This window comes from Mesorhizobium sp. M0601 (genome assembly GCF_040320845.1).
Classification (GTDB): domain Bacteria; phylum Pseudomonadota; class Alphaproteobacteria; order Rhizobiales; family Rhizobiaceae; genus Mesorhizobium.
The window spans coordinates 55,469-111,473 of sequence record NZ_JAMYQK010000008.1 but is presented as its reverse complement, the minus strand read 5'-3'; the positions used below and the strand labels follow the sequence as shown (position 1 = coordinate 111,473).

Sequence of the window (56,005 nt, the reverse complement as noted above, 5' to 3'; positions counted from 1 at the left end):
TGCCGTCGGCCGTGTCTCGAACCCCGTGCGACAGCAGTTTTTGCGCAACAAAGCGATAAATAGACGCCATTCGCCGGTCTCATTTTCATTTGCGAGGCAGGACATAGCATGCGGACTAACCCTAGTTCTTGTGAACTGAGCGCCCTTTTTGAGGTCGTCTCCCACTATTCAGTGGGCATTGAGCATTGGATTCTCGCTAGAACGCACTGACATAGAGGCCGCCGTCGACCGGTATGTTCTGACCGGTCAGGTAACCGGCATGGACCGAGCACAGGAAGGCGCAGATCTGGCCGAATTCCTCCGGTGTACCGAGCCGTTTGGCCGGAACGTTGGCTGCTGCTTGCGCTTTGCGCGCGGCGGCCGCTGCCGGATCTTCGGGCGTGCCGGCCTCCTTCGGATCACGCAGCCGGTCGGTGTCGAGCTTGCCTGGCAGCATGTTGTTGATCGTCACGTTGCGGTCGGCCACCGTGCGCGCGACGCCGGCGAGGAACGAGGTGAGGCCGGCGCGGGCGCCGGACGACAGGTCGAGGCCGGGGATAGGCACATAGACCGACAGCGAGGTGATGTTGACGATGCGGCCGAAGCCGCGCGCCGCCATGCCGTCGATCACGGCCTGAACCAGCTCGACAGGGGTCACCATGTTCTGGGTGACGCCCTCGAGGATCTTTTCGCGGTCGAGCGCGCGGAAATCGCGAAACGGCGGACCGCCATTGTTGTTGACGAGGATGTCGGGATCGGGGCAGGCGGCAAGCAGCGCCTTCTGGACATCGGGCTTGGATACGTCGCCGACGATTTCGGTCACCTTGACGCCGAATTTCTCGCGCAGTTCAGCGGCGGTTTTGGCCAGCACGTCGGCGTTGCGGCCATTGATCACCAGATCGCAACCTGCCTCTGCCAGTGCCATGGCGCAGCCGCGTCCCAAGCCTTTGCTCGAAGCGCAGACGATGGCCTTCTTGCCGCGAATGCCGAGATCCATGGTGATTTTCTCCTCTGATTGCCGCGGCAACCTATCCGGATGGCTGGACCAATCGCAACCGTCATACGGTTGTTGCATGAATCGGGGCATAGGCTCAGGCGAAAGCAACGGTGACAAATGATGTCCGGCGCAGAGCCTCGCACTTTCCGCAGCATGTTCATCTCCGACGTCCATCTCGGATCGAAGGCGGCGAAGGCCGAATTCCTGATCGATTTCCTGCGCCATCACGATGCCGATATCATCTATCTCGTCGGCGACATCGTCGACGGCTGGCGCCTGAGACGAAGCTGGCATTGGCCGCAAAGCCATAACGACGTGATCCAGAAATTGCTGCGCAAGGCGCGCAAGGGCGCCAGCATCACCTACATCGCCGGCAACCATGACGAGTTCGCGCGACAGTTCCAGGGCGTTCATTTCGGCGGCATTGTCGTCGCCGACCGCGCCATCCACGAGACCGCCGACGGCAAACGCCTTCTTGTCATCCATGGCGACCAGTTCGACACCGTCGTCCATAATGCGCGCTGGCTGGCCTATCTCGGCGACTATGCCTACGACGCGGCGATGCTGCTCAACCGCGTCATCACACGTCTGCGCCAGGTGCTCGGCCTACCTTACTGGTCGTTCTCGTCCTGGGCCAAGGTCAAGGTCAAGAAGGCGGTGAATTTCATCGGCTCGTTCCAGACCGTGCTGACCGAGGAGGCGCGCCGCTCGCATGTCGACGGCGTGATCTGCGGGCACATCCACCATGCCGCGATCGAAAGCTATGAGGACGTGCAATACATCAACACGGGCGACTGGGTGGAGAGCTGCACGGCGGTGGTCGAGCATTTTGACGGCAGGATGGAGATCCTGCACTGGGCGCATGTCCTGCCGGAGACTCCGGTCGGCAGCGAGGTGCTCGTGCCGATCGACATCAAGGGCAGGGCAGTCCAGGCGGCTTGACCAAATCCGGCCGCATCTCGCTTCAATCGGTTAGTCCAGCGGTTTCATCGACTTTTTCGCCGTGTTAAGCAGCGGCAGGTGTGGCGGGCCGACCCGGCTGAATGCCGTGCCGACGGATCGCCTGTCAATGTCCTCGCTGCCGCCGCTTTCGCCCGAACAGCTCGTCAAGCCACGCCATTTCGAACTGCGCATGAGCTTGATCTTCTTTACGCTCTTCGTTCCGCTCGGGACGCATGTGCCGTATTTCCCGCTGTGGCTGCAGGCGAAGGGGTTCCATGCCGAACAGATAGCCGTGATCCTCGCCGCGCCGATGTTCCTGCGCGTGGCGACGACGCCTTTTCTTACTGCGCTGGCAGACAAAGCGAGCGACCGCGTCAATGTCTATGTTGCGCTGGTCGCCGCATCGCTGATCCTGTCCGCCGGCTACCTCCTGCCGCCGACCTACGCAACGGTACTTGCCGTGTCGCTGGCCCTGACGGTCGTCTGGACGCCGCATTCGCCGATTGCCGATTCGCTCGCCCTTTCAGGTGTTCGCCGCTTCGGCTCGAATTACGCAAGCATGCGCAAATGGGGCTCGATCTCCTATCTCTGTGCCAATCTCGCCGGCGGTTTCATCCTGTCGGCGAGCGGTGCCCAGGCTGTCCCGGTGATCATCTTCGCGGCGCTGTGTGCCGCGCTAGCCGCCGGACTGATTGCGCCGCGCCTTGGCCGTCCACGCCGCGCCTCGCCGCTTTCGGCCGCCGATATCCAGCAATCGGCACCGAAACTCCTCAACCGGTACTTCCTCTATTTTTCGACAGGCGTCGGCGTCATCACCGCCAGCCACGCATTTCTCTACGGTTTCGTGTCGATCTACTGGAAGTCGATCGGCATCAGCGATTCGGTTGTCGGGCTTCTGTGGGGGTGGGGCGTCGTCGCCGAGATATGCATGTTCGTCGTTTTCACCCGCGCTTTCGCCTCCTTCTCGGTCGTCTCGATCATGCTGATTGCCGGGATCGGCGCGATCGTGCGCTGGTTCGCCTTTCCGCTGATCTGGCCGCTTGGGCTTGGCGTTGGCGGGTTTTTCGCGATCCAGACGCTGCACGCGGTTTCGGTGGCGCTGGTGCTGATCGGCCTGCAAAAGATGATCGGTGAGACGGTCGCGGAAGAACGCACCGGGGCGGCGCAAGGCATCGCCTACTTCTCCAATGGCTTCTTCATGGCGGCGGCGACGCTGATTTCCGGTCCTCTTTACGACCGCTTCGGCGCGAATGGCTTCTTTGCGATGATCCCGATCGCCCTGACGGGCCTGGCTCTGATCGGGCTTGCCGCGCGTTCAGCCCCACAGCGCCCGCTCGGGCGGTGACACCAGCGAACCTTGGTAGACGAGACCGGGAACGCGGTCGCGGGCCAGCAGCAGCGGACCGTCGAGATCGACGAAATCGGCATCCTGCGCCAACAGCACAGCCGGCGCCATCGCAAGCGATGTGCCGACCATACAGCCGACCATGACACCAAGAGCCAGTTCGCGGGCGCGGTCGCGAAGCACGAGTGCAGCGGTCAGGCCACCCGATTTGTCGAGCTTGATGTTGACGGCGTCGTAAAGGCCGACAAGTGCTTCAAGGTCCTTCGCCTCGTGCACGCTTTCGTCGGCACAGATCGGTACCGGATGCGCGATGTGGCGAAGAATACTGTCATGTCCCGCCGGCAGCGGCTGTTCGATCAAGGCGATACCGTGCTCGGCGGCAAAGGCAAGGTTTGCGACGATGTTGTCGTTATTCCAGCCCTCGTTGGCGTCGAGAATGATTCGGCTGTCGGGTGCTGCCGCCGTCACTGCACGGATGCGCGCGATGTCGTTGTCGCCGCCGATCTTGACCTTGAGTAGCGGGCGCTGGGCGTTGGCGCGGGCCTGCGCCGCCATCGCCTCCGGCTCGGCGAGCGACAATGTATACGCAGTCTCGAGCGGTCGTAACGGAACGGTTCGTATCGTATGCGCCACCGGTGTTCCGCTGATCTTCGCTTCCAGGTCCCAGAGCGCGCAGTCGATGGCACTGCGTGCCGCGCCGGCAGGCATGGCATCGAGCAGGGCGATGCGGCTGATGCCGCGCGCGATCTCGCTGCGCATCGCCTCGATCGCGTCGCGCACACCCTCCATGGTCTCGCCATAGCGCTTGTAAGGGACGCATTCGCCGCGTCCTGTACGGCCGTTTTCGGTGATGGCGCAGGAAATCACCTCCGCTTCGGTCTTCGAGCCGCGCGAAATGGTAAAGGTCCCGGCTATCGGAAAGCGCTCGGCCTCGACCGAAATGACACGCGCCATATTTTTCTGCTCCGGCTGTGCAACAAGGGGGATATCGGCAAATCGACAGGTCGGCCCCGTCAGGCTAAACAGGACGCCATGTTGACCATCCGCAAACGCGACGCAAGCGGCCCTGCCAAGGAGCCCGACCACCAGCCGCGCATCGCGATCGGCGAGGAGGGCGACGTTCTCGGCTGCGCTTTCTCGGGAACCTGGACGACACGTACCGTGGCGCTGGTCGATGCCGAGATGCGCAAGATCGAGAAGCGCGGCGGCTTCAAGACGCTGGCGCTCGACCTTTCACAAATCGAGAAGATGGACACTGCCGGGGCGTGGCTGATCGACCGCCTGGTCAGCAGCTTCGAAAAAAAGGGCGTCGAGATCACGATGCAGGGGCAGAGCGAGATCGCCTCGATCCTGCTTGGCGCCGTCGGGGACGCCGTTCGTCGCGAGCCCGAATCAGGTCCGGCAAAGCCGCCCAACTTCATCATTCGCGGGCTCGAGGCGGTAGGTCGGCGCGTTTATGAGATGCGCGACGATTTCCTGGCCGCAATGAATATCCTCGGCGCCACGATACGCGGCTCTCAGATGAAGCTTGGCCGCGGCCATGCCGTCAACATGGCGGCGATCTTCAACCAGATCGATCGCATGGGTGTCGGCGCCATACCGGTAGTCGTGCTGATGTCGGCCATCGTCGGTGCGATCGTCGCCCAGCAAGGCGCCTATCAGCTCAGTTATTTCGGCGCCGACATCTTCGTCGTCGACCTGGTCGGGGTGCTGATCCTGCGCGAGCTCGGCGTGCTGATGACGGCGATCATGATCGCCGGCCGCTCCGGCAGTGCGATCACCGCCGAGATCGGCTCGATGAAGATGCGCGAGGAGGTCGATGCGCTGAAGGTGATCGGTCTCAATCCAATCGGCGTGCTGGTGTTTCCGCGGCTGGTCGCGCTGGTCGTCGCGCTGCCTTGCCTGACGATCATCGCCAACTTTGCCGCACTGGGCGGCGGCATTTTGGCTGCATGGCTCTACTCCGATATTGCACCGGCAGCGTTCATCGACCGGCTGCGTGTCGCAATCGACCTCAGCACCATCTTTGCCGGCCTGATCAAGGCGCCGTTCATGGCCATGATCATCGGCATAATTGCCTCGGTCGAGGGCATGAAGGTTGGCGGCAGCGCCGAATCGCTTGGCCAGCATGTGACCGCCTCAGTGGTGAAGTCGATCTTCGTGGTTATTATCCTCGACGGGCTTTTCGCAATGTTCTATGCAGCGATCGAGTTCTGACATGGCGCTGCCGGGCATAAACACGACCAAGGTGGCGGCGAAAGCCAAAGCAGACGAGATCGTGCTGTCGGCGCACGACATCACGGTGTCGTTCGCCGACCAGGTCGTTCTCGACAAATTGTCGCTCGATATCTGGCGCGGGGAGATTCTCGGCTTCGTCGGTGCCTCGGGTGCCGGCAAATCTGTTCTCTTGCGCACCATCCTTGGCTTGACGCGCAAGCAATCGGGAACAATCAAACTGTTCGGCGTTGACGTCGAGAAGGCAACCGAAAGGGAGCGCCTTCGCATCGACATGCGGCTTGGCGTGCTGTTCCAGCATGGCGCCCTTTTTTCGGCGCTGACGGTCCTCGAAAATGTTCAGGTACCTATGCGCGAATATCTCGATTTGCCAAAGAAGCTGATGGACGAACTTGCCATGCTCAAGGTCGAGCTGGTCGGACTGCCGCCGGAGGCGGCGCAGAAATTCCCCTCCGAGCTCTCCGGCGGCATGATCAAGCGTGCCGCCCTGGCGCGCGCCCTGGCACTCGACCCGGATATCGTTTTCCTCGACGAACCGACGTCCGGGCTCGATCCGATTAGCGCGGCTGAGTTCGACGAATTGGTCGTCAAGCTGCGCGATACGATGGATTTGACCGTGTATATGGTCACGCACGATCTCGACACGCTGTTTACGGCGTGCGACCGCGTGGCGGTGCTCGGCAACAAGAAAGTGCTGGTCGAGGGCACGATCGACGACATGCTCAGGAGCGAGGAACCCTGGGTAAAATCCTATTTCCGCGGAAAACGCGCCCGGCAACTTGATCTTGCGGCGCGCGCATAGCCATAAGTGAGCAATGGAAACCAGGGCCAACTACGTCATTGTCGGCATTTTCACGCTGGCCGCGATCCTCGCGGCTTTCGCTTTCGTCTATTGGACGGCCGCGATCGGCGACAGGGGTGAGACGGCGATGCTGCGCGTGCGCATCCCGGGCTCGGCTTCCGGCCTTGGCCGCGGCAGCTTCGTGCTGTTCAACGGCGTCAGGGTCGGTGAGGTCAAGCGTGTCTATATCGACGTCAACAATCCGACCGCCGCCATCGCCGACACCGAGATCGGCCGGAATACGCCGATCACCAAGTCGACGCAGGCCGATATCGGGATCGTCAGCCTCGCCGGCCAGGCCAGTATCGAATTGAAGGGCGCCGACCCCAAGGAAGTGAACCTTCTCGACCAGGCGGAAGCGGAGGGCAAGGTCGCCGAGATCGTCGCCAATCCGTCGGCGGTCACCAACCTTTTGCAAACGGCGCAGAACATCTTCACCCGCGCCGACAAGGTCCTTTCGGAGCTCGAAGGCTTCACCAAGGATGTTCGCGGGCCGCTGACGCAAACCGTCAACAATGTCCAGACCTTCTCCGATGCACTGGCCAGGAATGCGGACGGCGTCGACAAGTTCCTGGCGAGCGTCAGCTCGCTGGCGGACGAACTGAAGGGTGTTTCGGGCAAGCTCGACGGCACCCTGAAGGCGGCGGAAGGGCTACTCAACGCCGTCGACAAGGACCAGATCAAGAGCATCGTCGCCAATGTCGACACGGTCACTTCCAACCTCAAGGAAACCAGCAAGCAGTTCGACACGGTCATCAAGAACGTGGACACCGCGGTCGGCTCGATCAACGACTTCGCCCAGAAGACGCAAGGCACGCTGGCCAAGGTCGACGGCGTTCTCGACGGCATCGATCCGGCTGAGGTTCGCACCGCGCTGGCCAATATCCAGAAGGCCAGCGAAAACGCCAACGAGGCTGCCGCCGACATCGCCAAGGTGACCAACAAGTTCGCCAACCGAGCCGACGACATCGATGAAACCATCAAAGACGCGCACCAGCTCGCAGGACGCCTCAACGATGCCTCGGTGCGAGTCGACGGTATCCTTGCCAAGGTCGACAAACTGCTCGGCTCCGGTCAGGCCGACGGCGTCATGGCCGATGCCAGGGCGACGCTCAAATCGTTCAAGCAGGTCGCCGACACGCTGAACGCCCGCCTCGGCACCATCACCGACAATCTGGCGCGGTTCTCGGGACAGGGGCTGCAAAACGTCGAATCGCTGGTCCAGGACAGCCGTCGTTCGATCAACCGCATCGAAGAGGCGGTGACCGACCTCAGCCGCAATCCACAGCGGATCCTGTCCGGCGGCGAGGGTGAGGTCCGGCAGTTCGACGGCAGGGTGCGCCGTTGACTTCGGCCTGCGCCCACCGCAAGAACATAGCTTGCGGATGCGCGTTGTTTCCACGATCCGGGGGGGATCGCGTTTGAAGTCGATCAGTTCAGGCAGCGTCAGATCGAGTGGGTTCAAGGCCGGAGCGGCACTGCTGGCGCTTTCGCTCGCCGGCTGCGCGGCGCTGGGCGGCAAGCCGGCGCCGCTGGATACGTTCGAGCTTTCGGCGCCGTCGCTGGAAGCGCGTGCCCACAGCCGCCGCCAGATCCTCATCGCCCAGCCATCGGCGCTCAAGGCGCTGGACAGCCAGAACATCGTCATCAAGCCATCGCCGCGATCGATCCAGTATCTCAAGGGCGCGCAATGGGCCGACCGGCTGCCGATGATCGTACAGGCGCGGCTGGCAGAGACGTTCCAGCGCTCGGGCAGCTTCACCGGCGTCGGCAAGCCAGGCGAGGGGCTGGCGATCGACTATCAGGTGATCGTTGAGATCCGCTCGTTCGAGGTGCGTGTCGATGGGGGCGAACATGCCGAGGTCGAGCTGTTCGTGCGCCTATTGAATGACCGCAACGGTGAAGTGCGCGCTTCGAAGACGTTTAGCGCCATCGCGCCCGTTTCGGGCAATGGCAACCAGGCCTATGTCGGCGCGCTCGATGCCGCGTTCGGCGATGCGGCCGAGCAAATCGTCCGCTGGACGGACACCGTGATCTGAACCGGGCTAGCTGCTGTGAGGCGGCTGGTGACCGAAGCAGCTCACGGAGCGTATTCGACAAGCGTATGATCTTCGCCCGCGAGTTCATCGTTGATGATTGAGGCTATGGTTTCCCAATCACCTCCAGCCAGCCCTGCGCCAATTTTCGGGTAGCCGATTCTTTTGCCCGCGAATTTACCTTTGACGGCCTGCATGACTTTTCGAATTGCCTGGTAGTCGGCTTTCACGCCTTTGCCCTGCCAATGGAACTGAGTGTAGCCGTTGACAACATGGAAAATGCGGCTGCCTCGCTTGATTTCGGCAACGGATATGCTTCCCAGCTTGGCTGGGTCACCCTTCAATGTCGCGCAATCCGCAGCATATGCTTCGGGAAAAGGCTGCTTTATGGAAAGAGCAATTCCTTTGCCCATCTGGCACTGGCAGTTGCATCCATGCACAATGACATCGAACGTTCCGTCGAGCGCAAGCTGAAGCAGATCACCGCGAATTGTCTGCATTGCCACGAGATACCGGCCTCTGCTCTGGGCGCAAACATCCGACCAAATCAGGAGATTTGCGGACTATCTTTTTCAGTATCGGGTCTAAGCAGAAAGGGCAGAGTGCACTTTCTGTTTTCCTGTCCCGCCGCTTAGTGCAGACGGCCGCTGGCATGGGCAAGCATGGTGTAGACCTTGCCGGTGTCCGACGTCAGGTAGGTCTGCGCCATGATGTTGTCGCGGTCGTTGCGCGACACGTCCTTGAGCAGCTTTTCGAAATCGTCGCAGTAACGATCGACAGCAGCGCGGAACTCCGCCTCTGACTGATATTTGCGGCGGATCTCGTCGAACGTCTGCTGGCCCTTCAGCGTGTAAAGTCGGCGCGTGAAGACGTCGCGCTCGCCGCGCCGGTAGCGGTTCCACAACTCGATCGAGGCGTCGTGATCGATGGCGCGTGCGATATCGACCGAGAGCGAGTTCAGCGATTCCACGACATGAAGCGGCGAACGCGCCGCGGGAGCCGGGCGCGGCGCTTCGGGAGGCGCTGCCGGCTTGGCGTCGTCTTCGCGCGATGCACCGGTCAGGAGGTCGCGCACCCAACCGCCCTGCGGCGTGCGGCCGTTGGGGTCGCGCTGGCGCGGCGCTTGGTCTGCCGGACGTTCGAGGTCGAGCGTGCCGCGCAGCGCCGTCTCGCCCGAAGGCGCCTGCGGTGCACGGCGCTGTTCGGGAGCCGGAGCCGGGCGACGTGGCGGTTCGGCGGGGCGTGCGGCAGGCGCTTGCGGCGCCGGACGCAGGTTGCGCTGTTCCGAACTGTCGGCGCTGCGGCCAGATTTCGCAACGATTTCAGAAAGTTCCTTCAGCGCGTTGATCTGCTCTGAAACGGCACGGCGGATAGCCGTGGTTGATTCCTTTGCCTCTTCCGGCATCTCGATGACGCCTTTCTTAAGCTCGGCCCGGGTGAGGTCGAGCTCGCTCTTGATCGAGCCGGCGGTACGCCGCATCTCCTCGGTCGCATCGGCAAAGCGCTTGGTTGCCGAATCGACCACTTCGGAAATCGCGGTACGGATCTTGTCGGCGGATTCCAGCGTCTTGCCCTCGGCGTTCTGCAGCGTCTGGCCGACCAAATTCTCGAACGAGCGCATGACCCTTTCGAGATCTTCCGACTTCTTGACAAGGCCGACGGCGAGGTCCTCCAGCGACGATTGCCTTTCGAGCGTGTGCTCAAGATTGCTCTGGGCCGAGCTCAACAGGTCCGAGGCACTGGAAAGCAACCGGCTGTGCTCGTCGAACTTGGTGGCGATTGAAGCAACCTCGCGTAAGGTCGACGACGACAGCTCGGTGAGCCGCGTCGTGTTCGAATCGACCAGACGCGCCGAACTGGCGAAGGTCTGCGCGGTCTTTTCCGTGGTCGCCGCGAAGCTTTGCGTGCTCCCGGTCAGGCGTTCGTCGACCTGGCCGAGATTGGTCGCCGCCTGCTCGATCAATTGACCGAGCTGCGAGCTGGAGGTGGTCATGCGGCCGATGAGGTCGGCAACGCTGTCGGCAAGCGTCGAGCGCGCGCCTTCGACGGCCGACAGGGTTTCGGCCGTGCGGCTGGCGATGGCGTCGACGAGGGCGGCGTTTTGATTGCGCAGCTTCTCGGTCGCACGTTCGGTGACCTCTTCCATGCTCTTTTGCAGCTCGGAGCCGCCCTGGGCGAAGCGCTCGACCAGAGGCCGCGCCGTCTCGTCCAGGATTTTCGATATTTCTGCCGAACGGGCCGCAAGCATCGTACTGAGCTCGCGAGTATTGGCTCCGATGGTCTTTGCAGCGTCATTGGTGCTCTGACCGATATGCTGGCCGACCGCGGTGAAGGTTTCGGCGATGGTGTTGGCACGCGAGACCAGTTGCGCTTCGGCACCCGAGACTTGTTCGTTGAGCTTTTGGCCCATTGTCTCGGCGGAGTAAGCGAGGCGGTTCTCGACGCTGGCGACCTGCTCCTCGACGCGGGCCGCAGTGGCGGCAGCACTCGATGCCAGGCGTTCGTCGGCACCGGCAAGCAGTTGCTCGATTTCACGGGCATGGACTGCGAGTTCCTGGCCAGTCTGCCTGGCGCGTTCGGCAACCCGCTGCTCGGTGCTGGTGAAGGCACCGACAATGGTGTCGGCATGTTCGCCGATTGCGGTGCTGCTGTCAGCGATACGGGACACCAGGCGATGATCGGCCTCCTCGAAGATGCGGCCGATCTCGGACGCACGGGCCGAAAGTGCTTCGGAGCCCTCGGCAATGCGCGAAATAAGTTGCTGGTCGGCGGCATCGAAAATGCGGCCGAGATCCGACGCACGTGCCGCGAGCGCTTCGGCGGATTCGCCGATGCGCACGCCCAGCCGCTCGTCGGCTGTTTCGAAATTGCGCAGGATGTCGCCGGCACGTGCCGCCAGCGACTGGGCCGTTTCGATGGCGCGAGAGACCAGCCTGTGGTCCGCCGCGTCGAAGGTGCCGGCAATCTCACTTGCTCTGGCTGCCAGCTGATCGGCCGTTTCCTGGGCACGCGCGAGCAAGCTGTTCGACGTGTCGTCGACGCGGGCAATCAGTGCGCTCGACGTATCCTCGGCGCGGGCGGCGAGGCGACGATCCGCCTCTTCAAAGGTGCGGGCGATGTCCTCCGCCCTGGCGAGCAGGGCGGCCGAGGTCTGCTCGGCGCGCTCGGCGATCTTGCGGTCGGCATCGCTGAATGCCGCGCCCGCCTGCTCATGCAGCGCGCTGGTAACTTCCATGACCTTCTCGCGCAGCGCGCCGGCGACGAAGACCGCGCTTCTTTCGAGCACACTGCGCACGTTGTCGACACCCGTCGACAGCGCCCGCTCCATTGTGCTGGCGCGCTCTTCAATGATGCCTGTCTGCCGGCTGAACGCCTGCTCGATCTTTTCTACGTCCGCAGCGATCGCATCAGAGATGTCGGTGCTCCTGGCGGCGATCTGATCGATATGGCCGGACAGCGAACGGTCGACATCCTTGCGCGTTTCGGCGAGCCTGGAGAGATCGTCCTGCAATGCGCGGGTCAGCATGTCGCGGCCCTCGCTCAGCTTGCCGACATGACCGGCGACAATCTCGTCGACCTCGCTGCGGCTCATTGCAAGCCTCTCCAGGTCGGCTTCCAACGCGCGCCTGAGGATGTCGCGGCCTTCCGCCAGTTTCTCGACCTGGCCGGCGACCAGCCCATCGATGCTCGAGCGGCTTTCGGCCAGCTTGGCGAGATCGTCCTCGAGCGCCTTCGACAGGGTCGAGCGGTCCTGGACGAGCTTCTCTGCGTGGGTTGCGACAAGGCTGTTGACGTTGCCGAGATCGGCTTCCAGCGCACGCGAAAACTGCGCGCGATTATCGGTCAATAGCTGCGACTGATCGGCGATGGCGCCCCTGATCGTGTTGAGATCGGCCTCCAAGGCGCGCTTGAGGATATCGCGGCCTTCGGCCAGTTTCTCGACCTGGCCGGAAACCAGTCCGTCGATGCTCGAGCGGCTTTCGGCCAGCTTGGCAAGATCGTCTTCCAAGGCGCGCTTGAGGATGTCGCGACCCTCAGCCAGCTTCTCGACCTGGCCGGCGACCAGCCCGTCGATGCTCGAACGGCTCTCTGCCAGCCTGGCAAGATCGTCCTCGAGCGCTTTCGACAGGGCCGAACGGTCTTCGGCAAGCTTGTTCATATGTTCGGAGACGACGCCCCGCACGGTCTCGAGATCGGTCTCCAGTGCCCGCGACAGCTGACCACGGTCTTCCGCCAGCTTTTCGGACTGGCTGGCGATGACGCCCTTGACGGTGCTCAGATCGGCTTCGAGCGCACGCTTGAGGATGTCGCGGCCCTCTGCCAGCTTTTCGACCTGGCCGGCAACCATCACATCGATGCTCGAGCGGCTTTCGGCCAACTTGGCGAGATCGTCTTCGAGCGCCTTCGAAAGGGTCGAACGGTCTTCGGCGAGCTTGTTCATGTGATCGGAGACAACGCCCCGCACGGCCTGCAGGTCGCTCTCCAGTGCCCGCGACAACTGGCCACGGTCTTCCGCCAGCTTTTCGGACTGGCCGGCGATGACGCCCTTGATAGCGTTCAGGTCCGATTCCAGCGCGCGCTTGAGGATGTCGCGGCCTTCGGCCAGCTTCTCGACCTGGCCGGCAACCAGCCCGTCGATGCTCGACCGACTTTCGGCCAGCTTGGCAAGATCGTCTTCAAGCGTCTTCGAAAGCAGGCTGCGATCATCGGCGAGCCTGCCCGAATGATCGGCGATCAGGCTCCTGATGTCGGACAGGTCGTTATCGAGTGACTGGGAAAGCCCGCTGCGGTCTTGCGCCAATTTCGCCGAATGGGCCTCGATGAGGCCATTGATGCCGGCAATGTCGGCTTCCAGCGCACTGGCGAGTATGGCGCGGCCCTCGGCGATCTTTTCGACCTGACCGGCGACGAGGCCGTCGATGCTGGCGCGACTCTCTGCCAGTTTGCCGAGGTCGGCCTCGAGCGCGCGCGAAAGGATGCTGCGGCCTTCGGCGAGCTTGCCGACATGCCCGGCAACCATTTCATCAATTATCGTGCGGGCTTGCACGAGTTTTCCAGAGTCTTCGTTCAAGGCCTGGGCAAGCCTGTTGCGACCCTCTTCAAGGCTTTCGAGATGGCTGCCCAGCGAAGCGTCGATCGCTGCGCGCGATTCATTGACCTTGCGCAGATCCTCTTCAAGGGCGCGCGAGATCAGGCCGCGGCCTTCGGCTAGCTTCTGCACCTGGTTAGCCACCGCTGCGTCGATTTCGGCGCGACCTTCGGCGAACTTCGCCAGATCGGCCTGCATTGCCGCCGCCATCCGGTCGCGGCTTTCGGAAAGCTTGCGGCTGTGGTTCTCGACGGCTTCCTCGATGCCGGCGCGAGCATCGGCAAGCCGCTCGATGTCCGTATCGAACGAACGCGATACGACATGGCGCGCCGCTTCCATGCGCCCGGCGAAATCGCCGGCGCGGGCTTCAAGCATGGTCGAGGTCGATGAAATGATATCGGCCATGTCGGCGCCGATCTGGGTCTTGCCCTGATCGATCATCGCCGACAGCGTCTCCTTGCTATCCTGGAAGGTGTGGGCGATTTCGCGCGCGCGCTCGACCAGCGTCTCGTTGATCTGGCGTGCGCGAGCCTCCAGCGCGGCGTTGAGCTTCTGCGTGCCGGTGTCGAGCGCCTCGGCGCGGGTCTGGAACTCGCTGATCAGCGCCTGGCCACGTTCAGCAAGCGTCCGCTCGATGCCGTTGAGACTGGCTTCGAATTCCGAATTGAGTGTGCGAGCGGCACCGCCGAGCAGCGACACCATGCCGCTCGTGCGGTCGTCGAGCAGGTCGGTCAGTGACCGCGTCAGGCCGTCGGTGGTGTCCGTCAGCTTGGCGATCCGGGTGTCGAGCAGGCTGGCGAAGGCCTCGCCCGACGTCGACAGCCGATCGGTGATCGATTCGAGCCGGCCTTCCACCGAATCGAAGATCGACATCGAGCTTCCGTTGATCCTGTCGATCAGCGTGTCGCCGGATTCGTTGATCGTCATCGACAGCTTGGTCGAGGCGTTGAGAATGCTGTCGCGAATGATATCGCTGGCGGCGTTGATCTCGTCTTTCAGTGTCTCGTGGGCGCCGGTGATCGAGGCGCGCACGCGCTCGGCATGGGTGACGACCGCTTCGCGCTCGCTGCCCAGCCCGTCGACCAGCGAGCGGATGCGGGACTCGTTCTCTGAATAGGAGCGCTCGATCTGGTTCACCTCGCTGTGGACCAGCGTTTCGAGCTCGACGGCACGCGCAAGCGTGCGTTCGATGCCTTCGCCCATGGCTGCCACCTCGCGGCGAACCGCTTGGCCGATCATCATGACGCGATCCTGGGCAAGATTTTCCGGCTCGGCCAGACGGAAGGCCACCTCGGTCATCGACTGCGCGGCAAGGCGCATCTCCTGAGCGCGGTGAATCATCACTGCGAATGCCCAGAACAGGATGACGGGCACTATTGCCGCGACCGCCAGGCCGATCAGCTCCGGACGGGCGAAAAACTGATCGAAGGTGCGGATGTTCCAGATGCCAGGTCCGAACAACAGGTTCGCAAGGCCGCCAGCGCCGGCGATCCAGGCCAGCGAAACGAAAGCCACGACCCAGTAGATCGTGTTCGAGGCGCGGCGATTGAGGGTGTGCAGGAGCGTCTTATAGTCTTTTTGACGATCGTCGTTGGCCGGCGAGAAAGCTGCCGGCTGGGAGCCATTGCGCGTTGCGACAGGACGCAACTCAGCCGGCTTGGTCTTTGGCGCGGGATTTGCGATCTGGCCTTGATTGGCGGCAGGTGCCGCGTTCTGGGTCTGGTCCGGGGCAGGCGCTTCGTTCTGGCTGCGACCTTCGCGCGCCAGCTCGTCGGCGGCTTGCGATATTTGCGCTTCGAGATCTTCCATGGATGCAGCCATGTCGAAGTCGCCGCCGGCATCGCTGCTCAGATCGATATCAAGTGCTTTTTCAAGTTCCCTGGCTACGTCGCTGTCGAGCGTTCTTGTCGTCGTTGGTTTCTTCGCCATGCCTTCGCTACCCTGTACAAGCTGCCGCGGGACTTATGGTTCTGCTTATTGATTCTGCCTAGCGTGTCCCGCGCAGGAGGCTGAAAATGGACCTGTCGTATCGTAATGACACAGCCGGGTAAAGAAAACATGCATTCCGCCCGATACGTAAAACTTTAAATATAAGGTTAACACAGCCGTGATTCCGGCGCCGTTATCGCGACATTTTTCCGGGCCAATCATTAACCCGTTGTCCACCGGATACGCCTAGTTTTTGCGGCGGTCGAAGAACGGAGTCTCAAAGTGATACGTGGCGAAAACGGCATTGCCTTCTCGATGCCCGGCGGCGACGTGTCGGGGACAGCCGGGGCGCGGCCGATCGACCTGGCGCATCTTGCGCGCCAGACGATGGGCGATCGGAGCCTCGAGCAGGAGGTGCTGGCTCTGTTCGTGCAGCAGGCGCTGTCGGTGCGCGACAAGATCGTCGATGCGGATGTCAGGCAGCGGCTGCTATTGGCACACGGGCTCAAAGGCTCGGCGCGTGGGGTCGGCGCCTTCGCCATTGCCGATTGCGCCAGCGCGATCGAATGCCGGCCCGAAGACGCCAGCACGCTGAAGCGGCTTGGCTCGCTGATCGAAGAAGTGCGCGACTTCGTCGCCGCCATCAGCCGATAGCGCTTATTCCCAAAACGCCACACAGCGGCGCTTTGGCGCCGCAGTTGACTTGTCCGGCAGAGTGATTATGTCGGCTCAGACTCCCTTCAGGTGACAAATGACCAAGCTGACCTTCATCGCCCATGACGGCACGCATTTTGACGTGGATGCCGAAAACGGCTCGACCGTCATGGAAAATGCGATCCGCAATGCGGTGCCGGGAATAGAAGCGGAATGCGGCGGCGCCTGCGCCTGCGCGACCTGCCATGTTTATGTCGACGAAGCCTGGACGGCGGAGGTCGGCGAGCCGGAAGCCATGGAAGAGGACATGCTGGATTTCGCCTACGAGGTCCAGCCGAACTCGCGGCTGTCATGCCAGATCAAGGTGCGCGACGCTCTCGACGGGCTGGTCGTGCGCGTGCCGGCCCGCCAGGGCTGAAGCCGATTTTTGCGGCTGCCGCTTGGCAGCGGACCAATGGTCATGCAGTGTCGCGCCGTTTTCCCATAAAGGCGCATGCTTCATGACCGCTATCACCAAGACGGACGTACTCATTGTCGGGGCAGGGCCTGTCGGCCTGTTTGCCGTATTCGAGCTCGGCCTCTTCGACATGAAGTGCCATCTGATCGACATACTCGACCGGCCCGGCGGGCAATGCGCCGAACTCTACCCGGAAAAGCCGATCTACGACATTCCGGCTTGGCCCTCGATCTCGGCGCAAGGCCTGGTCGACAAGCTGCTTGAGCAGATCGCGCCGTTCAAGCCCGAATTCACCTATAGCCGCATGGTTTCGAGCCTGGAAAGGCTGGACGACGGCAGCTTCCGCGTCATTACCGACGAAAACGAGGTGTTCGAAACCAAAATTGTGGTGATTGCCGCCGGCGGCGGTTCGTTCCAGCCGAAGCGGCCGCCGATTCCAGGCATCGAACCCTATGAAGGCAAGAGCGTGTTCTACTCGGTGCGCCGGATGGAGGACTTTCGCGGCCATGACCTCGTCATCGTCGGCGGCGGCGATTCGGCGCTCGATTGGACGCTGAACCTGCAGCCGGTCGCCAAGAGCGTGACGCTGGTGCACCGGCGGCCCGAATTCCGCGCAGCGCCCGACAGCGTCAACAAGATGTATGCCATGCAGGAGATGAAGCAGCTGGAATTCCAGGTTGGACAGGTGACTGGCCTGACCGGCAGCGACGGCCAGCTAGTCTCGGCCACGATCAAGGGGCCGGAGGGCGATGTCGAAGTGCCGTGCACGCGGATGCTGCCGTTCTTCGGCCTGACGATGAAGCTCGGCCCAATCGCCGAATGGGGGCTCAACCTCCACGAGAACCTGATCCCGGTCGACACCGAAAAATTCCAGACGTCGGTTCCCGGCATCTTCGCCGTCGGCGACATCAACTGGTACCCGGGCAAGCTGAAGCTGATCCTGTCGGGCTTCCACGAGGTCGCCTTGATGGCGCAGGCAGCCAAGCGCATCATCAGCCCCGGCGAGCGCATCGTATTCCAGTATACGACCTCGTCGACCAGCCTGCACAAGAAGCTCGGCGTGGTCGACTGAAGCTCGCCGGATTTCGCCGGACAGGTCTATTCGGCCAGGGTTGGGGCCACAGCCTCGGCATGGCCGCGAAGCGTTTTCTCCGGCATCAGCCAGAGCGTGATGAGCGACAACAGCAAGATCGCGGCCGCGGCAAGAAAGATCATCACGAACGGCATGGCCGAGGCGATATGGCCGGCCGGCTGCGTGCCTTCGCTGGCCAGCGGCAGCCCGTAACCAAGGGCGACGGCACCGAGCATAGCGACGCCAAGCGCGCTGCCCAGCGAGCGCAGGAAGGTGAGAACGCCGGTCGCCACGCCAAGGTGCATACGATCGACGGCGTTCTGGACCGAGACGGTGGCAACCGGAAAGGTCGTGCCTGTGCCCAGGCCTACGCAGGTCGTCAACACCTCGACGAGCAACAGTGAGGCATGCCCGGCGACCAGGCTGAGCACGCCGAGGCACAGGATCGAGAAAACAGTTCCGATCATGGCAATGCGTTTATAGTGAAAAAAGCGCGGGATCATTCGCGCGCTGAAGGTCGCACCGGCCACCGTGCCGAGCATCAGCCCAAGCAATGCGGTGCCCGATTGACTGACCGACAGGCCGACGACCGACTGCAGGTAGACCGGCAGATAGACCGACAAGCCGACATTGGCGGCCTGCAGCAGGAACATCGACAATGTGCCGGCGAGAACGATCGGATTGCCGAGCACTTCGAGCGAGATCAGCGGTTCGGCCGCGCGCATGAGCCGCAGCGCGAACGCGCTCCAGAACACCGCCGAGCAGGCGAGCAGTCCAAGGATTTCAGGCGACAGCCACGGATACTCGCTGCCGCCCCAGTTCAAGGCAAGCAGCAGCAGCGAGGTGGCCGCGACCAGAAGCAGCGCGCCGAGGCCGTCGATGCGGTGATGTTTTGCGGCGATCGGCAGCTTCTTGAGCGGGTTGTTGATGATCGCCATGGCCAGCAGGCCCAGCGGAATGTTGATCCAGAAGATCAGCGACCAATGCAGATGTTCGGCGAAGGTGCCGCCGAGCAGCGGCCCGGCGATGCTGGCGACGGCCCATGTGCCCGAGATCCAGGCGGCGTATCGGGCCCGCTCGCGCGGCGGCACGAGGTCGCCGATCACGGTCTGCGTCAGGGCGAACAGACCGCCGCCGCCGGCGCCCTGGATCGCCCGGCCGACAACCAGGACCAGCATGTTAGGGGCCGTGGCGCTGACCAGCGAGCCGGCGAGAAAGATCAGGATTGCAGCATAGACGGTCGGCCGGCGACCATAAATATCGGAGATCTTGCCGTAGAGCGGCGCCACGGCGGTCGCGGTCAGAAGATAGCCGGTCACGATCCATGGCAGATATTCGGCATGCCCGAGCAGACGTGCCATCGTCGGCATCGCCGGCGCGACGATGGTCTGGTCGAGCGCCGCCAGCAGCATCGACAAAAGCACGCCGCCGATGATGGCGTTTTTCTCGGTTTCGTTCAGCGGCGCGTTGGTTTCCACCATCGTTTGCTTGTCGACAGCCTGGTCCATATCCGTTCATCCATTATGCCTGCGTACACGTCCGCGACGGGCTGGGAAGCATCTAGTACGCCGATTGGCGTTTGCCGGAGGCTGATCCCTGCGAACCTGGCATATGTCGTTCGCTATAGGCCGATTTCGACAGCGGCTCGAAAGTTTTCCGAAGCTGGCACTATGTTTCGGCAAAATTGGCTTTGTCCGACGACGCGGAGTTCAGCCGGGAGCGAGCCGGCCGTTCTCAATGCGCTCGATGCGATAGTGCAAAAGCCGCAGGATGCGGCTTTGGAAATTGGCGCTTTCGACGCGATCGAAGCGCATCTGGTCCTGGTCGTGTTTGGCAAGCATGGCCGCAGTGATTTTTGCGGCCTTGGCCTTTGCCAGTTCGCAGGTCTTTTCCGGGTAGCTCGCCTTCAAGGCGTCTTCTAGTTCGCGGCCGTGGTTCTTGGCAATCTCGACGTGGCGTTCCTCATGGCGCTTGATGTCGGCGGACAACGTATCCCAGAACAGCCTGACGCCGGCATCGGCTTTGCGCGGGCGGCGCCACTCAGGAAGGATGACCTTGACCTTGACGGTGACGACAGCATCGGCAATCCAGCACGAGCCCGGCTTTTGCGCATAGCTGACGCGGGTGGTGAACGCCATCTGGGTAGCTCCCGGATGCCGCGACCCGGTGCTTTTCACCTGAGGGCCGAGTTTCGACAGCTGGGTCTCGATGTCGTCGAGCGTCCTGCCGCCGATCGGGAAATAACTATATGTCTTGACGAGAGTTGCAGCGCCGGCCGGGAATGCGGTCAGAGCGAGCATCAGGGCGCAAAGGAGGGATCGTTTCATCGTGTTGCCTCTTTCCCCACCTTGCTTTACCGCCGTCCTCGGCGCAACGGAATTGATCCCCCGCCACGCCGCGGGATCGAACATGGTTGATGGGCAATGATGACAGGGCGATGGCAGTTGGCGCACGGACGCCATCTCGACCTTGGCGGCAAGGCCGTGGTCGTCGGCATCCTCAACATCACGCCGGACAGTTTTTCCGACGGCGGCCTGTTCGATGCGCCGGAAAAAGCAGTGGCCCAGGCGCGCCGCATGGTCGAGGAGGGGGCCTCCGTCATCGACATCGGCGGAGAATCGACACGTCCCGGGGCGTCTGCGGTCTCAGCAAAGGAAGAGCAGGCTCGCATATTGCCGGTCATCGAGGCGCTCGCGACGTCTGGCGGAACGCTGATCTCGGTCGATACCTATCGCGAGGATACAGCCCGGCTTGCCGTACAAGCCGGCGCGCATATCGTCAATGACGTCTGGGGCCTGCAGCGCGAACCGGGCATTGCCCGCGTCGCGGCCGAAACCGGCGCTGGCCTTGTCGTCATGCACACGGGACGGGACCGGCAGAAACTGCCCGACGTGATTGCCGATCAGCTCTTCTTCCTCAGGAAGTCGCTGGAAATCGCGCGGCGGAGCGGTATTGCCGACGATCATATCGTGCTCGATCCGGGCTTCGGCTTCGCCAAGGAGACGGCAGCGGAAAATCTTGACCTGATGGCACGGTTTTCCGAACTTCATGCGCTGGGTTTTCCACTGATGGCCGGCACATCGCGAAAGCGCTTTATCGGCACCGTCACCGGCCGCGACGCAGCCGCAAGAGGCGCCGGGACCGCGGCCACCAGCGTCATCCTGAGGCTCAAAGGCGCGCATCTCTTTCGCGTCCACGATGTCGCAATCAACGTGGATGCGCTGGCCATCGCCGATGCTATGCTGGCACGTGAGATCGGGGAAAGCTGAGCCATGTATGTCATCCGCATGAAGAACTGCGCCTTCTTTGCCCGGCACGGTGTGCTGGACGAAGAAGAGACGCTCGGCCAGCGCTTTTATGTCGATGCGGCACTCACGGTGGATCCCGGGCAGGCGCTGGTCGAGGATTCCATCGAGGACACCGTCAATTACGGCATCGCCTTTGCGGTCATCGAGAAGATCATTACCGGCGAACGGCGCTTTCTGATCGAAGCGCTGGCGCTCGAAGTGGCGAGGGCGCTGACGGCGCGGTTTCCGCAGATCAAAAAGGCCGAGATCACCGTGCGCAAGCCGAACGCCCCGGTGCCGGGTGTGCTCGATCATGTCGAGGTGACCGTTGTCTGGCCAGAATAGTAACAACAACAACACCGTCTATCTCAGCCTTGGCGGCAATCTCGGTGATCCGGCGAAGTCGATGGCTGCGGCACTGGGCATTCTGGATGCCAACGAGAGAACGCGCGTCGTTGCCGTTTCGTCGCTCTACCGCACGCCGCCCTGGGGCAAGCTCGATCAGCCGGATTTCCTCAACGCGGCGGCCGAAATCTCGACCGCGCTCGCGCCACGGGCTTTGCTCGACGTTTGCCTCGACGCCGAGCGAAAACTGAAGCGGGTGCGCGAGGAGCGCTGGGGTCCACGCCTGATCGATATCGACATTCTGGTGTTCGGCGACCGCATCATCCACGAGACCGGACTGGAGGTGCCGCATCCGCGCATGCTGAAGCGCGCCTTCGTGCTGGCGCCGCTGGCAGAAATTGCGCCGGAGCTTGTGGTCGACGGCAAGAGCGTATCGGAGCGGCTGGCCGCCGTCGACACATCGGGCATTGAACGGCTGCCGTCAGGCCGGGATTGGTGGAAAACCTGACGCTGCCGCCATCGGTGCCTGAAATCAGCCGGAGAACCCACCTCCGTCGAGGAACATTTGTTCGTCCGGTGTCGTCTCGCGGCCAAGCATCCTGTTTCGATGCGGAAAGCGGCCGAAGCGCTGGATGATGTCGCGATGCTCGATCGCATATTTCAGATAGATCGGGGCTTTGGCGGCGGTAAGCTCTACCGATTTGAGCTGATCGGCGAGGTCCTCCGAATGCTCATAGGGCAGATAGAGAAAAACGCGGAGCTCTTCGTCGAGTGCCAGGTCATGGCCGGCAGCGATCGCTTTCCCGGCGAAATGCCGCGCCAGCGGGTCCGTGGCGTACATGTGGCCGGTGGCGCGAAAGCAGTTTCGCGGAAACTGGTCGAGCAGGATCATCAGCGCCAGCGACCCTTCGGCGTGTTCGGACCAGCCGTCGCATTCGCGGCGGGCGGCGGCAAAGTGCAGATCGAGAAACCGGGTGCGGAAGTCGGCATCAAAGGCGTCGTTCTTCTCGAACCACGCGTCCTCCCCGGCGTCGCGCCAGAATCTGGTGATGGAGACAGCGCGCTCGTCCAGTTCGTTCATCATTCGCGTCTTTCCAACGTTTAATCGGCCGGTTCGGATTTCTGCAGCACGCCGGCGGTCTCCTCGTTGAGCGCCTGGCCCACGCGCCGTGGCGTGCTGAGCGGCGTCGGGATGGGGGTGCCGATATTGCCTTTGAGGAAGCGCCGCCCGGCGCGGATGCCTTCTGCCTGTTGAAGTTCGAAACGGGCAGCATCGCGGCGGCGGACGTCCTCGACTACCTCGGCGACCTCTTCCGGATCGACGCCGAGAGCTTCCAGTGTCGAGCCGCCGAAGACAAGCGCCGATTCGAACGTCTCGCGGAGCTGATAGTCGACGCCGGCACGAATGAGCTGCAACGCCGTGCCGCGGTCGAAAGCCCGCGCCAGCACCGTCAGCAACGGAAACTCCGCCTTGATGAGCTCGGCGATGCGCACGGCGGCATCGGGCTTGTCAACGCAGATCAGCACGGCGCGTGCGCGCCCGGCTCCCGCGGCACGCAGGATGTCCAGCCGCGTGCCGTCGCCGTAATAGACCTTGAAGCCGAAATCGGCCGCCGCCTGGATCATCTCGACCTCATTGTCGATGATCGACACATCAATCCCGCGCAACAAAAGCGGCTGGCTGGCGATCTGGCCGAACCGGCCAAAGCCGATGATCAGCACGCTGCCGGTCAGGCCTTCGGCGACATCGACGCCTTCAAGCGACTGCTCGTCGCGTGGCGTCAGATACCGCAATGCTATGATCGCTAAGGGCGTCAGCACCATGGAAATGATGACGATGGCGGTCAGCATCGCATTGGCCTGGCTATCGATGATACCGACAGCCGCCGCTGCGGAATAGAGGACGAAGGCGAATTCGCCGCCTTGCGCCATGAAGACCGCGCGCTCGAGCGCTTCGCGGTGGCCGGTTTTGAGAATGCGGGCGACGATATAGATGCCGATCGCCTTCATCATCATGTAGGCGACGACATAGATGGCAATGAGCTGCCAGTTGACGACGACCACATGCAGGTCGAGCGACATGCCGACGGCGAGGAAGAACAGTCCGAGCAGAATGCCACGGAACGGTTCGATGTCCGCCTCCAGCTGATGGCGGAAGGTCGATTCCGACAAAAGCACGCCGGCCAGGAAGGCGCCCATCGCCATCGACAGGCCGGAAAGCTGCATGGCGAGCGCCGACCCGAGCACGACCAGAAGGGCGGCTGCGGTCATCACCTCACGGGCGCGCGCATCCGCCAGGATACGGAAGAACGGATTGAGCAGATAGCGTCCTGCAAGCACCAGCCCGACGATCGCGGCAAGGCCGATGCCGACCTCCGTCAACCGATCCGACAGGCTCATGTCGGCGCCGCCCGGCGCGAGGAAGGCGATCAGCGCCAGCAGCGGCACGATGGCCAGGTCTTCCAAAAGCAGGACCGAGACGATGCGCTGGCCCTTGGGCGTGGCCAGGTCGCCGCGTTCTTCCAGCAATTGCATGACGATTGCCGTCGAGGTGAGTACGAAACCGGCGCCGGCGACGAAGGATTGCGCGATCGGGAAACCTCCCGCCAGGCCGACGCCGGTCAGCAGGACCGCGCAGACGCCGACCTGCAGCGCGCCAAGCCCGAAGATCTCGCGGCGCATGCCCCATAGCCGTGACGGCTGCATCTCCAGCCCGATAATGAACAGGAACATGACGACGCCGAGTTCGGCGACATGAAGAATGGCTTCCGATTCGGAAAAAATGCGCAGCCCGAACGGACCGATCACGACGCCGGCCGTCAAATAGCCGAGGATGGAGCCAAGTCCGATACGCCTGAAGATCGGCACCGCAACGACGCCGGCGGCAAGCAGCGCCACCACCTGGATCAGATCGCCGTTTGATGCCTCTGCCGCCATGCCTGCCGTTCCGCTCTCTTGCAACAAGCGGCCAAGATAGGGGCTTCGGGGCGGATCGAACAGTGCGAATCCGGCGCGTTGTGAAGGCGATATTGCAGGCGCACTGAACAGGATAATGGGCTCCCGCGCGTTGCTTGTTCCAGCAATCCGGCGCTAAGGACCCGGCTTCGGCCAGTGAAGGGCGAGCGACGATCAAGTCGCGGCCCTTTCAGGCGGTGACAACCAAGTATCAGGGCGGCACGACAGCAGCCGAGGCCTGCAAGGCCTATGACGAGGTGATTGCCGCGATCAAAGGCTGAGCACTTATTTGCAAATCAAAAGAGGGCGGCGCCGTTTGGCCGCCGCCCTTCTCACGCTGAAAGCTCAGTTCGGAGTTATGGAGCCGACCTCGACTGCATCGATCCGCTTCAGCTTCATGCCGATGACCGGGACCAGCTGCTGGTCGACGCGCACGGCAACGGTCACTGTCATCGAATTGTCGTCGGGGACAAGCGCCTGCATCACGCCGCGCAACTGATTGCGATTGATGGTGAAAACCACCTTGTGCGCATCGACGACATTGCCGCCGATAATGTCGAGGCCGGAGCCGGCGGCCCCGCCCATAAAGCTACCCTTGTAGCCCTGCCGGCCCTTGTGTTCGATCGTTGCCGACATCTGCTGGGTGAACATGCCTACCCGACAGCCGCCGTCGAGCGACATGCCGACCTTGCCGTCAGGCGTCGAGCCGATGAAGCTGCAGGTGAATTTCGTGCCCTTGTATTTGCCGGCAACGATTTCCCCGGGGCCGACCCATTTGCCTTCGACCGACCGAAAGAACTGCTTGTCCGGTTCCGCCGCCGAGGTCTTTCCGGCAATGCCGACGGTTGCGACAAGCGCGAGCGCCACGGGCAGCCCGCTGGACAGAATAACGCTTTTCATCGACGACACCCGGCAACAAAGAGACTGATTTGGACGCTTCCGACCATGGACAAGATTGGTTAATGCTTTGTCACCCCAAGGCAATAGTCACGTTCCGGAAGCGGATGTTTCTTTTTCTTTCTTTGCTGCAAAGGAGGTCAGCGCGGAGAGGAAATCGCCCAATCCGGGCCGCCTGACCGCGTAAAAGGGCAGGGGCCTTGCGGTTTCCATCGCTGCAATGCCGATGCGCGCAGTCATCATGCCGTTGACGACGCCTTCGCCGAGCTTGGCCGAGAGCCGGGCGGCAAGGCCGTGGCCGACGATCTGCTGGACGAAACTGTCGCCGACGGCGATCGACCCGGTGACCGCGAGATGGGCCAGAACGCTGCGCGCCAGGCGAAAAAAGCCAAGCGTGCCGGGGCGGCCGCCATAAAGTTCCGACAGCCGGCGAATCAACCGGCCGGCTTCGAACACGACATAAGCGACGTCGACCAGCGCGCGGGGGCTGACCGCGGTCACCAGGGAGACGCGCTTCGCCGCTTCGAGGATCATCACCCTGGCGCGGGCATCGAGCGGGCCGAGTATCTCGGTCTCGGCCAGGCGCACCAGATTGCCGCCGTCAATGATCTCGCCGCGCAATTCGGCCAGCGAGCGCCTGCCGGCCGCGGTTTCAGGCTTGGCCGAGACAAAGACCGACAACTCGTCGACCACGGCGCGGGCGGCCTTCGGATCGTCACGGGCAATTGCATCGAGCGCCCGCTTCTGCAACTTTTCGACCTCGGCAAGGCGGGCAATCGCCATGAATTCGCGCACGAGGATGATCAGAAGCGCCAGGATGGCGATCGCGGCCATAGCGGCAGCCAGCCAGCCCAGCCACTCGGCGCGCTCGAACAGGTCGCGAATCAGCTGGTCGGTCCAGAGGCCGACGGCGAGCGAAACCAGAACGCCCAGCGCGCCGAAGAACAGGCTGCCAAGCAGCGAACGTTTTCGCGGCGCAATCGCCGGCGGCGGTTCGGCGGCGACGATATCAGGCTCGTCGAAGACGTCGATCTCCGCCGGTGTGACCACGGCAAGATCCGCCGTCACGGTACGCGGCTTTCGCGCCGGCGCGGCCCCGGACGCAGTATGGTGAGCCGTCGAATCTTCCTTCTGCTGGGGCTCCGGCTCGATGCGAAAGGCCGCCGGTCTGCGGGGCGCACTCATGCGAGATGATCTCCGATCAGGAACTGCAGCGCGCGGTCGAGCCTGATATGCGGCAGCGACAGCGTGACGCCCTCGGCGGTGCGCTCGAGTTTCGGCGGGCGAAAGCGCACGAAGCGGATCGCGGGGTCGTCATCGTTCTGCCGGCGGGTCGATTCGGAAACATCGAACACCGCATCAACTTTCTCCGGCAAGTCACCGGGAAATATGGCTGTTTCTGTCTTTCCGTCAAAGGTTTCGCCATCGATTTTTTCGCCGCGCAACGGCATGCCGATAATGACCGGCAAAGTCTCGCGGCCCTGCTTGACCGTGCCTTCCCGGGTCGCGCGCATGGCAGCCATAGCGACGACGTTGACGTCGGCGCCGGTGAAATTCGCCCGCGCCACGGCTCGGTCGGCTAGCCGCCGCACGATCGCCTGCAGCCGGTCGTGGCTTTCGTGGTGCAGATGGTCGGCCTTGGTCGCGGCCACCAATATACGGTCGATACGCCTCGAAAACAGGTCGGTCAGGAAATTGCCCCGGCCGGGCCGGAAACAGGACAGGATTTCGGTGACCGCGCGCTCTAGATCGGCCATCGCACCGGGGCCGGCATTCAATGCCTGCAATGCGTCGATCAGCACGATCTGGCGGTCGAGACGCGTGATGTGTTCGCGAAAAAACGGTTTGACGACATGCGTCTTGTAAGCCTCGTAGCGCCGCTCCATCATAGCCTGCAGCGATCCCGAGCGGGCGCGCCGGCCGCCCAGATTCGGCAGCGGCGCGAAGGTGAGAGCGGGCGAGCCTTCAAGATCGCCGGGCATCAGGAAGCGGCCGGGCGGCAAGGTCGAAAGCGCCCGCTCGTCGAGTTTACAGGCCTTGAGATAGGCCGCGAAGCTCTCAGCGAGACGGCGCGCCGTCATCTCGTCGGCCTCGGCGTTGGGGTCGACCGGATCGGAGAGCGCCCGCCATTCCCGCGAAAGGTCGACACGCACCGCCAACACGGCCATCTCGAAGGCCTCACGCGAAAAATCGGCGTAGGACTTGCCGAGCAGCGGCAGGTCGAGCAGCCATTCGCCGGGATAATCGACGATGTCGACCGACAATTTGCCGGCGGAAAACATGCGGCTCCAGCCAGAGGCCGATTCGTATTCGATGGTGAGCCTCAGTTCGGAAATCGCACGCGTCGAATCCGGCCAGACGCGATCGTCGACAAGAGCTGCGATGTGATCCTCGTACTGGAAGCGTGGGACCGCGTCGTCCGGCTGCTCTTCGAGAAAAGCCCTGGCGATGCGCCCCGATTTTTGTGCCTCAAACAGCGGCAAGCGTCCGCCATGGACGAGATTGTGCACAAGGGCCGAGATGAACACCGTCTTGCCGGCGCGGGACAGCCCGGTCACGCCAAGACGCAGTGACGGAGCGAAAAGCCCGGCAGCGCGGCCTGACAACGTATCCAAGGCAATCTTCGCCTCGTCGGTAAAAGTCGTCAGCGCTGATGGCAAATCTGTTCTCGCGGGCCGGTCAGGATCCGATATAGGCTTTGATGCGCGGCTTTGAAATGGCCTCAGATATCGGCAGGCGTCAGGAAGGCTTCGAGATAGCCGGTGCCTGGCGCAGCCTCGGCAAGTCTGCCGTTGAACCGGACCACCGCAAGTGCGGAGGTCGGGAAGCCGTGGTTCAGCATGGCCCGCGCGGTGTCGTCGCCGTCGCCCGAGAGCGCCATGGCGAGATCCTCAATCATCGGATTGTGGCCGATGACGAGCAAGGCATCCAGCCCGCCATTCTGCCGGATGGCAGTGAGGTACGCGGCGGCATCGTCGCTGTAGAGGGTGTCACAGAACAGCACCCGGCCCGTGTCCGTGTGGCCAGCCAGGCTTTCCAGCGTCTGGCGGGCGCGCTTGGCGCTTGAGCAAAGGGTGAGGGCCGGTGCGTATTTGCGGGAACGCATCAGGACGCCCATCGCTTCGGCATCGGCGAAGCCGGATGGATCGAGCGGGCGGTCGAAGTCAGCCACGCCAGGCAGCGCCCAGCCGGCCTTCGCATGCCTCAGCAGGTAAAGTCTGGTCACCGGATCCCCGTTGTGCCGGGCACCGAACCCGTCAGCACGCCGCAGGATTTGCCATCAGAAGAGCTCCGTGCGCAATGGCAAGCGCCCCTCAAGCATAGCGAATCATGTACGGATTCGGTCGTATTCTTCGCAAAAAGGGCATCGCCGACGCCGTTTTGTCCGAGACTAACAATTGCGTGAAACTGTCGTCGATTGACCTTGTGCAGCTTTCGGTCCGCGAATATATAGGCGCCAAATTTGGGGTTTGTTGGGTGAGTCGAATGAACGACATCGTTACCGCCGATTACGTACCCTCCGAAGACGAGCCGTTCATGAACGAGCGGCAGAAATCCTACTTTCGCATGAAGCTCGTCACCTGGAAGAACGACATCTTGCGCGAAGCGCGCGAAACTCTTGAAATCCTGCAGCAGGAAAACGCCAACCACCCCGACCTCGCCGATCGCGCCTCCTCCGAAACCGACCGCGCCATCGAACTTCGCGCCCGCGATCGCCAGCGAAAACTCATCTCCAAGATCGATTCGGCCCTCCAGCGCCTTGACGAAGGCACTTACGGTTATTGCGAGGAGACGGGCGAGCCGATCGCGCTGAAGCGGCTCGACGCGCGCCCGATCGCCACCTTGTCGATCGAGGCACAGGAGCGCCATGAGCGGCGCGAGAAGGTCTACCGCGACGACTGAGTCGCCGGGAAAAACAGCGGCATCGGTAAAGCGTTCACAATGGCCGGTTTTCCGGCCATTTTCATTGGCCGTTCGCTATCGGCCTATCTTTTCTGATTGGACAACTCGCCGAGGAGCTTCGTCATCTCGTCGTCGAGAGAGGGTGATGCCTTCGCCACCGGCTTGCTCGGCGTTTGGCTGAAGCGTGGCTCGTCGAGGGAAACCTCCAGCTCCTTCATCAGCGCATCGTCAATCGACTCGTGCTGTGCCGGCGGCTCGTATCTTGCCGGGGAGTCCTGTCTTGCCGGCGGCTGCGCATGCCGCGAGGCACTGGCGTTGACGGATCCATAACTTGGCAACGGCGTGACGTTCGATGCCGGTTTCGGCGCCGGCGCCGGCATTGTTGCCGGCATCGTCGCCGTCTGGCGGGCTCGGACAGGGGGTCGCGGTTACGCTTGCCGGCTGCGGTGGCGCTTGCCTCACCGGCGCGGCTGTGGTCGAAGCCGACCTTGCTGCCGGCTGGTGGCCGTTATCTCCGGTCAATGCCGGGCGCCGCAACGCCGAGAGCCTGATGTCGCGCTCGACGACGACGTCGGTCGGACCACCGATCAAGAGCAGGTGCTCGATATCGTCACGGCGCACCAGCACCAGCCGCCGGTGACTGTCGACCGCTGTGGCATCCATGACAGCCAGCCGCGTCTTGCGGTTCCTGCCGCCGGCGACGAATGTCCCGAACGTCAGGCTGCGGACCAGCCTGATGATAAGAAGAATGATGAGCAGAAGGACAAGTACTGCAAACGTCCATAGGATTGCTGCGGCATAACCAGGACCCGCCACGCCATCCAGCCATTGCAGCATTGGTTCCCCCAAAATCAGCTTTCGAAGAGAAGCGACACTAGACTGTTGCGGCAGGCCACCGCAAGTTGCCTTTCACGCTTCGTGAACAGCTTGAAACGCCGGGAGCCGAACGGCGTCATTTTTAGCGGACATCTGCAGCCGGGCCTTTTCCCAACCCTGAGAATATGATTCAACCGACACCGGAATTCACGAGCAGGGGGCACATGGCCAAGGAAGCGCGCGGCGATTTCTATCCGGTACCTATCGTCGACCAGAACACGCGACCGGGAGCGGTCACCCGGCTCATCGTCTTCATCGTCGTCCTGACTGGGGCAGCGATCGTCTTCGGCCTTTTCCGGGAGCGCCTTGGCGATCCATTCCTGCTCGGCATGCTTGGCGTGCTGGCGATGATCGGCGTCGGCTTTCTATTCGCCACTGCGATCGGCTTCGTGCACATCACGCCGCGCTCGACAAGCGACGAACTGTCGAAAGCTTTCGTCGATTCGATGTCGCAAGGTCTCCTGGTCACCGACACCAAAGGCCGTATCATCTACGCCAACCGGACCTATGCCGATATGACGGGTGCCGAGTCGGCCGCCGACCTCAAGACCGTCGAAGGTTTGCTTTCAGACGTTCCCGAGGCCTCGGTGACCATATACCGGCTGGCGTCCGGCCTGCGTGACGGCCAGCCTGGCGACGGCGAGTTTCGGCTCGCGCAGTCCATTCGGCCAGGCGCCGAACCGGGCGCTCGCTGGTACCGCGTTCGGGCCCGCGCCTTCAGCGTTCCCGGCCAGCGGCTGCCCATGCTTGCCTGGCAGCTTGCCGACATCTCGCAGGAACGAGCCGAGCAGGAGCGGTTCTTTCGCGACCTGCAAAAGGCGATCGATCACCTCGACCATGCGCCGGCCGGCTTCTTTTCGGCCGACCAGGAAGGCCGCGTCACCTATATCAACGCGACCCTTGCGGAGTGGCTGGGCATCGACCTGGCCAGCTTCACTCCCGGCGCCATCACGCTGCCGGAGATCGTTGCCGGCGACGGCATGGCGCTGGTCCGTTCGGTCAAGGCCGACGCTGGTACCACGCGCAATGCCGTTATCGACCTCGATCTGACGACGATGACCGGTGAGGCGCTGCCGGTGCGCTTCATGCATCGTGTCTCGGCCAGCCGAGAGGGGCTCAACGGCCCGACTCGCACCATCGTGCTCAACCGGACGCAAGGCGAGGACGCTTCGGCCGACCTCCGCGCATCGGAAATACGCTTCACGCGGTTCTTCAACTCGACGCCGATGGCGATAGCCGGCGTCGACCATGCCGGCCGCATCCTGCGCACCAATGCGCCGTTCCTGTCGCTGTTTTCCTCGGTCGTCGACCGCGACGCGGTCGATCGCCGTGTGCGGCTGGATACGGTGATCCACGAGCGCGACCGGCCGGCTTTCGCCGCGGCCTTTGAAAAGGCACGCCAGCAACAGGCTGACATCGAGCCGATCGATACGGTGCTGCCCGGCAACGAGGAGCGCCACATACGCTTCTACGTCAACGCGGTCGCAGACGGAACCGGTGGCGAGGGCGCCGAGGAATCGGCCATCGTCTATGCCGTGGAGACCACTGAGCAAAAGGCCCTCGAGGGCCAGATGGCGCAGAGCCAGAAGATGCAGGCGGTCGGCCAACTCGCCGGCGGCATCGCGCATGATTTCAACAATGTGCTGACCGCCATCATCATGGCCTCGGACCTGCTGTTGACCAACCACCGGCCGTCCGATCCGTCATTCCCGGACATCATGAACATCAAGCAGAATGCCAACCGGGCGGCCTCGCTGGTGCGGCAGTTGCTGGCCTTTTCGCGCAAGCAGACGCTGCGGCCGGAGGTGCTCAACCTGACCGACGTGCTCGCCGATCTCAGGATGCTGCTTGCCCGGCTGGTCGGCAACGACATCAAGCTCAAGATCGACCATGGCCGCGACCTGTGGCCGGTCAGGGTCGATATCGGGCAGTTCGAGCAAGTGGTGGTCAATCTGGTGGTCAATGCGCGCGATGCGATGCCGGCCGGCGGCGACCTCACGGTGCGCACCCGCAACGTCAGCGCCGGAGAGTGCAAGACCTTTTCCTACCGCGAACTTACTCCGGCCGACTATGTGCTGGTCGAGGTCGAGGACAGCGGCAGCGGCATCGCGCCTGATGTGCTGAAAAAGATCTTCGAGCCCTTCTTCACGACAAAGGAGGTTGGCAAGGGAACCGGACTCGGCCTGTCCATGGTCTATGGCATCATCAAGCAGACAGGCGGCTTCATCTTCTGCGATTCCGAAGTCGGCAAGGGATCCGTGTTCCGCATCTTCCTGCCGCGGCACATTGCGGAGGCAAGGAAGGCGGGCGAGGCTGGAGAAGTGCCGGCCGCCCCCGCCAAGATCGCCGACTCAGCCAAGGATCTGTCGGGCTCGGCCACGGTGCTGCTGGTCGAGGACGAGGACGCCGTGCGCATGGGCGGCATGCGGGCGCTGAAATCGCGCGGCTACACCGTCCACGAGGCGTCGTCGGGCGTCGAGGCGCTTGAAGTCTACGAAGCGCTCGGCGGCAAGGTCGACGTCGTGGTGTCGGACGTGGTGATGCCGGAAATGGACGGCCCGACGCTGCTTGGCGAATTGCGCAAACGGCAGCCCGACATCAAGTTCATCTTCGTGTCCGGCTATGCCGAAGACGCGTTCGCCAAGAACTTGCCGGCCGACGCGCATTTCGGCTTCTTGCCGAAGCCGTTTTCGCTCAAGCAATTGGCCACGATCGTAAAGGACATGCTGGAATCCTGACCGCTTCCAACGCTCCGCTTGCGCAATGTCGTGAGACTGCCATGATTGCAGGCGAAACGGGCGACGGGTTTTGGAAAGCATGCCGTGACGCCACACAACGAGGCTAGCAAAGGCGACTACGCAAGCACGGTGCTGCTGCCGGGCGACCCGCAGCGCGCTGAATGGATGGCGGAGACCTTTCTGGAAGCGCCGCGCTGCGTCAACCGCCGCCGCGGCGCGCTCGGCTTTACCGGGTTGTTTCGCGGCAAGCCTGTCAGCGTCCAGTCCACCGGCATCGGCGTCCCGTCATTCCTGGTCTACGTGCACGAGCTGCTGGATTTCTACGGTGCGAAAACGTTGATCCGCACCGGCACCTGCGGTGGCCTGACCGCCGAGACGGCGCTGCGCAGCCTGGTGATCGCACAATCGGTGCGTGGCGAAAATGCGGAGAGCGGCCAGGTTTTTGGGCTCTATCGTGCCGATGCCGGCCCCGATCCGGCATTGTTGGCCCAGGCGTTGGCCCGGGCTGCGGAACTCGGCATCGACCATCGGGCCGGGCTGACGATCTGCAGCGACATTTTTTATCATCCGCTGGGGCGCGAACGCTTTGCCGAAGCACAGGCACAGGGGGCGCTCGCCGTGGATATGGAAACCAGCGCACTCTACCGCATTGCGGCCGATTTCGGCGCCCGGGCGCTGTCGATCCTGACCGTCGTCGACAATGTGGCAACCGGCGAGCAGACCGACTATTCCGAACGCCAGGGCCTTTTCACCGATATGACCCGGCTGGCGCTCGACATGGCGGCGGAGAGCTAGGCGGCTTCTACTTCGGAGTACGGAAGCTCGCCAGGTTCCGTACTTTTCAACGCTTCGTGCAGGTCGAGGCGGTAAAGGCGCCGTCTGGCTGCTTCATGATGATGTCGAAGGACGGGGTGGTTCCGCTTTCCAGCGTCGCTTGCGTAAGCGAGATCGAGTTGCCACCGCTGGTGTAGCCGCCCAGCGGACCCAGCCAGGTAATCACCCCGTCTGCATCCATCTGGTAGTTATAACTCTGCGGCGCGGTGCCGAAGCTAACCGGACCGCTATAGACGTTTCCCTTGATGGTGATGTCGCCGAGGCTGAGGAACATGCCCAGCAGATAGACTTCGCAATGATAGGAGCCGTCCGGCAGCTTGCCGTCGCTGAAGCCGGCGCGCGCTACGGTCGTCGTCGCCAGCAGAAGCATGGTGATGAAAATGCAAGACGTTCGGAAGGCCATGGCGTCGCTCGTTTAAGGGTTCGAACTTGCCCCATTTCGCTGCGGCGCTGCAATCCTCGCCAGCGCTCATATGATGCTGCTCAAAATTCGGGCATTGGCCTGTATATGAGTAAAACTTAGGCTGGTACGAGTGATCTTTTCTCATTTCAAACCTGGCAGGCGAGGTTCATCTCCTGCGGCTAATACATTAACCGACTGACAGGGCTGGGAAATCTCAAACCCTCCGATCTTTCGCCGGTGATTGGCACAGCCGTTGCATGGTCTGTTCCGATGCAGTTAACCAGCTTGGGAGTTTAAAAGTATGAGGGGCAGTTTCTCGACAATAACAAAAATGTTTTCGGCCGGCGTGGTCACCGCCGGCCTGCTGATGAGCGTTCCCGCCAAGGCGGCCGACGACACCATCAAGGTCGGCATCCTCCATTCGCTGTCGGGAACCATGGCGATCTCGGAGACGACGCTGAAGGACGCCATGCTGATGCTCATCGAAGAGCAGAATGCCAAGGGTGGCCTGCTCGGCAAGAAGCTCGAGGCGGTGGTCGTCGATCCGGCTTCCAACTGGCCGCTGTTCGCCGAAAAGGCGCGCGAGCTGATCTCCAAGGACAAGGTCGCGGCGGTGTTCGGCTGCTGGACCTCGGTGTCGCGCAAATCGGTGCTGCCGGTGTTCAGCGAACTCGACAACATCCTTTTCTATCCCGTCCAGTATGAGGGCGAGGAGAGCGAACGCAACGTGTTCTACACCGGTGCGGCGCCGAACCAGCAAGCCATTCCCGCGGTCGACTATCTGATGAGCGAGGACGGCGGTTCGGTGAAGCGCTGGGTTCTCGAAGGCACCGACTACGTCTACCCGCGCACCACCAACAAAATCCTCGAGGCCTATCTGAAGGCCAAGGGCGTCGCTGCGGAAGACATCATGGTCAACTACACGCCGTTCGGCTTCTCCGACTGGCAGACCGAAGTTTCGGCGATCAAGAAGTTCGGCTCGGCCGGCAAGAAGACCGCCGTGGTCTCGACCGTCAATGGCGACGCCAACGTGCCGTTCTACAAGGAGCTCGGCAACCAGGGCATCAAGGCCGAGGACATCCCGGTCATGGCCTTCTCGGTCGGCGAGGAAGAGCTTGCCGGTCTGGACACTGCGCCGCTGGTCGGCCATCTCGCCGCCTGGAACTATTTCGAGAGCGTCGACACGCCCGAGAACGCGAAGTTCATCGCCGACTGGCACAAATTCATCAAGAACGACAAGCGCACCACCAACGACCCGATGGAAGCCCATTATATCGGCTTCAACATGTGGGTGAAGGCGGTCGAGAAGGCCGGCACCACCGATCCGGACAAGGTCATCGACGCCATGGTCGGCGTCTCGGTGCCGAACCTGACCGGCGGTTATTCGACGATGATGCCGAACCATCACATCACCAAGCCGGTGCTGATCGGCGAAATCCAGGCCGACGGCCAGTTCGAAACCGTCTCGCAGACGCCAGGCCTGGTGATGGGCGACGAGTGGTCCGACTACCTGCCTGACTCCAAGGACCTGATCTCCGATTGGCGCGCGCCTCTGTCCTGCGGCAACTTCAACGTTGCCACCGGCAAATGCGGCGGCAAGGGAACCAACTGATCCTCCCGGTCTGTCCTCCCAGACCCGCAAGCCTCCGGGCAGGCTCCTCCTCCAGCCTGCCCGGAGGCGACATTCAATCTTCAAGAGCCACCAGAAACCAATGATCCTGATCCGCGCGATTGGCCTGATGCTGCTCCTTCTCCTGGGGACGCTGCTGCCGTCGAACGCCAGCGAAGCAGATCTGCGCGTGGTCATCGCCAAATTCGCCACCGCCGCCAATTTTCCGGCGATAGAAGCCGTGGTGCGCGAGCTTGCGGCTTCCGGCGATCCGGCCGTAGAACGGCCGCTTGCCGCGCTTGCGGAGGGCAGCCTTTACGTCCGCAAGGCCGATTCACTGGTCTTTGTCGGCAAGGAGAGCGGCGACGGTATCGAGCTGCTCGATGCGCTCACCGGCGAAAGGTCGGGCGAAGCTGCCAAGGCCGAAATCACCAAGATCAAGGTCAACAACACGCTGCGCCGCGTCATTCGCGATGCGTTGGGCACGCTGACGCTCGGCTCCAAGGACCCGGCCGTGCGGATTGCCGCCGCCGACACAATGTTCAAGACGCCGGACGCGGCAAACATCGAGTCGCTCGACACCGCGATCGCCAATGAGAGCGTGGCAAACGTCAAGGCGCTGCTCGAACAGGCCCGCGCCGCGTCGGTTCTCGTTTCAGACAGGCCGGAGGCCGACAAGCTGGCGGCTATCGCGCTCATCGGTGCGCGCGGCGACCGCGATGCGGTGTCGCTGCTCACGTCGGTAGAGGCCAGTTCCGAAGGTGCGGTGAAGGACGCGGCGACCGCGGCGATCGCCGACATCAATTCGACGCTGGCGCTGTGGGATGCCGGCCAGAACATCTGGTACGGCATATCGCTCGGATCGGTGCTGCTGCTGGCGGCGATTGGCCTTGCCATCACCTTCGGCGTCATGGGCGTCATCAACATGGCGCATGGCGAGATGGTCATGCTCGGCGCCTACACGACCTTCGTCGTGCAGGAGGTTATTCGCAATTCCTTTCCCGGCCTGTTCGACTGGTCGCTGGTCATCGCCCTGCCGCTGGCCTTCCTGGTGGCGGCGCTCGTCGGCCTTGTCATCGAGCGCGGGCTGATCCGCTATCTCTACGGTCGGCCGCTGGAAACCCTGCTGGCGACATGGGGTGTGTCGCTGATCCTGCAGCAGGCCGTACGCACCATCTTCGGGCCGACCAACCAGGAGGTAGGCAACCCGTCATGGATGTCCGGCTCGTTCAATATCGGCCAGCTTGCCGTGACCTGGAACCGGCTCTGGATCCTGGTATTCGCGCTCGGCGTGTTCGCGGTGCTGCTCTACGTGATGAAACGCACGCCCTGGGGGCTGCAGATGCGTGCCGTCACCGCCAATCGCCGCATGGCTGCCTCGATGGGCATCAGGACGCCTTGGGTCGATGCGCTAACGTTTGCACTCGGCTCCGGCATTGCCGGCATCGCCGGTGTCGCGCTCAGCCAGATCGACAACGTCTCGCCCAATCTCGGCCGCGGCTACATCATCGACAGCTTCATGGTCGTCGTTTTCGGCGGTGTCGGCAATCTTTGGGGCACGCTGGTCGGCGCTTTCTCGCTCGGCATCGTCAACAAGTTCCTCGAACCTTATGCCGGAGCAGTGCTCGGCAAGATCGTCGTCCTGGTGCTGATCATCCTGTTCATCCAGAAACGCCCGCGCGGTCTGTTCGCGCTAAAGGGCAGGTCGGTGGAAGCATGATCACGGGACGCTTCTTTGCCGCCGGCGCCGACCGCCGCGTCGCCATCACCATCTTCATCCTGCTGGCGGTTGCAATCGTCGTGCCGCTGCTCAATCTTGCGGTCTCGCCGACAAGTGCGTTTTACGTGCCGTCCTATATAGTCGCGCTCACCGGCAAATACCTCTGCTATGCACTGCTCGCCTTGGCGCTCGATCTCGTCTGGGGCTATTGCGGCATCCTCTCGCTCGGCCACGGCGCCTTCTTCGCACTCGGCGGCTATGCGATGGGCATGTATCTGATGCGCCAGATCGGCTCGCGCGGCGTCTACGGCAATCCGCTGCTGCCGGATTTCATGGTGTTCCTTAACTACAAGGAATTGCCATGGTTCTGGTATGGCTTCGACCACTTCTGGTTTGCCGCGGTCATGGTGCTTGCGGTGCCCGGCCTGCTCGCCTTCGTCTTCGGCTGGTTTGCCTTCCGCAGCCGCGTCACCGGCGTCTATCTGTCGATCATCACCCAGGCGATGACCTATGCGCTGCTGCTTGCCTTTTTCCGCAACGACATGGGTTTCGGCGGCAATAACGGCCTGACCGATTTCAAGGACATTCTACGGTTCAACGTGCAGGCCGACATGACGCGGTCGGCGCTGTTCGCGGCCAGCGCCGTCATGCTGGCGTTTGCCGTCTTCGTCACCTGGGCAATCGTCGGTTCCAAGTACGGCAAGCTTTTGATGGCGGTGCGCGACGCCGAAAGCCGCACACGCTTTCTCGGCTGGCGGGCGGAGAACGTCAAATTGTTCGCCTTCACCGTGTCGGCGGTGATGGCCGGCATCGCCGGTGCGCTTTACGTGCCGCAGGTCGGCATCATCAACCCTGGCGAATTCGAGCCGTCCAATTCGATCGAGGTGGTGGTGTGGGCGGCCGTCGGCGGGCGCGGCACCATCGTCGGGCCGATCATCGGCGCGCTTCTTGTCAATGCCGGTAAATCCTGGTTCACCGGCGTGCTGCCTGAATTCTGGCTGTTTGCGCTGGGCGGACTGTTTGTCGCCGTCACGCTGTTCCTGCCCAAGGGCATCATCGGCATGTGGGATTCCTGGCGCGGCAACGCCAAGGCGCTGCGGGCGGCCTCGGTTGCCGAAGAAGCCGGCATCGATCCCGATGCGCCGGTGCCGCCGAAAACCGACCGCTCGGCGGCGAGAAGGCCGGGCGACTGGTCGGCCTCCGGCGCCGAACCGCAGCCGGCGGAGTGATGGCCTGATGTCGAAGAGCAACACCATCCTCTATCTCGACGGCGTGTCAGTTTCCTTCGACGGGTTTCGCGCCATCAACAACCTTTCGCTGGTGCTCGACAAGGGCGAGATGCGGGCGATCATCGGCCCCAACGGCGCCGGAAAGACGACGATGATGGACATCGTCACCGGCAAGACGCGGCCCGACGCGGGTGAAGTTTTCTTCAACGGTGAGGTCGACCTAACCAAACACGACGAGGCCGAAATCGCCATGATGGGCATCGGCCGTAAATTCCAGAAGCCGACCGTCTTCGAAAGCCACACGATCGAGGACAATCTGATGCTGGCGCTGAAAGGCCCGCGCTCGATCTTCCCGGCACTGTTCCATCGTCGCTCGGCCGCGGACGTGCGGCAGATCGACGACATCCTCGGCATCATCCGGCTTGGCGACAAGCGTGACGAACTCGCCGCCAATCTGAGCCACGGCCAAAAGCAATGGCTCGAGATCGGCATGCTTCTGGCGCAGGATCCGAAGCTGCTGCTGGTCGACGAACCGGTTGCCGGCATGACCGACGCCGAGACCGAGGAAACCGCGCGGCTGCTCAGGGACATCGCGCGAGACCATTCTGTCATTGTCGTCGAGCACGACATGCATTTCGTGCGCGAGCTCGGCGTCAAGGTCACCTGCCTGCACGAAGGCTCGGTGCTTTCCGAGGGCAGTCTCGACTTCGTTTCGGCCGACGAGCGCGTCGTCGAAGTCTATCTGGGGAGATGAACATGGTCTGGCGCGTTCCGTTCCATCATTTCGACCTTTCGTTCTTCACGCGTTGGAGAAAGCGCTGACCATGCTCGAAGTCTCCAATGCCACGCTGCATTACGGCGCTGCCCAGGCGCTGCGCGGCGTCTCGCTGAAGGCCGGCGCCGGCAAGATCACCTGCGTGCTCGGCCGCAACGGCGTCGGCAAGACCAGTTTGATGAGATCGATCGTCGGCCATCACCGGCTGACGAGCGGAAGCGTTGCCTTCGAGGGGAAGGCGCTCGACCGGAGCGCGGCGTATGATCGCGCCCGGTCGGGCATCGCATTCGTGCCGCAGGGCAGGGAGATATTTCCGCTGCTTACGGTGCGGGAAAACCTCGAATCGGGTTTTGCGCCGTTGAAGCGCGCCGATCGCAACATTCCCGGTCACGTCTTCGAATTGTTTCCGGTGCTGAAGCAGATGCTCGCGCGCCGCGGCGGCGATCTTTCCGGCGGCCAGCAGCAGCAGCTTGCCATCGGCAGGGCGCTGGTGATGCGGCCGAAGCTGCTGGTGCTCGACGAGCCGACCGAAGGCATCCAGCCGTCGATCATCAAGGACATCGGCCGCGCCATCCGCTATCTGCGCGACCAGGCCGGCATCGCCGTGCTTCTGGTCGAACAATATCTCGACTTCTGCCGGGAATTGGCCGACGAGGTCAACATCATGGACCGCGGTCAGATCGTCCATACCGGCCCCGCCGAGGATCTCGACCGGGCGGACGTCCGCAAATTCCTGACTGTCTGAATTCTTATTGATTCCATTACTTTGCAACTCTGGCGCGCCGAAGATTGCGTGCTAGATTTTGCTTGGCCTTGGTGAGTCGGCCGCTTTCCGTACCAGTTCCAATTTGGCAGATCAGGGGAAGGCGCGGGCCGCGCCGGCACGCTTGCGCGCAAGCCGTTCCCTTCCAGCGATCTGTTGTCGTCCAACATTTCGGGTGCTTGGGAGCCAGGGCCAGACGATGGAGCGCTATGTCGAGGACTACCAGAAACGACGGCTCACGGAGCGCGTCGATATCCTGACAGCCATCAACATTCTGAAATCGCAGGGGTATGACCACGACGAACTCATCGCGGAGATCACCAAGGTCTTCTATGTCGATCTCGATGCCTTTAACGAGATCGTCAGGGTTGATCGGCGTCCGGACGAACGCGCCGCATAGCCGGTAGTTTAGGACCAAGCCAGGCGGACCACCGACAGCGGGGCGTCAGCCTGCGACCCGCTTCATCAGCGCGATGGCGCCGAATGGAGCGCGGACCTTGCCCTCTGTGATGAAGTAGACGAACACGTCGCGTGGCTTGACCGGCGCGTCGGTTGAAGGATCGGCGCGCGACAGGTCGGCCGGCACCTTGCCTTCCGCCCAGGTTTTTGCGCGCGCCGCCCATTCGTCGAGCGCCTTTGGCGTGTAGCAATCGGGATTGTCGTCGCTGCCGGTCTGCAGCCGCGCATAGATGAAATCGCCGGTAACGTCGGCAATCCCCGGATATTTGGCGTGGTCGGCATAGACGATGGCGGCCTTGTGCTTTCGCGCCAAGGCGGCGAACTCCGGCACGATGAAGCTGTCGTTGCGCACCTCGACCGCGTGGCGAAGCGCAACGCCGTCCTGCTTTTCCGGCAACAGCTTGAGGAAGGCCTCGAAATCGTCCGGGTCGAATTTCTTGGTCGGCGCGAACTGCCACAGGATCGGCCCGAGCTTGTCGCCAAGTGCCGCGACGCCCGACCCGAGGAAACGCATGATCGATTCCCCGGCCTCGCCGAGCACGCGGCGGTTGGTGACGAAGCGGTTGCCCTTCAGCGAATAGACGAAACCATCCGGCGCCTCGTTGGCCCATTTGACGAAGGTCGGCTCCTTGAAGCTCGAATAATAGGTGCCGTTGACCTCGATAGTGAGCACCTGCCGGCTGGCATAATGCAGTTGCTTGGCCTTCGACAATTTGTCCGGGTAGAAGGACGTGTCCCACGGCTCGAAGGTCCAGCCGCCCATGCCGGCGCGGATTGTTCCTGATTGAGTCATGGTCGTCCTCCCGGTTTGCAGAAAAGGATCACGCGATGGCGGTCGTCTCGACGGCTTTCGCCATGTCGACGATCGTCCATCCTGGCCGATATGGATTGGGCCGGCGACCCGTTTCGCGAAAGCCGTAGGCCTTATACAACGAAACGTTCCGTTCCATTCTGGCATTGGTGTAGAGTCGGATTTCCGGCAAGCTCCACAAGCGCGTCTGTTGCTCGGCCCAGTCGAGCAGCCCGATGCCGAAACCCTTGCCCTGAAAGGCGGGCGCAACGGCGAGGCTGAAGATCATTGTATGGTCCGCATGTCGTTCGAGAACGATCAACCCGGCCGGCTGTCCGTCCTGCTCCGAAAGCCAGACCTCGCCGCGTTCTATGCGCGGCGCATAGTCCTCGGTGACGGGGATCGGCGGCGCTCCGAACAGGGCAGTGTAGGGCGCGTAGGCGTCGGTGGTGAGCGAGATCACCATGGGGAGATCATCGGCCCGAGCGGCTCTCATGATCAAAACTGGCCCGCGCCGGCAGCGGCCGCAATCACCTTGTCCATACCGGCCGCTATCGCGGCGACGGCATTGCGACTGGCGTCGCCCAAGCCGTGGCGCTCAGCGAGCCAGTGCGCGTCATTGTAGGAGAGCCAGACCTTGCCTTGCTCGTCCTCCCAAGCTAGTGCCTTGACCGGCAGATCGATGCCGGCAAGCTGCCGGTCCTGCATCAGCGGCGTGCCGCCTTTCGGGTTGCCAAAAATCAGAAGCTGGGTCGGACGCAGGGAAGCTTCGACAATGCGCGCACCGGCGGCGTGGTCAATGCGGGCGAAGACCAGCAATCCTGCACGTTCCACAGTCCCGACCAGGCGATCGATCGTTTCGGCCACGCCGAAGCGGCTTTGGACCGTGATGAGACCGTTCTTTGCCATCACTCCGCCGCTTCGCGCTTGCCTCCGGGGCGCCGCTCCAGCAAGTCCCTCAGGAACTGCCCGGTATAGCTGCGTTTTTCGCGGACGATGTCCTCCGGCGTGCCGGACGCCACCAGCTCACCGCCGCCGTCACCACCTTCGGGGCCAAGATCGAGTACCCAGTCAGCCGTCTTGATCACCTCGAGATTGTGCTCGATGACGACGACCGTGTTGCCCTGGTCGACCAGCTCGTGCAGCACTTCGAGCAGCTTGGCTACGTCGTGGAAATGCAGGCCGGTGGTTGGCTCGTCGAGGATGTAGAGCGTCTTGCCGGTCGCCTTGCGTGATAGTTCCTTGGCGAGCTTGATGCGCTGCGCCTCGCCGCCCGACAAAGTCGTTGCCTGCTGGCCAACATGGATGTAGCCGAGGCCGACCCGTTTCAGCGTCTCCAGCTTGTCGCGCACGCCGGGCACGGCGGCGAAGAAATCGACGCCTTCTTCGACCGTCATGTCGAGAACGTCGGCGATCGATTTGCCCTTGAACAGGACGTCGAGCGTCTCGCGATTGTAACGCTTGCCGTGGCAAACGTCGCAGGTGACGTAGACATCGGGCAGGAAGTGCATCTCGATCTTGATGACGCCATCGCCCTGGCAGGCTTCGCAGCGGCCGCCCTTGACGTTGAACGAGAAGCGGCCCGGCTGGTAGCCGCGCGCCTTGGCCTCCGGCAGGCCGGCGAACCAGTCGCGGATCGGCGTGAAGGCGCCGGTATAGGTGGCGGGGTTGGAGCGCGGGGTGCGCCCGATCGGCGACTGGTCGATGTCGATGACCTTGTCGAGGAATTCCAACCCCTCGATGCGGTCGTGCTCGGCCGGATGCTCGCGCGAGCCCATGATGCGGCGCGACGCCGCCTTGAACAGGGTCTCGATCAGGAAGGTCGACTTGCCGCCGCCGGATACGCCGGTGACGGCGGTAAACGTGCCGAGCGGGATTTCGGCGGTGACGTTCTTCAGGTTGTTGCCGCGCGCGCCGACGACCTTCAGCCGGCGGTTCTTCTTGGCCTCGCGGCGCCGTGCCGGCGTCGCCACTTCGAGCTCGCCCGACAGGTATTTGCCGGTGATCGAAGCGGGCGTCGCCATGATCTGCTGCGGCGTGCCCTGGGCGATGATGTGGCCGCCATGGATGCCGGCCGCCGGGCCGATATCGACGACGTAGTCGGCATGCAGGATGGCGTCCTCGTCATGCTCGACGACGATGACCGTGTTGCCGATGTCGCGCAGATGCTTCAGCGTGTCGAGCAGGCGGGCGTTGTCGCGCTGGTGCAGACCGATCGACGGCTCGTCCAGCACGTAAAGTACGCCGGTCAGGCCGGAGCCGATCTGCGACGCCAGACGGATGCGCTGGCTCTCACCGCCCGACAACGTGCCGGAGTTGCGCGACAGCGTCAAATAGTCGAGACCGACATCGTTGAGGAAGCGCAGCCGCTCCCGGATTTCCTTGAGCACGCGCACCGCAATCTCGTTCTGCTTGTCGTTGAGCGAAGCGGGCAGATCGGTGAACCACTGGTCGGCCTTGCGGATGGACAGCTCGGTGACCTCGCCAATGTGCTTGCCGGCGATCTTGACCGCGAGCGCCTCGGGCTTCAGCCGATAGCCGCGGCAGGCCGGGCAGGGCGTGGCCGACATGAAGCGCTCGATCTCCTCGCGCATCCAGGCGGATTCCGTTTCCTTCCAGCGGCGCTCAAGGTTGGGGATGACGCCCTCGAAGGTTTTCGTCGTCTTGTAGGAGCGCAGGCCGTCATCGTAATGGAAGGTGATTTCGCGCTCGCCGGTGCCGTGCAGGACGGCTTGCTTTGCCTCCTCGCTCAAATCCTTGAACTTGTCGCCGAGCTTGAAGCCATAGGCGACGCCCAGCGCTTCCAGCGTCTGCGCATAGTAGGGCGAGCTCGACTTCGCCCAAGGGCTGACGGCGCCAGCGCGCAGCGAGACATTCTCGTCGGGCACGACCAGGCTGGCATCAATGGCGCGTTGGCTGCCGAGCCCGTCGCAGGTCGGGCAGGCGCCGAACGGATTGTTGAAGGAGAACAGCCTGGGCTCGATCTCGGGAATGGTGAAGCCGGACACCGGGCAGGCGAACTTTTCCGAGAACAGCATGCGTTCATGCGTCTCGTTCTTCGATTTGTTGACCGAATCCTCGCCGGTCTGGCTGGCGTCGAGCGGCTTGTCGGCAAATTCCGCCACCGCCAGCCCGTCGGCCAGCTTCAGCGCGGTCTCGATGGAATCGGCGAGCCGCGTCGCCAGATCGCCGCGCACGACGATGCGGTCGACGACGACGTCGATGTCGTGCTTGTACTTCTTGTCCAGCGCCGGCACGTCGGCGATCTCATAGAAGACGCCATCGACCTTGACGCGCTGAAAACCCTTCTTCTGCAGCTCCAGCAGTTCCTTGCGGTACTCGCCTTTGCGGCCGCGCACCATCGGCGCCAGAATGAACAGCCGGGTGCCTTCCTCGACAGCAAGCACCCGGTCGACCATCTGCGAAACCGTCTGGCTCTCGATCGGCAGGCCGGTGGCCGGTGAATAGGGTACACCGACGCGGGCGAACAAAAGCCGCATATAATCGTAGATCTCGGTGACGGTGCCGACCGTCGAACGTGGGTTCTTCGAGGTGGTCTTCTGCTCGATGGAAATGGCCGGCGACAGGCCGTCGATCTGGTCGACGTCCGGCTTCTGCATCATTTCGAGGAATTGCCGTGCATAGGCCGAAAGGCTCTCGACATAGCGGCGCTGGCCCTCGGCGTAGATGGTGTCGAAGGCAAGCGACGACTTGCCCGACCCCGACAGGCCGGTCATGACGATCAGGCTGTCACGCGGCAGGTCGAGATCGACATTCTTCAGATTGTGTTCGCGTGCCCCGCGAATGGAGAGATATTTATGGTCGGCCATCGCCGGTCGCCGCCTCAGAATCTGGAATTCGTGGGATGGGCGGGTTTTCCCGACCACCCCCTATGTAGGTAATTTCGCCGCCTTTTCGAGAGACGCCACAACTCTCGACCAAAGCGTTTAACCGCCTTTCGCGCGAACGGGCAAGCGGAAAGAACAAAGGCCGAACACGCTCCTGACAAAAGCTGCCCGTGAGGCCGGCTTCACAAAGCGTCTCGCGATCACATTTTTCGGCAACCCGGCTATTCAAGGTTGACGTCCCCGCGTCATGGGGGCAGAATCCAATTGTCAACGAAGCCGGCCGTCTTTCGATGGCCTCGCGGCCTGGGGCTAGCCTGCGAGACGCCGCGGGTTATGCGATGAGCGCTTCGACGACAGTCGCAACGAACAGAAGGAGAGCAGAGGCATGACTCCACCGGATTGTTCCTTGAGGCTCCACGTGTCGCTGGAGCCGCGGCAGGTATAAGTAGCCAGGTCAGGCGTTTAGCGCTACCTGCCCACGTTGACCTGCCGATCCCCACAACAATCAGAGACTGCTAGTCGGATCGTCGGCTGAACGCCGCGAAGCATCCGAAATAAAAAGCCGGCAGTACACTCCCGGCAATTTGGATTTCAGATCCAAGAAAGCCCCGTCAGTTGCAAAGCAGTGGCGGGGCTGTTCGTTTGAAGCGCAATATTTGTGGTTCACACCAGGCGAACTTAGCGGCTGGAGGGCCTGATCCCGCCGGTAGCGACATCAATGGTGATGCTACCGGAAATCCGAACGTCGGTATCGCCAATCTTGAAGGTGCCGTTGCCGCTGCCTAGAGCCATATCGTCAGGCTCAGGCCGCGGCGCTGGCTCGGCGATGCGATAATCGCTGGTCACACCGGGCAGAGCGCGCTTTTGCGAAGACGTCGAATTATCTTGGGCAAGTGCCATACCCACCAGCATGTTCGTGCCGGCAACGGTAGCGATGGCAAGGCATAACAGGCTGGATGAGCGGCTGGCGGTCATCGCCGGACTATAGTGCCGCGATAGCGGCAAGACCAGACCGATGGCGCTGAAATTGCGGGCGCTCAATCGCCTCAGTTCCGTCCGCCGGCCCGGCTCGTTCATGCGGCCTGCTTGCGAGTGTCGAAAACATGGTCGACGAGGCCCCAATCCTTGGCCTCCTGCGCGGTCATGAAAAAGTCGCGGTCGAGCGTGCGTTCCACTTCTTCGTAGGTGCGGCCGCAATGGCGGGCGTAAAGATCGGTCATGCGCCGCTTGGTGCGAAGGATGCCCTCGGCATGGCGCTGGATATCGGAGGCCTGGCCCTGGAAACCGCCGAGAGGCTGATGCAGCACGATGCTGGTGTTGGGTAGCGCGATGCGCCGCCCCGGTGTGCCGGCCATCAAAAGGAACGAGGCCATCGAGGCGGCGAAGCCCATACAAACCGTGGAGACCGGGCAACTGATATACTGCATCGTATCGTAGATCGCGAAACCGCTGGTCACCACGCCGCCCGGCGAGTTGATGTAGAGCGAGACCTCCTTGTCGGGATTGTCGGATTCCAACGACAGAAGCTGGGCGCAGACCAGCGCTGAGGTGCCGTCATCGATCGGGCCGTTGATGAAGACGATGCGCTCGCGCAGCAGCCGCGAAAATATGTCGAAGGCACGTTCGCCGCGGCTCGACTGCTCGATCACCATCGGCACCAGATTGGCAAGGCCGCTCATCGGTTGTCTCCGTTGACTGTTGTCGTTCAGGCCGCGCGCAGGAAGAGGCGCGGGGTGTTTGCGGCGATCTGCTTGTGCCTGGGAGTGTGCGCGTCAAAGGAAAGCCGGCAACCGGCGCCTGCCATCGCGATCTCCGGCACTGCTGCCCGAGCAAAACCATCATGGACGATGCGCAGATGCGTGCCGCCGGAAACGGTGCGGTCGAGCGTAAAGGTGACGATGCTGTCCACTGGGCTGTCGTTCATTGCGCTGTCCAGGGGATTGCCGGGCGGCACCTGCGTATCGCCGGGCGCCGGCCGCTCCCGCCAGGAATAGCGCAGCAGCCGTCCGGGATCCGCGTCGAGGATTTCGCACTCGATCGGCGCATTCGGCGCTTTAAAGGCAAAGCGGTTGCCGATTTCGGGCTTGATGTCGTTCGGCATCATCCAGGCCGCGAGCAGGTCCGGCACCGTCAGCGCCCGCCACACCTGTTCCGGCGGTTCGGGCAGCTCGCACTCGAACTCGATCTTGTCTGCGGCCATTTCGGCGCGTTCTTTGCCTCGGTTGGTCATTGGTCCATGTCCTTCAAAACCGTCTTGAGCCTTTCGATGCGCTCTGGCCAGAACGCACGGTAGCGTTCGATCCAGCCGAGCAGTGGCGCAAGCCCCTTCGGATCGACGCGGTAATAGGCGTTGCGACCGGCCCGGCGCTCGACCACGAGGCCGGCGCCGCGCAGCACTGCGAGATGTTGCGATACCGCCGGCTGCGATACCGGTATGCCAGTGCGCAGTTCCGACACCGTCATCTCGCCGTCGGCGAGCCGCTCATAGACGGCGCGACGCGTTGGATCCGCTAGTGCCCGAAAAATGTCTGCTTCGATCATGCCGAAAGCATAAGTAAATACTTATCGGTTTGGCAAGCCGTGTTTTTTAAGACAGGCGGTATTTTTTAAGACAGGCGAGGTTTTACAAACTCGCTGGAAGCCAGCGTCTCACCATGTCGGGGGATCCGTTGAACGTCGCCTCGAAAACTGGTGACGCGAGCACAGCATGAATATGAAGCAATTCGGAGCCGACGTTTCGGAAGCCATGTTGCCTGTACGCGGCGACAACAAGCGACTGTCCGGCAGTCAAGACGAGATGCTCTTCGTCGATCCACATCTCGGCCCTGCCAGCGATGACGGTAAGTACGTCCTCGACCGGGTGCCAATGTGTCGGGGCGCCAACGGTGGGTTCGACCCATTGTTCAAACATGCAAAGTTGAGTTGCGCCGTTGCGGGCAGAGACATGCATGCGGGTCTTTACTCCCGTCCGCCACTCTTCTTGCGGCTGATCGTTATGCGCAACCATCTTCATGCGTTCGCCTCGATCCCATGGTCTGTGGAAATTCGACGCCAAGACACTACTTCTTACTGACAACTATTGACAGTGCAGGGCCTGTCCTATAGAACGAAAAGAGAACAAAAACCTTGTGGGAAAAGGCAGCGACGGCAGGCAGGGATTGTCCATAGCCTGTAAGGTGCGGCGACAAAAATTCGGTTTCGGATGAGCGCGGAGAAGTATCATGGCGGGTAGCGTCAACAAGGTCATTCTGGTGGGCAACCTCGGGGCGGACCCTGAAATCCGCCGCCTGAATTCGGGTGACCCGGTCGTCAACATCCGCATCGCGACGTCGGAAAGCTGGCGCGACAAGACGTCCGGAGAGCGCAAGGAAAAGACCGAGTGGCACAATGTCGTGATCTTCAACGACCAGATCGCCAAGGTGGCCGAGCAGTATCTGAAGAAGGGCATGAAGGTCTATGTCGAGGGCCAGCTGCAGACGCGCAAATGGCAGGACCAGACCGGCAATGACCGCTATACGACCGAAATCGTGTTGCAGAAATTCCGCGGCGAGCTGCAGATGCTCGATGCGCGGGGCGAGGGCGGCGGCCAGGTCGGCAACTATGCCGGTGGTGGTGCGAGCCGCGGTTCCGATTTCGGCCAATCCGGCCCGGGCGAAAGTTTCAATCGCGGTGGCGCCAACAAGGGCGGCGGCGGTGGTTCGTCGCGCGAGCTGGACGACGAAATCCCGTTCTGATTTCTCGGGCGGACTGCCCTTGCGGCGAAAAGCGCCGGCACCTTGGCCACGAAATGGCGTCCCGAAAATCTGTCTTGGATTTTCGGGACGTTGTGCGTTTGAGCGGTGAAAGGACGTATCAGGTGAAGGCAAGGGTCAAATGGGTCGAGGAGCGCACTTTCGTTGGCGAGTCCGCCAATGGGCACAAGCTGGTGCTAGGCACTGCGTTCGGGCCGGAGGGCAAGACGCCGGGGCCGAGCCCAATGGAACTGGTGCTGATCGGCACTGGCGGCTGCTCGGCCTATGACGTGGTCCATATCCTCGAAAAGGGGCGCGAGGCGGTCGAAGATTGCGTGGTCGAACTCGATGCCGACCGAGCAGAAGCCGATCCCAGGGTGTTCACCCGCATTCACATGCATTTTGTCGTCAAGGGCCGGTCGCTATCACACGACAAGGTGAAGCGGGCGATCGGGCTTTCGATCGAGAAATACTGCTCGGCCTCGGCAATGATGGCCAAGACTGCCGAGATTACCCACGACTTCGAAGTCATTGAAACGACAGCGAAGTAGGGCTGTTCCTACGTCGCCATCAGCGCCTTGATGCCGTCGGCGACGAACTGTACGGCGAGCGCCGCCAGGATGACGCCGAGCAGCCTTGTCAGGATCGAACGGCCGGTTTGGCCGAGGATACGGTCGATGCGCTCTGACAGCACGAACACCAGGTAGGTGATGACGAGGCAGATGGCGATGATGCCGACAAGGGCTGTCTGCGCGCCCAAACCCTGAAACGAGCTTGAGAGCAGGACGGTCGCCGAAATCGCGCCGGGACCGGCAATGAGCGGGATCGCCAGCGGAAAGGCGGCGATGTTGTGGATCATGTCCCTGGTGATGGCGACGTCGCCGATCTTCTCCTTGCGGTCCTGCCGGCGCTCGAACACCATTTCGAAGGCGATGAAGAACAGCAGAAAGCCGCCGGCGACGCGGAAGGCCGGCAGAGTGATGCCGAAGACTGACAGGATCGACGCGCCGGCGATTGCGAACAACGCCATTACCAGGAAGGCGATGACCGAGGCGCGCACGGAGACCTGGTTGCGCTCCTCGCGGTTCATGCCGCGGGTCACGGCGAGGAAGAGCGGCGCCAGGCCGGGCGGATCGATCGTCACCAGTATGGTGACGAAGGCGTTGAACAGGCTGTCGAAGCTCGGCATGCTGACCCTCCCCGCCGGCAAAGCCGGATAACGGGATTGGTAGAGCAAAGCGGAGCCAGTGGAAACCGTGCGGATCAGGGGCTGACGGCCCGGCGCGCCAGAAACTCGACTTCAAGACGCCAGGTAGCGCCGTCGTCCTGTGAGCGTTCGCCCAGCCAGCGGAACGAATTTTCGGTGATGCGCGAAAAGCTCCAGCGCACAGCAGATCCGGTGCCGTCTGCGCCTTGCTGGATGATGGTGTCGCCCTCGGCACGGCCGAGCTGGCGGCTGTAGTACTGATTGCGCGGATCGCTCCAGAAGATGTGCCAGGCGTCAACGCCGGGATCGTAGACGCGCAACGTCGTGCCATAGAAGGTCCATTTGCCGAGCGAGGGCGAGGGGCCGGCGTCACGGGCAGGCAGGATCCATACGTCCTGGATCGCGCGGCCTTCGAGCACCCAGCCGAAATGCACTTCGCCGCGCCCGGTCAGCACCTGACCGTCCTCGAGATGGCGCGTGGCGTCGAACGTCCAGGCGCCGACGAAGCGGCCATAAAGATTCAGTTTCTCGGCAAGGGCCGGTACGGGCCCATCGCTGTGCAGGACCTTGGCAAAGGAATTGGACATGGCTTCGCTCTCATCTTGTCAGGAGACCGGCAAGCATAGACGCCGACAGGGGTTCTGCGCTTGGGAAAAGTTGCTATGTTTCGGCGATGACGACGAGCGCGCACAGGCTGGCGTCGGGCCGAGGCTGGCAGGTGTCGGATGTCATCTGCACCGCCAGCGCCGCCGACAGGCCATTCGAGGAGGAGCATCGGGATTTCTGCGTTGCCGCCGTAACCAACGGCACCTTCCGCTATCGTGCGCGCGAGGGCACGGCGATGCTGGCGCCGGGCGCGCTCCTGCTCGGCAATCCCGGCACATGCTACGAATGCGGGCACGAGCATGGCGCCGGCGACCGTTGCCTCTCCTTCCATTTCGGACCGGCCTATATGGAGCGGATCGTCGCCGACGTGCCGGGCGCCAAGACGCTCGATTTCGGAACGCCGCGCCTGCCGCCCTTGCCGGCGCTGGTGCCGCTGCTTGCCGAAGCGGAGGCGGCGCGCGAGATGGCCGACACCGGCGTGTTCGAGGAACTCGCCCTGCGCATTGCCGGTGCCGCGGTAACTGCGGCTTGCAGCGCTACGGATCGGGGACGGACGCCGAGCCGCCGTGACCAGAAGCGTGTCGCCGAAGCGGTGCGGCGCATCGAAGTCGATGCCGACCGGCCGATCTCGCTTGCCGAACTCGCCGACGAGACCGCCACCAGCCCTTACCATTTCCTGCGCACCTTCCGGCACGTTGCCGGTATGACGCCCTACCAATTCCTGCTGAGAGCGCGGCTGCACAGGGCAGCCGTGCGGCTGCGGACGTCGGATCAGACGATTTCGGCGATTGCCTTTTCGGCGGGATTCAACGATCTATCAACCTTCAATCGCCGTTTCCGGCGGCTGATGGGCGAGGCGCCGGGTACTTATCGCGCCCGCCGGCGACGCCCGTGAAAGGGTACACGGCCATATCGTCGCAATTGGTTTATCCTTTTGAATTTGCCGCTAAAAACCACACTGGAAAACTGCCGCGATTGTTGGAGTTTCAGGCTGGCTTCCTATATAAGCACCAAGTGATTCCTGATTAGATTGTGATCCGATTTGACCGACCAAAAGACACCGCGCGGCGCCGACGGCGGCCCCACCGGCATCGAGCCGATATCCATCATCGAGGAGATGCAGCGCTCCTATCTCGATTACGCCATGAGCGTGATCGTCAGCCGCGCGCTGCCGGACGTGCGCGATGGCCTCAAGCCGGTGCATCGCCGCATCCTCTACGCCGCCTATGAGAGCGGCTATCACTGGAACCGCAAATATGTGAAATCGGCACGCCCGGTCGCCGACGTGATGGGTAAATATCATCCGCATGGCGACGCCTCGATCTACGACGCTTTGGTGCGCATGGCGCAGGATTGGTCGCTGCGCGTGCCGCTGATCGACGGGCAGGGCAATTTCGGCTCGATCGACGGCGATCCGCCGGCGGCGATGCGCTACACGGAATCGCGGCTGACCAAGGTCGCGCATGAGTTGCTGGAAGACATCGACAAGGACACCGTCGATTTCCAGGACACTTACGATGCGTCGGGCAGCGAACCGAAAGTCCTGCCGGCGCGCTTCCCGAACCTGTTGGTCAACGGCTCCGGCGGTATCGCCGTCGGCATGGCCACCAACATCCCGCCGCACAATCTGGGCGAGGTCTGCAACGGCGCCATTGCCCTCATCGATAATCCGGCGATCGACCTTCCGGCGCTGATGGAGATCATTCCGGGACCGGATTTCCCGACCGGCGGCATCGTGCTTGGCCGTTCCGGCATCTACAGCGCCTATTCGACCGGCCGCGGCTCCATCGTCATGCGCGGCCGCGTCAACGTCGAGGCGCGCGGCAACGATCGTGAATCGATAGTCATCACCGAGGTTCCCTATCAGGTGAACAAGGCGTCGATGATCGAGAAGATGGCCGAGCTGGTGCGCGACAAGCGCATCGAAGGCATTTCCGACATTCGCGACGAGAGCGACCGCCAGGGCTACCGCGTCGTCATCGAACTGAAGCGCGACGCCGTCGCCGATGTCATCCTCAACCAGCTTTACCGCTTCACCCCGCTGCAGACGTCCTTCGGCGCCAACATGGTGGCACTGAACGGCGGCAAGCCGGAATTGCTGACGCTGACCGACATGCTGAAGGCGTTCGTCGCCTTCCGTGAGGAGGTGATCAGCCGGCGCACGAAATTCCTGCTGCGCAAGGCGCGCGACCGCGCCCATGTGCTGGTCGGCCTTGCCATCGCTGTTGCCAACATCGATGAAGTCATCAAGCTGATCCGCAGCGCTCCGGATCCGCAGACGGCGCGCGAGCAGTTGATGGAGCGGCGCTGGCCTTCGGGCGACGTGGAATCGCTGATTCTTCTGATCGACGATCCGCGCCATCGCATCAACGAGGATGGTACCTACAATCTCTCCGAGGAGCAGGCGCGCGCCATCCTCGAACTGCGCCTGCAGCGCCTGACCGCGCTCGGCCGCGACGAGATCGCCGACGAGCTGAACACGATCGGCGACGAGATCAAGGACTACCTGGACATCCTCTCGTCCCGCGCCCGCGTCCAGCAGATCGTCAAGGACGAGCTCATCGCCGTGCGCGACGAGTTCGGCACGCCGCGCCGCACCGAGCTCGCCGAGGGCGGGGCGGACATGGAAGACGAGGACCTGATCCAGCGCGAGGACATGGTCGTCACGGTCAGCCATTCCGGCTACATCAAGCGCGTGCCGCTGTCGCTCTACCGGGCGCAGCGCCGCGGCGGCAAGGGCCGCTCCGGCATGTCGACCAAGGAAGAGGATTTTGTCACCCGGCTGTTCGTCGCCAACACGCACACGCCGGTGCTGTTCTTCTCCTCGCGCGGTATCGTCTACAAGGAAAAGGTCTGGCGCCTGCCGATCGGCAACCCACAATCGCGCGGCAAGGCGCTGATCAATATGCTGCCGCTCGAACAGGGCGAGCGCATCACCACGATCATGCCGCTGCCGGAGGATGAGACGAGTTGGGGCGAGCTCGACGTCATGTTTGCCACCACGCGCGGTACCGTGCGTCGCAACAAGCTGTCGGACTTCGTCCAGGTCAACCGCAACGGCAAGATCGCCATGAAGCTGGACGAGGAAGGCGACGAGATCCTCGGCGTCGAGACCTGCACCGACAATGACGACGTGCTTTTGACGGCAAGTTCCGGCCAGTGCATCCGCTTTCCGGTCAGCGACGTACGCGTCTTCCAGAGCCGCAATTCGGTCGGCGTGCGCGGCATTGCGATGGCCGATGGCGACCGGGTGATCTCGATGGCGGTGATCGAGCATGTCGATGCGCCGCCGGCGGAACGTGCCGCCTACCTCAAGCGGGTGGTGGCCGAACGCCGGCTCGCTGCTGACATCGCGGCCGGCGAGGAGGAAGAAATCCAGCTCACCAATGAAGAGGTCGGCGAAGAGGCGGAGCTTTCCGACGACCGCTATGAGTTCCTCAAGGCGCACGAGCAGTTCGTGTTGACGGTGACGGAATATGGCTACGGCAAGCGTTCATCGTCCTACGATTTCCGCCTGACTGGCCGTGGCGGCAAGGGTATTCGCGCCACCGACGTCTCGAAAACAGCCGAAATCGGCCGCCTGGTGGCGACCTTCCCGGTCGGCAATGACGATCAGATCATGCTGGTTTCGGATGGCGGCACCGTTATCCGTGTTCCTGTGAACGGCATTCGTTTCGCCAGCCGCGCCACCAAGGGCGTTACCATCTTCAATACCGCAGAGGGCGAGAAGGTCGTTTCGGTGGAGCGAATTTCAGAACCGCAAGCGGATGAAGAGATCGAAGAGAGTGTCGATGCTGAAAGCGGCGCTGTTGCCGATGCCGATGGTAGGGAGCCCGATACTTCCGTCGAGTGAGTTTGGCACGACGACGCCAGCCCTGTGGGCCGGCGTGTGAAGACACCCGCAATCTAGAAGCGGCGATAAGGCCTGCGGTTGCCGAAGCCTTCGAACCGCTTGGTATTGGCCTTGGCGCGGACGCGCTGTGCTTCCTGATGCAACCCGAATACGGTGGCGATCAGCATGGCGACGGTCATTGCGGTGGCGAGCATGTAGATCAGCATGTGCGTGTTCTCCTGCGCCTAACAACGATTAGATGGGTGTTTGGTTTCATCTCCTGCAGCTGCAACTTAGTGAACACTGCGTGAAGCTGTTGTCAGCGGCACATTCATCTGTCGTTCACGTCGGCCAAAAGGTTCACGGCGCGGGCTGGCGATCGGATTTGCCTTTAGGAGAGAGGCTCGCTAGAAGCACCTGCCATGACCGAACGCATCGCCCTTTATGCCGGCTCTTTCGACCCGCTGACCAACGGCCATCTCGACGTGCTGAAGGCGTCGCTGGCCGTGGCGGATACAATCTATGCGGCGATCGGCATCCATCCCGGCAAGAAGCCGTTATTTTCCTTCGAGGAACGGGTTGGCCTGATCGAAACGGCCGCGAAGGCGGAATTCGGCAGCGACGGTGCGCGTATCAAAGTAGTCGCCTTCGACGGGTTGGTAATCGACGCGGCCAGGAAGCATGGCGCCTCGATCATGATCCGCGGCCTGCGCGACGGCACCGACCTTGACTATGAGATGCAGATGGCCGGCATGAACGAGACCATGGCGCCGGAGCTGCAGACGGTGTTCCTGCCCGCCAGCCCTTCAGTGCGCACCATTACCGCCACACTTGTGCGCCAGATAGCTTCGATGGGAGGCGACATCCGCCCCTTCGTGCCGGCGGCCGTGGCCGGCGCGCTCACCGCCAAATTCGCGAAATAAAATGCATGTCACCCAAAAGTGGAACCCGGCTTTGGGTAACGACATGCATGAACGAAGATATTCGGAGAAAGATCCCATGCAGCTGAAAAAGCTTGCCTTCTTGCTTGCCGTGCTTGCCGGTCTTGTGACCGCATCCGTGTCGGCCTTTGCCGCCGATCCGGAAAACACCATGATCGTAACGCTGAAGGACGGCGACGTGACCATCGCGCTGAGGCCCGACCTTGCGCCGAAGCACGTCGCGCAGATCAAAAAGCTGGTGCGCCAGGGCGCCTACGACAACGTCGCCTTTCACCGCGTCATTGACGGCTTCATGGCGCAGACCGGCGACGTCAAGTTCGGCAACATGAAGAGCGGCTTCAATGCCGACGCTGTCGGCACCGGCGGCTCCGATCTTCCTGACCTGCCGGCCGAATTCTCCAGCACGGAGCACTACCAGCGCGGCGTGGTCGGCATGGCCCGCTCCGACGATCCGAATTCCGCCAATTCGCAATTCTTCATCATGATCGCGCCGGCACCGCCGCTCGATGGCCAGTACACCATCGTTGGCAATGTCGTCAGCGGCATGGAGTTGGTGGACCACATCAAGAAAGGCGACGAGGCGCAGAACGGGACGGTGACCGACCCCGATCGCATGATCAAGGTGCGCATCGCCGCGGACGGCAAGTAACCCCAATTGTTCAAAAGGATATTTCTGACATG

Annotated in this window: 55 protein-coding genes and 1 pseudogene (2 of these 56 cut by a window edge); 29 read left to right on the top strand and 27 right to left on the bottom strand. The window is 62.6% G+C overall.

Features of this window, described 5'->3' with window-relative positions; translation table 11 throughout:
* A protein-coding gene (locus NKI41_RS10890; protein WP_352471736.1) for a hypothetical protein crosses the window boundary here: on the bottom strand, nt 1-70 show its 5' portion. The gene continues 368 nt to the left of window position 1, outside the view; the window shows 70 of its 438 coding nt (coding positions 1-70); it begins with the start codon at nt 68-70; the stop codon falls past the left edge of the window.
* Nucleotides 71-196: 126 nt separating this feature from the next.
* Nucleotides 197-976 carry an SDR family oxidoreductase gene (locus tag NKI41_RS10885; protein WP_352682914.1) on the bottom strand — a complete coding sequence of 260 codons (780 nt, stop codon included), beginning with the start codon at nt 974-976 and terminating at the stop codon, nt 197-199.
* Nucleotides 977-1,096: 120 nt separating this feature from the next.
* On the opposite strand from NKI41_RS10885, the gene NKI41_RS10880 reads away from it, so the two are divergent.
* Together NKI41_RS10880 and NKI41_RS10875 are read left to right on the top strand one after the other, a co-directional pair.
* Entirely contained in the window at nt 1,097-1,918 is an 822-nt protein-coding gene (locus NKI41_RS10880) for a UDP-2,3-diacylglucosamine diphosphatase (RefSeq protein ID WP_352502515.1), read from the top strand.
* A 127-nt stretch (nt 1,919-2,045) separates the two neighbouring features.
* Nucleotides 2,046-3,263 (top strand): MFS transporter, encoded by a 1,218-nt coding sequence (locus NKI41_RS10875; RefSeq protein WP_352682912.1) that lies wholly within the window; start codon nt 2,046-2,048, stop codon nt 3,261-3,263.
* Here the strand turns inward: NKI41_RS10875 and dgcA are convergent.
* Entirely contained in the window at nt 3,234-4,217 is a 984-nt protein-coding gene (gene dgcA / locus NKI41_RS10870) for an N-acetyl-D-Glu racemase DgcA (protein ID WP_352682910.1), read from the bottom strand. The genes NKI41_RS10875 and dgcA overlap by 30 nt on opposite strands.
* A gap of 78 nt (nt 4,218-4,295) precedes the next feature.
* Between dgcA and NKI41_RS10865 the strand changes: the two genes are divergently transcribed.
* From NKI41_RS10865 to NKI41_RS10850, 4 genes are read left to right on the top strand one after another with little or no spacing between them, the layout of a single operon-like run.
* A complete protein-coding gene (locus NKI41_RS10865; protein ID WP_352540617.1) occupies nt 4,296-5,480 on the top strand; it encodes an ABC transporter permease in 1,185 nt (394 codons plus the stop codon).
* A 1-nt stretch (nt 5,481) separates the two neighbouring features.
* Nucleotides 5,482-6,300, top strand: coding sequence for an ABC transporter ATP-binding protein (locus tag NKI41_RS10860; protein WP_352682908.1), 819 nt, complete (start codon nt 5,482-5,484; stop codon nt 6,298-6,300).
* Between the two features lie 13 nt (nt 6,301-6,313).
* Nucleotides 6,314-7,687: an MlaD family protein gene (locus tag NKI41_RS10855; protein WP_352448731.1), complete on the top strand. Its 1,374-nt coding sequence runs from the start codon at nt 6,314-6,316 to the stop codon at nt 7,685-7,687.
* 37 nt (nt 7,688-7,724) lie between these two features.
* Entirely contained in the window at nt 7,725-8,378 is a 654-nt protein-coding gene (locus tag NKI41_RS10850) for an ABC-type transport auxiliary lipoprotein family protein (protein ID WP_352682906.1), read from the top strand.
* A gap of 41 nt (nt 8,379-8,419) precedes the next feature.
* On the opposite strand, the gene NKI41_RS10845 is transcribed toward NKI41_RS10850, so the two are convergent.
* On the bottom strand, nt 8,420-8,875 hold the full coding sequence (locus NKI41_RS10845) for a macro domain-containing protein (protein WP_352471799.1): 456 nt from the start codon (nt 8,873-8,875) through the stop codon (nt 8,420-8,422).
* A gap of 131 nt (nt 8,876-9,006) precedes the next feature.
* Nucleotides 9,007-15,393, bottom strand: a complete 6,387-nt coding sequence (locus tag NKI41_RS10840; RefSeq protein WP_352682904.1) for an apolipoprotein A-IV repeat region-like domain-containing protein — start codon at nt 15,391-15,393, stop codon at nt 9,007-9,009.
* 285 nt (nt 15,394-15,678) lie between these two features.
* Here NKI41_RS10840 and NKI41_RS10835 point away from each other — a divergent pair, with 285 nt between their 5' ends.
* The 3 genes from NKI41_RS10835 to NKI41_RS10825 all read left to right on the top strand — a co-directional run bounded on the left by NKI41_RS10835 (nt 15,679) and on the right by NKI41_RS10825 (nt 17,576).
* Nucleotides 15,679-16,047: an Hpt domain-containing protein gene (locus NKI41_RS10835; protein WP_292660938.1), complete on the top strand. Its 369-nt coding sequence runs from the start codon at nt 15,679-15,681 to the stop codon at nt 16,045-16,047.
* Between the two features lie 97 nt (nt 16,048-16,144).
* Nucleotides 16,145-16,465 (top strand): 2Fe-2S iron-sulfur cluster-binding protein, encoded by a 321-nt coding sequence (locus tag NKI41_RS10830; RefSeq protein WP_023674833.1) that lies wholly within the window; start codon nt 16,145-16,147, stop codon nt 16,463-16,465.
* Between the two features lie 82 nt (nt 16,466-16,547).
* On the top strand, nt 16,548-17,576 hold the full coding sequence (locus NKI41_RS10825) for an NAD(P)/FAD-dependent oxidoreductase (RefSeq protein ID WP_352540614.1): 1,029 nt from the start codon (nt 16,548-16,550) through the stop codon (nt 17,574-17,576).
* Between the two features lie 26 nt (nt 17,577-17,602).
* Here the strand turns inward: NKI41_RS10825 and NKI41_RS10820 are convergent, their stop codons facing one another.
* Both NKI41_RS10820 and NKI41_RS10815 read right to left on the bottom strand, forming a co-directional pair.
* Nucleotides 17,603-19,084, bottom strand: coding sequence for an MDR family MFS transporter (locus NKI41_RS10820; RefSeq protein WP_352540613.1), 1,482 nt, complete (start codon nt 19,082-19,084; stop codon nt 17,603-17,605).
* A gap of 201 nt (nt 19,085-19,285) precedes the next feature.
* Nucleotides 19,286-19,903, bottom strand: a complete 618-nt coding sequence (locus tag NKI41_RS10815; RefSeq protein ID WP_023674836.1) for a DUF922 domain-containing Zn-dependent protease — start codon at nt 19,901-19,903, stop codon at nt 19,286-19,288.
* A gap of 96 nt (nt 19,904-19,999) precedes the next feature.
* Between NKI41_RS10815 and folP the strand changes: the two genes are divergently transcribed.
* The 3 genes from folP to folK are packed head-to-tail and all read left to right on the top strand — an operon-like array spanning nt 20,000 to nt 21,716.
* Entirely contained in the window at nt 20,000-20,845 is an 846-nt protein-coding gene (gene folP / locus NKI41_RS10810; protein ID WP_352682902.1) for a dihydropteroate synthase, read from the top strand.
* 3 nt (nt 20,846-20,848) lie between these two features.
* Nucleotides 20,849-21,208, top strand: coding sequence for a dihydroneopterin aldolase (folB, locus tag NKI41_RS10805; protein ID WP_352568755.1), 360 nt, complete (start codon nt 20,849-20,851; stop codon nt 21,206-21,208).
* Nucleotides 21,192-21,716, top strand: coding sequence for a 2-amino-4-hydroxy-6-hydroxymethyldihydropteridine diphosphokinase (folK, locus tag NKI41_RS10800; protein WP_352682900.1), 525 nt, complete (start codon nt 21,192-21,194; stop codon nt 21,714-21,716). The genes folB and folK overlap by 17 nt, the downstream gene beginning before the upstream one ends.
* 24 nt (nt 21,717-21,740) lie before the next feature.
* On the opposite strand, the gene NKI41_RS10795 is transcribed toward folK, so the two are convergent.
* Complete coding sequence (locus NKI41_RS10795) at nt 21,741-22,289, bottom strand: DUF924 family protein (protein ID WP_352448961.1); 549 nt, start codon at nt 22,287-22,289, stop codon at nt 21,741-21,743.
* Between the two features lie 20 nt (nt 22,290-22,309).
* Nucleotides 22,310-24,145: a monovalent cation:proton antiporter-2 (CPA2) family protein gene (locus NKI41_RS10790; RefSeq protein WP_352682898.1), complete on the bottom strand. Its 1,836-nt coding sequence runs from the start codon at nt 24,143-24,145 to the stop codon at nt 22,310-22,312.
* Between the two features lie 134 nt (nt 24,146-24,279).
* Here NKI41_RS10790 and NKI41_RS10785 point away from each other — a divergent pair, with 134 nt between their 5' ends.
* Nucleotides 24,280-24,444, top strand: a complete 165-nt coding sequence (locus NKI41_RS10785; protein ID WP_352540610.1) for a hypothetical protein — start codon at nt 24,280-24,282, stop codon at nt 24,442-24,444.
* A gap of 64 nt (nt 24,445-24,508) precedes the next feature.
* On the opposite strand, the gene NKI41_RS10780 is transcribed toward NKI41_RS10785, so the two are convergent.
* From NKI41_RS10780 to NKI41_RS10765, 4 genes are all read right to left on the bottom strand, one after another.
* Nucleotides 24,509-25,063 carry a hypothetical protein gene (locus NKI41_RS10780; protein ID WP_023674843.1) on the bottom strand — a complete coding sequence of 185 codons (555 nt, stop codon included), beginning with the start codon at nt 25,061-25,063 and terminating at the stop codon, nt 24,509-24,511.
* 87 nt (nt 25,064-25,150) lie between these two features.
* Entirely contained in the window at nt 25,151-26,245 is a 1,095-nt protein-coding gene (locus tag NKI41_RS10775; protein WP_352471717.1) for a YcjF family protein, read from the bottom strand.
* On the bottom strand, nt 26,242-27,720 hold the full coding sequence (locus NKI41_RS10770; protein WP_352502493.1) for a YcjX family GTP-binding protein: 1,479 nt from the start codon (nt 27,718-27,720) through the stop codon (nt 26,242-26,244). Before NKI41_RS10770 ends, NKI41_RS10775 begins: the two co-directional genes overlap by 4 nt.
* A 62-nt stretch (nt 27,721-27,782) precedes the next feature.
* Nucleotides 27,783-28,286: a SixA phosphatase family protein gene (locus tag NKI41_RS10765; RefSeq protein ID WP_352682895.1), complete on the bottom strand. Its 504-nt coding sequence runs from the start codon at nt 28,284-28,286 to the stop codon at nt 27,783-27,785.
* A 260-nt stretch (nt 28,287-28,546) separates the two neighbouring features.
* Here NKI41_RS10765 and dksA point away from each other — a divergent pair, with 260 nt between their 5' ends.
* Nucleotides 28,547-28,963, top strand: a complete 417-nt coding sequence (gene dksA, locus NKI41_RS10760; protein WP_023674847.1) for an RNA polymerase-binding protein DksA — start codon at nt 28,547-28,549, stop codon at nt 28,961-28,963.
* 83 nt (nt 28,964-29,046) lie between these two features.
* Here dksA and NKI41_RS10750 read toward each other — a convergent pair.
* A pseudogene (locus NKI41_RS10750) lies at nt 29,047-29,800 on the bottom strand (hypothetical protein).
* A gap of 203 nt (nt 29,801-30,003) precedes the next feature.
* Here NKI41_RS10750 and cckA point away from each other — a divergent pair.
* Both cckA and NKI41_RS10740 read left to right on the top strand, forming a co-directional pair.
* Nucleotides 30,004-32,577, top strand: coding sequence for a cell cycle histidine kinase CckA (cckA, locus tag NKI41_RS10745; RefSeq protein WP_352682889.1), 2,574 nt, complete (start codon nt 30,004-30,006; stop codon nt 32,575-32,577).
* An 84-nt stretch (nt 32,578-32,661) separates the two neighbouring features.
* Entirely contained in the window at nt 32,662-33,372 is a 711-nt protein-coding gene (locus NKI41_RS10740) for a purine-nucleoside phosphorylase (RefSeq protein ID WP_352682887.1), read from the top strand.
* Between the two features lie 46 nt (nt 33,373-33,418).
* Here the strand turns inward: NKI41_RS10740 and NKI41_RS10735 are convergent, their stop codons facing one another.
* Nucleotides 33,419-33,814 (bottom strand): hypothetical protein, encoded by a 396-nt coding sequence (locus NKI41_RS10735; RefSeq protein WP_352502497.1) that lies wholly within the window; start codon nt 33,812-33,814, stop codon nt 33,419-33,421.
* Between the two features lie 301 nt (nt 33,815-34,115).
* Here NKI41_RS10735 and urtA point away from each other — a divergent pair, with 301 nt between their 5' ends.
* The 6 genes from urtA to NKI41_RS10705 all read left to right on the top strand — a co-directional run bounded on the left by urtA (nt 34,116) and on the right by NKI41_RS10705 (nt 40,310).
* The gene (gene urtA / locus NKI41_RS10730) at nt 34,116-35,426 is read left to right on the top strand and encodes an urea ABC transporter substrate-binding protein (protein ID WP_352455694.1); all 1,311 of its coding nucleotides are present in this window, start codon (nt 34,116-34,118) and stop codon (nt 35,424-35,426) included.
* A 100-nt stretch (nt 35,427-35,526) separates the two neighbouring features.
* Nucleotides 35,527-37,143, top strand: coding sequence for an urea ABC transporter permease subunit UrtB (gene urtB, locus NKI41_RS10725; RefSeq protein ID WP_352682885.1), 1,617 nt, complete (start codon nt 35,527-35,529; stop codon nt 37,141-37,143).
* A complete protein-coding gene (gene urtC / locus NKI41_RS10720) occupies nt 37,140-38,372 on the top strand; it encodes an urea ABC transporter permease subunit UrtC (RefSeq protein ID WP_352682883.1) in 1,233 nt (410 codons plus the stop codon). Before urtB ends, urtC begins: the two co-directional genes overlap by 4 nt.
* A gap of 7 nt (nt 38,373-38,379) precedes the next feature.
* Nucleotides 38,380-39,126: an urea ABC transporter ATP-binding protein UrtD gene (urtD, locus tag NKI41_RS10715; RefSeq protein WP_023674855.1), complete on the top strand. Its 747-nt coding sequence runs from the start codon at nt 38,380-38,382 to the stop codon at nt 39,124-39,126.
* Between the two features lie 70 nt (nt 39,127-39,196).
* The gene (gene urtE, locus NKI41_RS10710; RefSeq protein WP_126041867.1) at nt 39,197-39,892 is read left to right on the top strand and encodes an urea ABC transporter ATP-binding subunit UrtE; all 696 of its coding nucleotides are present in this window, start codon (nt 39,197-39,199) and stop codon (nt 39,890-39,892) included.
* A 217-nt stretch (nt 39,893-40,109) separates the two neighbouring features.
* A complete protein-coding gene (locus NKI41_RS10705) occupies nt 40,110-40,310 on the top strand; it encodes a hypothetical protein (protein WP_023674857.1) in 201 nt (66 codons plus the stop codon).
* 45 nt (nt 40,311-40,355) lie between these two features.
* On the opposite strand, the gene NKI41_RS10700 is transcribed toward NKI41_RS10705, so the two are convergent.
* The 9 genes from NKI41_RS10700 to NKI41_RS10660 form a co-directional block, all read right to left on the bottom strand.
* The gene (locus NKI41_RS10700) at nt 40,356-41,162 is read right to left on the bottom strand and encodes a DUF72 domain-containing protein (protein ID WP_023674858.1); all 807 of its coding nucleotides are present in this window, start codon (nt 41,160-41,162) and stop codon (nt 40,356-40,358) included.
* Between the two features lie 28 nt (nt 41,163-41,190).
* Complete coding sequence (locus tag NKI41_RS10695) at nt 41,191-41,661, bottom strand: GNAT family N-acetyltransferase (protein ID WP_352682881.1); 471 nt, start codon at nt 41,659-41,661, stop codon at nt 41,191-41,193.
* Complete coding sequence (locus NKI41_RS10690) at nt 41,658-42,068, bottom strand: DUF302 domain-containing protein (RefSeq protein ID WP_352540604.1); 411 nt, start codon at nt 42,066-42,068, stop codon at nt 41,658-41,660. The genes NKI41_RS10695 and NKI41_RS10690 overlap by 4 nt, the downstream gene beginning before the upstream one ends.
* Nucleotides 42,068-44,989, bottom strand: a complete 2,922-nt coding sequence (gene uvrA, locus NKI41_RS10685; protein WP_352682879.1) for an excinuclease ABC subunit UvrA — start codon at nt 44,987-44,989, stop codon at nt 42,068-42,070. Before uvrA ends, NKI41_RS10690 begins: the two co-directional genes overlap by 1 nt.
* A 696-nt stretch (nt 44,990-45,685) precedes the next feature.
* Complete coding sequence (locus NKI41_RS10680; protein WP_352682877.1) at nt 45,686-46,084, bottom strand: hypothetical protein; 399 nt, start codon at nt 46,082-46,084, stop codon at nt 45,686-45,688.
* Nucleotides 46,081-46,686: an ATP-dependent Clp protease proteolytic subunit gene (locus NKI41_RS10675; protein ID WP_352455702.1), complete on the bottom strand. Its 606-nt coding sequence runs from the start codon at nt 46,684-46,686 to the stop codon at nt 46,081-46,083. The genes NKI41_RS10680 and NKI41_RS10675 overlap by 4 nt, the downstream gene beginning before the upstream one ends.
* A gap of 26 nt (nt 46,687-46,712) precedes the next feature.
* Nucleotides 46,713-47,237 (bottom strand): SRPBCC family protein, encoded by a 525-nt coding sequence (locus NKI41_RS10670; RefSeq protein WP_352682875.1) that lies wholly within the window; start codon nt 47,235-47,237, stop codon nt 46,713-46,715.
* The gene (locus tag NKI41_RS10665; protein WP_352448759.1) at nt 47,234-47,548 is read right to left on the bottom strand and encodes an ArsR/SmtB family transcription factor; all 315 of its coding nucleotides are present in this window, start codon (nt 47,546-47,548) and stop codon (nt 47,234-47,236) included. The genes NKI41_RS10670 and NKI41_RS10665 overlap by 4 nt, the downstream gene beginning before the upstream one ends.
* An 82-nt stretch (nt 47,549-47,630) precedes the next feature.
* Nucleotides 47,631-48,020, bottom strand: a complete 390-nt coding sequence (locus NKI41_RS10660) for a cupin domain-containing protein (RefSeq protein WP_352682872.1) — start codon at nt 48,018-48,020, stop codon at nt 47,631-47,633.
* 208 nt (nt 48,021-48,228) lie between these two features.
* Here NKI41_RS10660 and NKI41_RS10655 point away from each other — a divergent pair, with 208 nt between their 5' ends.
* The gene (locus NKI41_RS10655) at nt 48,229-48,741 is read left to right on the top strand and encodes a single-stranded DNA-binding protein (protein ID WP_352448761.1); all 513 of its coding nucleotides are present in this window, start codon (nt 48,229-48,231) and stop codon (nt 48,739-48,741) included.
* A 122-nt stretch (nt 48,742-48,863) separates the two neighbouring features.
* The gene (locus tag NKI41_RS10650) at nt 48,864-49,289 is read left to right on the top strand and encodes an OsmC family protein (RefSeq protein ID WP_352682870.1); all 426 of its coding nucleotides are present in this window, start codon (nt 48,864-48,866) and stop codon (nt 49,287-49,289) included.
* Nucleotides 49,290-49,297: 8 nt separating this feature from the next.
* On the opposite strand, the gene NKI41_RS10645 is transcribed toward NKI41_RS10650, so the two are convergent.
* Together NKI41_RS10645 and NKI41_RS10640 are read right to left on the bottom strand one after the other, a co-directional pair.
* Nucleotides 49,298-49,927 carry a MarC family protein gene (locus NKI41_RS10645; RefSeq protein ID WP_023674869.1) on the bottom strand — a complete coding sequence of 210 codons (630 nt, stop codon included), beginning with the start codon at nt 49,925-49,927 and terminating at the stop codon, nt 49,298-49,300.
* A 74-nt stretch (nt 49,928-50,001) separates the two neighbouring features.
* Nucleotides 50,002-50,532, bottom strand: a complete 531-nt coding sequence (locus NKI41_RS10640; RefSeq protein WP_352471699.1) for a hypothetical protein — start codon at nt 50,530-50,532, stop codon at nt 50,002-50,004.
* 86 nt (nt 50,533-50,618) lie between these two features.
* On the opposite strand from NKI41_RS10640, the gene NKI41_RS10635 reads away from it, so the two are divergent.
* Together NKI41_RS10635 and gyrA are read left to right on the top strand one after the other, a co-directional pair.
* On the top strand, nt 50,619-51,446 hold the full coding sequence (locus NKI41_RS10635; RefSeq protein ID WP_352471698.1) for a helix-turn-helix transcriptional regulator: 828 nt from the start codon (nt 50,619-50,621) through the stop codon (nt 51,444-51,446).
* A gap of 147 nt (nt 51,447-51,593) precedes the next feature.
* Nucleotides 51,594-54,404 carry a DNA gyrase subunit A gene (gene gyrA, locus NKI41_RS10630; protein WP_352682867.1) on the top strand — a complete coding sequence of 937 codons (2,811 nt, stop codon included), beginning with the start codon at nt 51,594-51,596 and terminating at the stop codon, nt 54,402-54,404.
* Nucleotides 54,405-54,457: 53 nt separating this feature from the next.
* Here the strand turns inward: gyrA and NKI41_RS10625 are convergent, their stop codons facing one another.
* A complete protein-coding gene (locus NKI41_RS10625; protein WP_352540595.1) occupies nt 54,458-54,610 on the bottom strand; it encodes a hypothetical protein in 153 nt (50 codons plus the stop codon).
* 195 nt (nt 54,611-54,805) lie between these two features.
* On the opposite strand from NKI41_RS10625, the gene coaD reads away from it, so the two are divergent.
* From coaD to NKI41_RS10610, 3 genes are all read left to right on the top strand, one after another.
* Nucleotides 54,806-55,306 (top strand): pantetheine-phosphate adenylyltransferase, encoded by a 501-nt coding sequence (coaD, locus tag NKI41_RS10620; protein ID WP_352448768.1) that lies wholly within the window; start codon nt 54,806-54,808, stop codon nt 55,304-55,306.
* Between the two features lie 76 nt (nt 55,307-55,382).
* Nucleotides 55,383-55,973: a peptidylprolyl isomerase gene (locus NKI41_RS10615; RefSeq protein ID WP_352682865.1), complete on the top strand. Its 591-nt coding sequence runs from the start codon at nt 55,383-55,385 to the stop codon at nt 55,971-55,973.
* Nucleotides 55,974-56,002: 29 nt separating this feature from the next.
* Nucleotides 56,003-56,005, top strand: the beginning of a protein-coding gene (locus tag NKI41_RS10610) for a peptidylprolyl isomerase (RefSeq protein WP_254817363.1). It continues 510 nt past the right edge of the window; 3 of the gene's 513 nt are visible here — the first part of the coding sequence; its start codon is at nt 56,003-56,005; its stop codon lies off the right edge, out of view.

What these genes read in the sequence shown, in the direction of transcription:
- NKI41_RS10885 (WP_352682914.1), bottom strand. Translation starts at nt 976, where the DNA reads ATGGATCTCGGCATTCGCGGCAAGAAGGCCATCGTCTGCGCTTCGAGC.
- NKI41_RS10880 (WP_352502515.1), top strand. Translation starts at nt 1,097, where the DNA reads ATGTCCGGCGCAGAGCCTCGCACTTTCCGCAGCATGTTCATCTCCGAC.
- NKI41_RS10875 (WP_352682912.1), top strand. Translation starts at nt 2,046, where the DNA reads ATGTCCTCGCTGCCGCCGCTTTCGCCCGAACAGCTCGTCAAGCCACGC.
- dgcA (WP_352682910.1), bottom strand. Translation starts at nt 4,217, where the DNA reads ATGGCGCGTGTCATTTCGGTCGAGGCCGAGCGCTTTCCGATAGCCGGG.
- NKI41_RS10865 (WP_352540617.1), top strand. Translation starts at nt 4,296, where the DNA reads ATGTTGACCATCCGCAAACGCGACGCAAGCGGCCCTGCCAAGGAGCCC.
- NKI41_RS10860 (WP_352682908.1), top strand. Translation starts at nt 5,482, where the DNA reads ATGGCGCTGCCGGGCATAAACACGACCAAGGTGGCGGCGAAAGCCAAA.
- NKI41_RS10855 (WP_352448731.1), top strand. Translation starts at nt 6,314, where the DNA reads ATGGAAACCAGGGCCAACTACGTCATTGTCGGCATTTTCACGCTGGCC.
- NKI41_RS10850 (WP_352682906.1), top strand. Translation starts at nt 7,725, where the DNA reads ATGCGCGTTGTTTCCACGATCCGGGGGGGATCGCGTTTGAAGTCGATC.
- NKI41_RS10845 (WP_352471799.1), bottom strand. Translation starts at nt 8,875, where the DNA reads ATGCAGACAATTCGCGGTGATCTGCTTCAGCTTGCGCTCGACGGAACG.
- NKI41_RS10840 (WP_352682904.1), bottom strand. Translation starts at nt 15,393, where the DNA reads ATGGCGAAGAAACCAACGACGACAAGAACGCTCGACAGCGACGTAGCC.
- NKI41_RS10830 (WP_023674833.1), top strand. Translation starts at nt 16,145, where the DNA reads ATGACCAAGCTGACCTTCATCGCCCATGACGGCACGCATTTTGACGTG.
- NKI41_RS10825 (WP_352540614.1), top strand. Translation starts at nt 16,548, where the DNA reads ATGACCGCTATCACCAAGACGGACGTACTCATTGTCGGGGCAGGGCCT.
- NKI41_RS10820 (WP_352540613.1), bottom strand. Translation starts at nt 19,084, where the DNA reads ATGGACCAGGCTGTCGACAAGCAAACGATGGTGGAAACCAACGCGCCG.
- NKI41_RS10815 (WP_023674836.1), bottom strand. Translation starts at nt 19,903, where the DNA reads ATGAAACGATCCCTCCTTTGCGCCCTGATGCTCGCTCTGACCGCATTC.
- folP (WP_352682902.1), top strand. Translation starts at nt 20,000, where the DNA reads ATGATGACAGGGCGATGGCAGTTGGCGCACGGACGCCATCTCGACCTT.
- folB (WP_352568755.1), top strand. Translation starts at nt 20,849, where the DNA reads ATGTATGTCATCCGCATGAAGAACTGCGCCTTCTTTGCCCGGCACGGT.
- NKI41_RS10795 (WP_352448961.1), bottom strand. Translation starts at nt 22,289, where the DNA reads ATGAACGAACTGGACGAGCGCGCTGTCTCCATCACCAGATTCTGGCGC.
- NKI41_RS10790 (WP_352682898.1), bottom strand. Translation starts at nt 24,145, where the DNA reads ATGGCGGCAGAGGCATCAAACGGCGATCTGATCCAGGTGGTGGCGCTG.
- NKI41_RS10780 (WP_023674843.1), bottom strand. Translation starts at nt 25,063, where the DNA reads ATGAAAAGCGTTATTCTGTCCAGCGGGCTGCCCGTGGCGCTCGCGCTT.
- NKI41_RS10775 (WP_352471717.1), bottom strand. Translation starts at nt 26,245, where the DNA reads ATGAGTGCGCCCCGCAGACCGGCGGCCTTTCGCATCGAGCCGGAGCCC.
- dksA (WP_023674847.1), top strand. Translation starts at nt 28,547, where the DNA reads ATGAACGACATCGTTACCGCCGATTACGTACCCTCCGAAGACGAGCCG.
- cckA (WP_352682889.1), top strand. Translation starts at nt 30,004, where the DNA reads ATGGCCAAGGAAGCGCGCGGCGATTTCTATCCGGTACCTATCGTCGAC.
- NKI41_RS10735 (WP_352502497.1), bottom strand. Translation starts at nt 33,814, where the DNA reads ATGGCCTTCCGAACGTCTTGCATTTTCATCACCATGCTTCTGCTGGCG.
- urtA (WP_352455694.1), top strand. Translation starts at nt 34,116, where the DNA reads ATGAGGGGCAGTTTCTCGACAATAACAAAAATGTTTTCGGCCGGCGTG.
- urtB (WP_352682885.1), top strand. Translation starts at nt 35,527, where the DNA reads ATGATCCTGATCCGCGCGATTGGCCTGATGCTGCTCCTTCTCCTGGGG.
- urtC (WP_352682883.1), top strand. Translation starts at nt 37,140, where the DNA reads ATGATCACGGGACGCTTCTTTGCCGCCGGCGCCGACCGCCGCGTCGCC.
- urtD (WP_023674855.1), top strand. Translation starts at nt 38,380, where the DNA reads ATGTCGAAGAGCAACACCATCCTCTATCTCGACGGCGTGTCAGTTTCC.
- urtE (WP_126041867.1), top strand. Translation starts at nt 39,197, where the DNA reads ATGCTCGAAGTCTCCAATGCCACGCTGCATTACGGCGCTGCCCAGGCG.
- NKI41_RS10705 (WP_023674857.1), top strand. Translation starts at nt 40,110, where the DNA reads ATGGAGCGCTATGTCGAGGACTACCAGAAACGACGGCTCACGGAGCGC.
- NKI41_RS10700 (WP_023674858.1), bottom strand. Translation starts at nt 41,162, where the DNA reads ATGACTCAATCAGGAACAATCCGCGCCGGCATGGGCGGCTGGACCTTC.
- NKI41_RS10690 (WP_352540604.1), bottom strand. Translation starts at nt 42,068, where the DNA reads ATGGCAAAGAACGGTCTCATCACGGTCCAAAGCCGCTTCGGCGTGGCC.
- uvrA (WP_352682879.1), bottom strand. Translation starts at nt 44,989, where the DNA reads ATGGCCGACCATAAATATCTCTCCATTCGCGGGGCACGCGAACACAAT.
- NKI41_RS10680 (WP_352682877.1), bottom strand. Translation starts at nt 46,084, where the DNA reads ATGAACGAGCCGGGCCGGCGGACGGAACTGAGGCGATTGAGCGCCCGC.
- NKI41_RS10675 (WP_352455702.1), bottom strand. Translation starts at nt 46,686, where the DNA reads ATGAGCGGCCTTGCCAATCTGGTGCCGATGGTGATCGAGCAGTCGAGC.
- NKI41_RS10670 (WP_352682875.1), bottom strand. Translation starts at nt 47,237, where the DNA reads ATGACCAACCGAGGCAAAGAACGCGCCGAAATGGCCGCAGACAAGATC.
- NKI41_RS10665 (WP_352448759.1), bottom strand. Translation starts at nt 47,548, where the DNA reads ATGATCGAAGCAGACATTTTTCGGGCACTAGCGGATCCAACGCGTCGC.
- NKI41_RS10660 (WP_352682872.1), bottom strand. Translation starts at nt 48,020, where the DNA reads ATGAAGATGGTTGCGCATAACGATCAGCCGCAAGAAGAGTGGCGGACG.
- NKI41_RS10655 (WP_352448761.1), top strand. Translation starts at nt 48,229, where the DNA reads ATGGCGGGTAGCGTCAACAAGGTCATTCTGGTGGGCAACCTCGGGGCG.
- NKI41_RS10645 (WP_023674869.1), bottom strand. Translation starts at nt 49,927, where the DNA reads ATGCCGAGCTTCGACAGCCTGTTCAACGCCTTCGTCACCATACTGGTG.
- NKI41_RS10640 (WP_352471699.1), bottom strand. Translation starts at nt 50,532, where the DNA reads ATGTCCAATTCCTTTGCCAAGGTCCTGCACAGCGATGGGCCCGTACCG.
- NKI41_RS10635 (WP_352471698.1), top strand. Translation starts at nt 50,619, where the DNA reads ATGACGACGAGCGCGCACAGGCTGGCGTCGGGCCGAGGCTGGCAGGTG.
- NKI41_RS10625 (WP_352540595.1), bottom strand. Translation starts at nt 54,610, where the DNA reads ATGCTGATCTACATGCTCGCCACCGCAATGACCGTCGCCATGCTGATC.
- coaD (WP_352448768.1), top strand. Translation starts at nt 54,806, where the DNA reads ATGACCGAACGCATCGCCCTTTATGCCGGCTCTTTCGACCCGCTGACC.
- NKI41_RS10615 (WP_352682865.1), top strand. Translation starts at nt 55,383, where the DNA reads ATGCAGCTGAAAAAGCTTGCCTTCTTGCTTGCCGTGCTTGCCGGTCTT.